Origin of the sequence: Microtetraspora niveoalba, from assembly GCF_001570405.1 — a bacterium.
Taxonomy (GTDB): Bacteria; Actinomycetota; Actinomycetes; order Streptosporangiales; family Streptosporangiaceae; genus Microtetraspora; species Microtetraspora niveoalba.
In genome coordinates this window covers 55644-112836 of the sequence record NZ_BBYM01000026.1, presented here as the reverse complement: position 1 = coordinate 112836, position 57193 = coordinate 55644, and the positions used below count along the sequence as shown (strand labels likewise).

Here is a 57193-nt window from a genome sequence, read left to right as displayed (position 1 = left end):
CCATCAGGTCGACGGCCGCGCCGGCGGCGACGGCGGCCAGGATCGGGTCGCCCGTGTTTGCGCCGGCGGGGGCCATCGACCACGCGGCGGACCCGGGGACGCCGTGCTCCGCGCGCATCGCGCCGTTCCCTTCGAAGCCGCCCGCCGCGAGCAGCACGCCGCGCCGCGCCCGGATCCGCACCGGGCCGTCCGCGGTCTCGGCCTCGACGCCGGCCACCCGGCCGTCCTCGACGACGAGCGCGCGCAGGCGGGTGCCGGTGCGCACGGTGGCGTTCCCCGTGTTCGTCAGTGCGAGCAGCAGCCGCCCGATGAGGGCGCGGCCCTGGGAGAGCGGCGCGGCGGCGTGGCCGCGCCCGGCGCGGTCGCGGTCCACCGGCGGGCGCACCAGGGAGGCGAGGTCGCCGAGCCGCTCGGCGGGCAGGTCGAGCGGGACGAACGAGCGCCCCATGTCCATGCGCCCCGGGGCGGCGAAGTAGTCGGGGAAGGGACGCCACTCGAACTCGATCGCCGGGTCGCGCTCGAGGAAGTCGGCGACTTCGGGCGCGGTCGCCAGGAACGCCTCCTGCCGGCCGTCGGCGTCCTCGCCGAGCAGGGCGCGCAGGTAGGTGCGGGCCGACTCGGCGGAGTCCCCGACGCCGGCCCGCTCCTGGACCCCGGTGCCCGGCAGCCAGACGGCCGCGCCGGAGTACGCGGAGGTGCCGCCGAGCACGGACGTCTTCTCCAGGACGGCGGTGCGCAGGCCGTGCGAGGCGGCCGTGAGCGCCCCCGTCATCGCCCCGGCGCCGGAGCCCGCCACCACCACGTCGTACTCGTCGTCCCACAGCCCGGTACCGGCCATGCCACCCGTCCTTCCGTGAACGCCTCGCGCTGTCCGCCCCCAAGGGAAGCGCAGCGCGGCGTACCGGCGCCGGGGCATCCCACTCACCGGTACGGACCAGTTCACGCACCCGCGCGGACCCGTGTGTAATGTCTTGTCGAAACACTGAGGGGAAGACCGTGCCGAGAATCGCCGAAGCCAGGCCGCCGGCCGAGCCGAGCTCGCCCGAGCAGCGCGCCCGGCATCTGCGCATCCTCCGCGCGGCCGCGCACCTGGCCGCCGACAAGGGCCTGGAACGGGTCCAGATGCACGAGGTGGCGAAGGCCGCCGGCGTCGCGATCGGCACGCTGTACCGCTACTTCCCGTCCAAGACCCACCTGTTCACGGCGGTGATGGCCGAGCAGGTCGACCGGTTCAACGAGACCGTCACCCGCCCGAAGCCCGGGGTCAGCCCCGAGGACGCGGTCGGCGAGCTGCTGGTGAGCGCGAGCAGGCAACTGCTGCGCAGGCCCGCGCTGGCGACCGCGATGCTCAACTCCGCCAACGCCGCCAACGCCGCGGCGGTCGCCGACGCGGGCCGGATCGACAGCACGTTCCGCGACATCGTGCTGCGGGCGCTCGGCATCGACAACCCCACCGCCCAGGACGTCACCCTGATCCGGCTGCTCATGCAGTGCTGGTACGGCGTGCTGCAGTCGAGCCTCAACGGGCGGGCCTCGATCCCGGACATGGAGAGCGACATCCGGCTCGCCTCGCGGCTGCTGCTCGCCCCCCGGTCCAACGCCGCCGAGGCCTGACCGGCCGGCACCGCATCGGCCGGCACCGCATCGGCCGGCACCGCATCGGCCGGCACGGCCCGGCGAACCCCCGTCCCTCCCGCTGACCGGGACCCCGCTCTCGGCCGGCCCGCCGTACGCGTAGCGTCCGGGGCGGCCGAGAGCGCCGGAGTGGGACCGGGCGCCCCGACGGCCGGGAGGGCAGGGGACGTGAACCGCTACGACGGCGTGAGAGTCCTGATCACCGGTGCCGGGTCCGGCATCGGACGGGCCACCGCGATCAGGCTCGTCTCGGAGGGCGCGGCGGTCTTCGCCGTGGACCGCGCGAAGGACGGCCTGGCCGAGACCGGGGAGGCGGCGACCGGGCCGGGGCGTTTCGTCCCGCACGTCGCCGACGTCACCGACGAGCCCGCGGTCGTCGCGGCCGTGCGCGCCGCGGCCGCGGAGCTGGGCGGCATCGACGTCCTGGTGAACGTCGCGGGCATCCACCGGACGACGCCGATCGGCTCGTTGTCGGTCGAGGACCTGAACCTGCTGTTCTCCGTGAACCTGGTCGGCACCGCGCTGTTCTGCCGCGAGGCGCTGCGGCACCTGCCCGACCGCACCGGCGTCATCGTGAACATCGCGTCGTCCGCCGCCACCCAGGGCAACCCGTACATGACGGCGTACGCCGCGTCGAAGGGCGCGGTGCTGGCGTTCTCGCTCAGCCTGGCGGCCGAGGTGGTGGGGCGCGGCATCCGGGTCGTCCCGATCTCGCCCGGCACCGTGGCGACCCCGCTGACCAGCGGGAACGTGATCCCCGAGGGACTGGACGCCCGCTATTTCGGGCGGATCCGGTCCCTGCTCGGCACCGCGGCGCCCGAGCAGATCGCGGCGGCCGTCGCGTTCGCCGCCTCACCCGACGGCGGCTACCTGACCGGGGCCGAGATCCGGGTGGACGGCGGATCGGGCACCTGAACCCGGGCATCACGACCGGGCATCACGACCGGGCATCACGACCGGGCAACACGACCGGGCAACACGACACCGAGGGAGAGCGGACGAATGACGCGGAAGATCGCGGTCAGCGGCACGGCGTCGGGCATCGGCAAGGCGCTCGCCGGGCTGCTGCGCGAGCAGGGTGACGAGGTGATCGGCGTCGACCTCGCGGACGCCGACGTGTGCGCGGACCTGAGCACGCGGGAGGGGCGGGCGCGGGCCGTGGAGTCGGTGCTCCGGCTGGCGGGCGGCGCGCTGGACGGGGTCGTCGCCTGCGCGGGCGTCTCCGGCGTCACCCCGCTGACCGTGCGGGTCAACCACTTCGGCGTCGTCGCCCTGCTGGAGGGGTTGCGGCCCGCGCTCGCCGCCGGCCCCGCGCCGCGCGCCGCCGTGGTCGGCTCGATCTCCGGCACCCAGCCGGTGGACCCGGGAGTGGTGGCGGCCTGCCTTGACGGCGACGAGGACACCGCGGTCGCCCTGTCCGAGCAGGCGATCGAGCGCGGCGAGGGGCGGCGGCTCTACCCGTCGTCGAAGTCGGCCCTGGCGAAGTGGCTGCGCCGCGTGTCGGTCACGCCGGAGTGGGCGGGCGCGGGCATCCCGCTCAACGCCATAGCCCCCGGCGTCGTGCTCACGCCGATGTCCGCGCCGCTGTTCGCGGACGAGGCGATGCGCAAGGCCATGGAGGCGGCGGTGCCCATGCCCCTGAACGGGCACGCCACGGCCGAGGTGATCGCCGAGACGCTGCGCTGGCTGATCGGCCCGGCCAACACCCACATGACCGGCCAGGTCGTCTATGTCGACGGCGGCGCCGAAGCCACCCTCCGCGGCCCGGACGTCTACTGACCCTTCACGAGCGGCGCGTCCCGGAACGGGTGAGGGGCCGCCTCCCGTCGCGGGAGGCGGCCCCTCGTCGTGCGCCGGGCGTCACTTCTTCGACGCGGCGGCGTTCTGCACCCCCGTCATGTCGAGCTGGGCCACGCTGTAGGCGGCGTAGGTCCGGTACGGGCCGCGCCCGTCGAAGTACGGCGTGAGCTGCGCGTCGAGCTCCTCGACCGAGAAGACGCCGCCCTCGGCGGTGAACTTCCGCTCGACCGTCGGGGCGGCCATCAGCGCGACCATGTCGCCGTACACCACGAACACCTGGCCGCTGATCTCGTCGGCGGCGGGGGAGGCGAGGTAGCTCACGAAGGTGCCCACCCGCTCCGGCGCCAGCACGTCCAGGCCGCCGGGGGCGTTCCCGCCCTCGGCGAACACGTCCGCCGTCATGCCGGTGCGGGCGCGCGGGCAGATCGCGTTGGCGCGCACGCCGTACCGGGACAGGCCCTGGGCGGTCGAGAGGGTCAGCGCGACGATGCCCGCCTTGGCCGCCGAGTAGTTGGGCTGGCCCGCCGAGCCGAAGAGGAACGCCTCGGACGAGGTGTTGATCACGCGGCCGTAGACCGGCCCGCCCGCGGCCTTGCTCGCCTCGCGCCAGTACACCGCCGCCGCGCGGGACACCGCCGCGTGCCCCTTGAGGTGGACGCGGACGACGTCGTCCCAGTCGGACTCGGCGAGGTTGAACAACATCTTGTCGCGGAGCACGCCGGCGTTGTTGACCAGGATGTCGAGGCCGCCGAACGTGTCCACCGCGGTCCGGACCAGGCGGTCGCCCATGGACCACTCGCTCACGTCGCCGGTCACCGCGACGGCCTCCCGGCCGAGCGCCCTGATCTCGGCCACGACCTCCTCGGCGGCCGGACCCATGTCGTTGACGACGACGTTCGCGCCGCGCGCGGCGAGCGCCAGGGCCTCGCTGCGTCCGAGTCCGGCGCCCGCGCCGGTGACGACGGCGGTCCTGCCCTCCAGGCTGATGTTCGGGCTCATGTCCCTGCTCCTGTCAGATCACGGTTCGAGGGGGCAAAATTAGTACGTATTCTAATTTTGACCAAGGGGCTTGTCCCGCTGAGTGGAGGAGATCTCCGGGTATCCGATGTGCCGTTGCCACTCACCGGGACCGGGCCGTTGTGGGAAATAAGAATTGATTCTAGTCTCTCGCCATGACGTTGAACCTGGCGACTCTCTACGAGTCGGTGGCCGCCGCGATCCCGGATCGCACGGCCCTCGTCTGCGGTGACCGTCGACTGAGCCACTCCGAACTCGACGAACGTGCCAACGCGCTGGCACATCACCTCATGTCGGCCGGTGTCGAACCGCACCAGCACGTTGGGCTGCACATGCTCAACGGCGCGGAGTTCGTCGAGGCCCTCCTCGCCTGCCTGAAGATCCGGGCGGTGCCGATCAACATCAACTACCGCTACACCGACCACGAGCTGCACTACCTGTACAACGACGCGGACCTGGTGGCGCTCGTCGTCGAGGAGGGGTTCGCCCCCGCCGCCGCCGGGATCGCGGACCGGTGCCCCGAGTTGCGGCACGCGGTCGTCGTCGGGGACCCGGCCGCGACGTCGTGGCCGGACGGGGTCGGCGTCGTCGGCTACGAGGCGGCCCTCGCCGGTCGGCCGCGCACCGCCCCCATGGCGGACGAGCGCACGCCGGGCGACCACTACGTCATCTACACCGGCGGCACCACCGGGATGCCCAAGGGCGTCGTGTGGCGGCACGAGGACTTCTACTTCGCCGCGCTCAACGGTGGCAACCACTACGGCCCGCCGTACCGGACCGCGGAGGAGCTGGCCGCCGCCGCGGTGGGCGGCGACGCGCTCAACTACCTGATCACCGCGCCGCTGATGCACGGGGCTGCCTCCTACACCCTGTTCAGCGGCCTCCTCGCCGGGTCGCCGGTGATCCTGATGCCCCGCTACGACCCGGTCGAGGCGCTGCGGCTGATCGAGAGGGAGCGCGTCGTCATCGTCACCGTGGTCGGCGACGCGATCGCCCGCCCGCTGGTCGACGCCATCCGCGAGCACGGAGCCGAGTACGACCTGAGCTCCATGAAGGTGCTCGGCTCGGGAGGCGCGCTCCTGTCGCGGCCGGTCCGCGAGGAGGCCACGGCGCTGATCCCGGATCTGTACATCAACGACGGCTTCGGCGCGTCGGAGTCCGGCGTGGACGGGAAGCTCCAGGTGGGGGCGGACGGCCTCATGCGGCTCGCCCCCAACCCCCGCGTCACCGTCATCGACCACAGCTTCCGGCCGATCGCCCCCGGCTCGCCGGAGATCGGGCTCATCGCCAGGACCGGGCACGTCCCGCTCGGCTACTACAACGACCCGGAGAAGACCGCGAAGACGTTCCCCGTCGTCGACGGCGTCCGCTGGGCGGTGCTCGGCGACATGGCCAGGATCGAGGCGGACGGCGGCACCGTCCTGCTCGGCCGCGGCTCCGGCTGCATCAACTCCGGCGGCGAGAAGGTCTTCCCCGAGGAGGTCGAGCAGGCGCTCAAGTCCCACCCGGGCGTGATGGACGTGCTCGTCGCCGGAGTGCCCGACCCCCGGTTCGGTGAACGGGTCGGGGCCGTCGTGGAGATGCGCGCGGGCGTGGACGTCTCCGACGCCGCGGAGCTGAGGGAGGAGCTGCGGGCCCACTGCCGCACCCGGATCGCCGGGTACAAGGTGCCGGCCGCCCTCGTCGTCGTCGACCAGGTCATGCGCTCACCCAGCGGCAAGGCGGACTACCGGTGGGCCAAGCGTGTGCTCGCCGGCGACGCCCCGTGCGAAACCACGCGCGAATCCACGCGCGAATCCACGCGCGAATCCACGCGCGGATCCACGCGCGAGGCCAGCCTCGAAACCAACTGACACGAGGAGAAGACAATGGCTGAGGCCGTCATCGTCGACGCGGCGCGCACGCCGGTCGGCAAGCGCCGGGGCGCGCTGTCCGGTCTGCACCCGGCCGCCCTGCTCGGGCGCGTCCAGCGGGGCCTGCTCGACCGCACGGGGGTCGCCCCGGACACGATCGGGCAGGTGATCGGGGGATGCGTCACCCAGGCGGGCGAGCAGTCGAACAACGTCACCCGCCAGGCGTGGCTGTACGCCGGCCTGCCGTACGGGACGGCGTGCACGACGATCGACTGCGCCTGCGGGTCGTCCCAGCAGGCCGTGCACCTGATCGCGGGCCTGATCGCGTCCGGCCAGATCGACGCCGGCATCGGCTGCGGCGTCGAGTCGATGAGCCGCGTCTTCCTCGGGCAGGCGCTCACGCCCGAGACCGGCAGCCCGTTCCCCGCCGACTGGTCCCTCGACATGCCCGACCAGTTCACCGCCGCCGAGCGGATCGCGAAGCGGCGCGGCATCACCCGCGCCGACGTGGACGCCCTCGGCCTGGAGTCGCAGCGGCGGGCCGCCGCCGCGTGGGCCGAGGGCCGGTTCGACGGGCAGATCGTCCCGGTCGAGGCGCCCGTCATGGGCCAGGACGGCCCGACGGGGGAGACCGCCGTCGTCACCCGCGACCAGGGGCTGCGCGACACCAGCCCTGAGGGCCTGGCCCGGCTCAACCCGGTGATCCCCGACGGCGTCCACACCGCCGGCAACTCCTCGCAGATCAGCGACGGCGCCGCCGCGGTGCTGCTGACGAGCCGGGAGAAGGCGGCGGACCTCGGCCTGCACCCCCGGGCCCGCATCGTCGCCTCGGGCATGGTCGGCTCCGACCCCTACTACCACCTCGACGGCCCGATCGAGGCCACCGAGCACGTGCTGCGCAAGGCCGGGATGAAGTTGTCCGACATCGACCTGGTCGAGATCAACGAGGCGTTCGCGTCGGTCGTGCTGTCGTGGGCGCGGGTGCACGGGGCCGACATGGACAAGGTCAACGTGAACGGCGGCGCCATCGCCCTCGGCCACGCGGTCGGCTCCACCGGCGCCCGCCTGATCACCCAGGCGCTGCACGAGCTCGAACGGACCGGCCGGTCCACCGCGCTGATCACGATGTGCGCGGGCGGCGCCCACTCCACGGCAACCATCATCGAACGGATCTGAGAACCACCATGACCATCGGACTCACCGAGGAGCACCGCGACCTGCGGGACTCCGTGCGCACCTTCGCCTCCCGCCACGTCACGCCGGAGGTCGTGCGCGGGGCCGTGGACGCCGAGAAGGAGGAGCTGCCGGAGTTCTGGCCGCTCCTCGCCGAGCAGGGCCTCCTCGGCCTGCACCTGCCGGAGGAGGCGGGCGGCGCGGGCTACGGCCTGCTCGAACTCGCCGTCGTCGCCGAGGAGCTCGGCCGGTCCGTCGCCCCCGGCCCGTTCCTGCCCACCGTCCTCGCGAGCGCCGTACTGCACCGCGCCGGGCACACCGCCCACCTGGCCGGGCTCGCGGACGGCACGGCGGTCGGCGCGGTCGGCCTGGGTGCCGGGACCCTCGCGCTCGCCACCGGCGACGGCGGAGGCCTGGTCCTCTCCGGCGTGTCCGATCCGGTGCTCGGCGGCCACGTCGCCGGCCTCTTCGTGCTCCCCGCCGCGCTTCCCGAAGGCGGCCTCGCCTGGGTGGTGCTGCCCCGCGCCGCCGTCGAGACGACCGACCTGACCAGCCACGACCTGACCCGGCGGCTGTCACGGGTGCGGGTGGACGGCGTCGCGGTCGCCCCCGAGGACGTCCTCACCGGCCTCGACGCGTACGGCGTCCCCGACCTGGCCGCGACGCTCTTCGCGGCCGAGGCGTCCGGCCTCGCCGACCGGGCGACCGCGACCGCCGCCGAGTACGCCAGGGTGCGGCAGCAGTTCGGCCGCCCGATCGGCCAGTTCCAGGGCGTCAAGCACCGCAGCGCGCGGATGCTGACCAGGGCCGAGCAGGCCCGGGTGTGCGCCTGGGACGCCGCGCGCGCCGCCGACCTGGTCGCGGCGGGAGGCGCCGAGCCGGGTGAGGCGGTGCTCGCCGCCGCGGTGGCCGGCGCGACCGCCGTCGAGGCGGCCTTCTCCACCGCCAAGGACTGCATCCAGACCCTCGGCGGCATCGGCTTCACCTGGGAGCACGACGCAGGCCTCTACCTGCGCCGGGCCCAGACCCTGCGCATCCTGCTCGGCCCCACCTCCCGGTGGCGGCGCCGGGTCGCCCGGCTCACCCTCGACGGCGTCCGCCGTACGCTCGGCATCGAACTGCCCCCGGAGGCGGAGACCGTACGCGCCGGGATCCGGGCCGAGCTGGAGCCCGCCGTCGCGCTCGCGGGCGCGGAGCGGCTCGCCTACCTGGCCGAGCACGGCTACACCGCGCCCCACCTGCCCGCGCCGTGGGGCAAGGGCGCCGACGCGGTCTCCCAGCTCGTGATCGCCGAGGAGATGCGCGCCGCCGGGCTCCGCGCCGCCGACATGGTCATCGGCAACTGGGTGGTGCCCACCCTCATCGCGCACGGCAGCCCCGAGCAGCACGAGCGGTTCCTCCCGGCGACGCTGCGCGGCGACATCGTGTGGTGCCAGCTCTTCAGCGAGCCCGGCGCCGGCTCCGACCTGGCCGGGCTGAGCACCCGCGCCGAGAAGGTGGACGGCGGCTGGAGGATCAGCGGCCAGAAGGTCTGGACGTCCATGGCGCGCGAGGCCCAGTGGGGCATCCTGCTGGCCCGCACCGACCCGTCGGCCCCCAAGCACAAGGGGCTGTCGTACTTCCTGCTGGACATGTCCAGCCCCGGCATCGACATCCGGCCGCTGCGCGAGCTGACCGGCGAGGCGCTGTTCAACGAGGTGTTCCTCGACGACGTCTTCGTCCCCGACGACATGCTGGTCGCCGGGCCCGGCGACGGATGGAGGCTGGCCCGCACCACGCTGGCCAACGAGCGGGTCTCGCTCTCGCACGACTCCTCGCTCGGCAGCGGCGGCGAGGCGTTGATCGGGCTCGCGGCCGAGCACCCGCAGGAGATGGACGACGAGCGGCTGACCCGCCTCGGCGGCATCCTCTGCGACGCCCAGTCCGGCGGCCTGTTCGCCCTGCGCACGACCATCCGCTCGCTCTCCGGGCAGCAGCCGGGGGCCGAGTCCAGCGTCGCCAAGCTGATCGGCGTCGAGCACATCCAGGAGGTGTGGGAGACCGCCATGGACTGGACGGGCGCCGCGTCCCTGTCGGGCGAGGACGGCGAGGGCACCGAACGGCGCGGCGCGCGCAGGAACGCCACCTGGATGTTCCTGAACTCCCGCTGCATGTCGATCGCGGGCGGCACCACCGACGTGCAGCTCAACATCATCGCCGAGCGGCTCCTCGGCCTGCCCCGCGACCCCGACCCCGTGCCCGCCTCCACGCCCGCCAAGGGCTGATCCGTCAAGGGAGACCCCGACATGAGCGAGAGGACGTTCGTCATCGGCGTCGGGATGACGAAGTTCGAGAAGATCGAGACCCGCGACTGGGAGTACCCCGACATGGTCGGGGAGGCCGTCGGCGCGGCACTGGCGGACGCCGGGATCGGGTACGACGCCGTCGAGCGCGCCGCCGCCGGCTACGTGTTCGGCACCTCGACCGCCGGCCAGCGCGCCCTCTACGACGTGGGCCTGACCGGCATCCCGATCGTCAACGTCAACAACAACTGCGCCACCGGCTCCACCGCCCTGATGCTGGCCAGGGAGTGGGTGCAGGCCGGCGTCGCCGACGTCGCGCTCGCCGTCGGCTTCGAGAAGATGACGAAGGACGCGCTGAACCCCTCCGGCGCCATGCCCAAGGTGACCACCGTGGACCGGCACCTGGAGGTGCTGGTCTCCACCCGGGGCTGGGCCGCCGCGCCGATGACCGCGCAGTTCTTCGGCAACGCCGCCCGCGAGCACATGGAACGGCACGGCACCACTGCCGCGCAGATCGCCTCCGTCGCCGTCAAGAACCACCGGCACTCGGTGAACAACCCCAACGCCCAGTTCCAGAGCGCGTACACGCTGGAGCAGGTGCTGGGCGACAAGCCGATCCACGATCCGCTCACCCGGTCGCAGTGCTCGCCCACCTCCGACGGCGCCGCCGCCGCGGTCGTCGTCAGCGAGCGGTACGTCCGCGAGCACGGGCTGGAGGGCCGGGCGGTCGAGATCCTCGCCCAGGCGATGACCACCGACACCGAGGAGGCGTTCGCCGCGCGGTCCCACATCGACGTCGTCGGCGCTCCGATGACCCGCGCCGCCGCGGCCCGGGTCTTCGCCCAGGGCGGGCTCGGCATCGGCGACGTGGACGTCATCGAGCTGCACGACTGCTTCTCGATCAACGAGATCCTCACGTACGAGGCGCTCGGCATGTGCCCGGAGGGCGACGGCGGCAAGCTCGCCGAGTCCGGCGCCACCACGTACGGCGGCCGGTGGGTGGTCAACCCGTCCGGCGGCCTGATCTCCAAGGGACACCCGCTGGGCGCGACCGGCCTGGCCCAGTGCGCCGAGCTGACCTGGCAACTGCGCGGCGAGGCGGGCGCCCGCCAGGTGGACGGCGCGCGGATCGGCCTGCAGCACAACCTGGGGCTCGGCGGCGCCTGCGTCGTCACCCTGTACGGCGCCGGGGCGCCGGACGCCCCGCGAACGAGCAAGGAGGGCTGAAACCAATGCCGATCGACGTCGAGACGGCGCTCGGCGCGCCGCCCGCGGTCCGCGAGATCGCGTGGACCGCACGCGACGTGCTGCTCTACCACCTCAGCCTGGGGGCGGGCGCGGGCGCGGACCCCGAGCTGTCCTACACGTACGAGCGCGGCCTGCGCGTGCTGCCGACCTTCGCCATGGTCGCCGGACAGGGCGTCTCGGCCGGGGACCGCGGACCCGCCGCGATGCACCTGCCCGGCGTGGACATCGACCTGCGCCGGATCCTGCACGCCGGGCAGGGCCTCACGGTTCACCGGCCGCTGCCCGCCTCCGGCACCGCCACCGTCTCCTCGCGGGTGGCCCACGTCTGGGACAAGGGCAAGGCCGCCGTCATCGTCATGGAGCAGTCGGCGGCCGACCCCGAGGGCGCGCCCCTGTGGACCACCGCCATGCAGATCTGGGCGCGCGGCGAGGGCGGCTTCGGCGGCGACCCCGGACCCGAGACGCCGTGGGCCGCGCCGGAGCGGGCGCCCGACCACGTGCTCGACTCGCCGACCGTCGCCCGCCAGGCCCTGCTGTACCGGCTCAACGGCGACCTCAACCCGCTGCACGCCGACCCCGAGTTCGCCCGGATGGCCGGTTTCGACCGGCCGATCCTGCACGGGCTCGCGTCGTACGGCATCGTGGCCAAGGCCGTCGTGGACGGCGTGCTCGGCGGCGACGTGTCCCGGCTGCGGGGCCTGTCGGTGCGGTTCGCCGGATCGTTGTTCCCAGGTGAGACGATCAGCACCGCCGTGTGGCGGGAGGGCGACCGGCTCGTGCTGACCTCGACCTGCCCCGAACGCGACGGCGCGCCCGTGCTCACCCACGCGACCGCCGAGGTGGCCGCGTGAACGAGGACCAGCCGGAGCTGACCGCCAAGCCGAACAACAAGGGCGTGGACGCCGCCGTCGCCGCCGCCCGCCGGGTGATCGCGTCGCTGCTGCACGCGGGCGACGGGACCGACGCCGAGATGTCCGAGGTCGCGGAGCGGCTGAACGCCGTCGCCGACTACCTCGACGAGCACGCTCCCGCGAGGGAGGAGCGGATGGTGGACATGTGGCGGGGCGAGGGCGTGACCCGGCACGACCCGGTCACCGGGCCGGAGAACGCCATCGCGCCCCCGCTCCCGCTCACCGGCAAGGACGACGGCTCGATCGAGGGGGTCGTCGTCCTGGGCCTGCCGTACCAGGGGCCGCCCGGGTTCGTGCACGGAGGAGTGTCCGCGCTGCTGCTCGACCACACGCTCGGCGTGGCGAACCACTGGGGCGGGCCGTCCGGCATGACCGCCGAGCTGACCCTGCGCTACCACCGCCCGACGCCGCTCTTCGAGCCGCTGACGGTGACGGGACGCCAGGTCGCGGTGGACGGCAGGAAGATCCGCACCATCGGCGCGATCTCGGCCGGCGGCGAGGTGTGCGTCAGCGCGGAGGGACTGTTCATCGCCAAGCACCTGCCGCGCCCCCGCTGACCGGGCGCCGCGGGAAGGCCCGGGTCGCCGTGACCCGGCCTTTCCGCACGCCCGGCCCCGGCTATGTCTCCGAAGGGCAGCGCTCGTCGAGCCGCTTCAGGATGGCGCGGCTCGCCTCGTGCAGCGCGTCGAGTTGCCCGGGGGTGAGGGCCTCGACGAACAGTTCGCGTACACGTGCCACGTGGGCGGGCGCCGCGGCGCGGATGGAGTCCAGCCCGGCCTCGGTGATCCGTACCATCGGCGCGCGGGAATCCTCGGCGCATTCCTCGCGCAGGACGAGGCCGCGCTGTTCCATGCGGCGCACGTGGTGGGCGAGCCGGCTCTTCTCCCATTGCAGCTCGCACCGCAGGTTCAGGGCGCGCATGACACCGCCGGGGGTCTCGGAGAGCGCGACCAGGACCGCGTAGTCCGACTCCGACATGCCGGAGTCCTGCTGCAGCGACTGGCTCAGCGCCATCGCCAGCCGGGTGCGCATCCGCAGGTACGTGCGCCACACCTCGTGCTGGTGTTCGTCAAGCCATACGTTCGCTTTCGGCACCCTTCGAGGGTATCCGGCCGGCCCACCTCGTCAGCGATGACGAGCACGTGCTCCTCCCGGGCGCGGGCGTAGTCGTCGATCCGCTCCAGCAGATGCGCCAGAACAGGCTGATGCGGCAGGGACGGCGTCGCGTACCGCTGGTGCAGCAGATCTTGTGGTCTCCTCCTGATACCGCTACCTGATCAGCAATGAGGCCTGCGACCGCGACCCGGTCGCCGCAGCCGACCGGCCCCGGCCCGACCGGACACCTCGGCCACTGTCGGCCTGTCCCGCGATCAGGCCAGCCGCTTCCTGGCCGCAGCCGGCACCGATGAGCGTCCGCAGCGGCTGCGCACCGCCGTGCCCGGCCGGGGTCGGCTCGGAGGCGTGCCGGCTTCGGCGTACGAGGAGGCCCGGGTGCCTGGAGGCCGTCATGCCGTCGGCGACCACGGGCACGGGCCCTGGAGGCCGTCATCGTGTCCAGCCGGTGCGGGCCGCGGGACACCGCGCCGCCTCCCGACGGAGGCGTCATGGTTACTCCGGCGTTACCAGGTAAGGAAAAAGTGCGATCTATCGGTTTTGGATGCCGGAACGCATTCTGATCCCATGACGATTATCAGCGACCTGGATTATGTTCCTTTCCCGCCGGACCCGCACAACTACAAACCGGAGTCACGCTATTCCCTGGTCATCGATCCGGTTCGGCCGGACGGACGGTACGTCAAGGACCTGGTGCTGAACTTCGAGCACCTCGCCGCAGGGGAGATCATCCCGGTCCACACGCACACCAACGAAGAGGTGCTCGTCGTCGACGAGGGCGAGGCGGAGGCGTTCTACGACGGGGAATGGCGACCGGTCGGTCCTGGTGCCGTCATTCTGGTACCGCCCGGCGTCGCGCACGGATTCCGCAACACGTCGGGCGGCAGGGTCAGGTTGCACGCCGTGTTCGCCGGTCACGTCGTCGGCACGCAACTTCTGCAGCGCAGTCCCGCGCCGGGTACGGAGGACGACCCGCTGCCCGCGCCGTCCCTCATCGACTTCCGTGAACTGCTGAGCGGGGGGCAAGGTGGCTGATGTCCTCGGCCCGAGTGTCGTACGCGGCGCGGGCGGCGTCGATCTCGTCGATGTTGTGCTCGGCCCAGGTGACGAGACCGCCGACGACGTCGAGGAGGGTGTGGCCCATCGGGGTGAGCGCGTAGTCCACCCTGGGCGGCATGACCGCGTACGCGGTCCGCGACACGATGCCGTCGCGCTCCAGTTCCCGCAGCGTGACGGCGAGCATACGGTGGCTGATGCCGTCGATCCCGCGCCTGATCTCGCTGAATCGTCTGGTCTCCGCGCCGATCTGGGAGATCACGTGCAGCGACCACTTGTCCCCGATGCGATCGAGGATCTCTCGCGCCCGGCAGGCGGCCTCGGTGCGCTCCCTGGGAAGATCCGCGCCCATTGTGCTCTCCCTTCAAAATCGAAGACCCTCGCAAAGGCAACGATATTCCGCGAATCGGGATTCTTGATCACGGCTGACAGGAGTAAAAGTCTCTGATCCCGGAAAAGCCGCGTTCAGGCCGGTGGTGAGGGCGCTGCCCGTGCGGCCGCGCGGCTGCCATCAAGGCTTCCGGGGAGCCGGGGCCGTGGCGCGCAGGGGTCACCCGCCGTCAGGGCCGGGCGCGGGGAAGCGCACGAGACGTGCGTTCATCGGGATGTCGGCGGCGACCGGGATGGCCGCTCCCGTGTCGACGTCGACGCGGTAGTAGTCGCTCGGCCCGTAGCCCACCGCACGGATCACGAACTCGTCGGTGCCCACCCAGTCGATGAAACGGTCGTAAACCGCTGTCGCCGGCAGGGACATGACCCCTCGTCCGGTACGCCTGCCGTACAGGACGAAGCCGTTCGTCCTCGCGTGGATCTGCAGCGCGGTCCGGCCGTCGGGGGAGATCCGCGCGTCGGGCTCGCCGTATATCGGCTCAAACGAGAACCGCTTCTTTCCGTTGAGGTCGATCGCCATGACGCCGTCGCTCGTGGTGACTACGAGCTCCTCTCGCATGGTCGACCAGCCGGGCCGGAAGAGTAGGTCCGCGCGGACGAGCCGGAGCCTGCCGTCCCAGATGTAGAGGAGACCGTCGAGGTCGTCGTCGTACATGTGGAGCGCGAGCCGGCGACCGTCGGGGGAGAAGGCGACGGCGGCCATGCGCCTCGTCACGGTGGTGATCCGCCCGGACGGGAGGTCGGCGATGACGATCGCGTCCCGTTCCTTACTGCGGTAGGCCAGTCGGTGGCCGTCCGGGCTGATGACGAGATCCTCTCCGGCGTCCTCGACGAGCAGCCGCTCGCGTCGCTGTGGCGCGTGTCCAGGAGAACCGGCAGGCCTTTCACGCCTGGGCCGGCCGGTTCCGGCCCAGGCCGGCGTGGCGCGCCAGTTCGACGGCGGCGGCCCGGTCCGCCACCTTGAGCCGGCGCGGGATCAGGGTCAGGTAGTTGCGCACGGTCTTGGTGCTCAGGTGGAGCGTCGCCGCGATCCGGGCCGTGTCGTAGCCGGCGGCGAGCAGGTCCAGCACGGCCCGCTCCCGTTCGGACGGGTGCGGGAAGGGCGGCTGGTGCGAACGGATCCCGGTCTCCAGCAACTGCCGGGCCTGCCGCGCGACACTGGCGCCGAAGAGCAACTCGCCGCGGGCGGCGGCGCGGACGACCCGCAGCATCTCCTGCTGGTCGGCGTCCTTCAGCACGTAGCCGCAGGCGCCCTCTCGGAGTGCGGCGGCCACCAACTCGTCGTCATCGACCATCGTCAGCATGACGACGGCGACGTCGGGGGCGAGGGTACGGATCCGCCGGGTGGCGGCCAGTCCGTTCATGCCCGGCATGCGGATGTCCATGAGCAGGACCGCCGGGTGGGCGGTGACCGCGAGTTCGATGGCCTCGTCTCCGTCGGCTGCGGCGCCGACCAGGGTCATGTCGGGCACCGAATCGAACAGGGCGCGCAACCTGTCGCGGAACAGCGTGTGGTCATCGGCCACCGCCACCCGGATGGTGGTGAAGGCGGAGGGCTCCGGAACGGCCGCCACCGAGATCCGCAAGCCGTCACGCTCGAGCCCCTGTCCGAAGGACTGGACGGCGGCGATCACCCCCAGCTCGTCCAACGCCGGCGGCCGCAGTCCATAGACCAGCCGGCGTATGTCCGCCACGGCCGCCCGAATCTGCTGCCGGGCCTCCTCGATCAGCCGGCCGGTCCCCTCGGGATCGTCGGCCAGCCGGTTGCCCGCCGCCGCCAGCTTGAGCATGACCGCCCCGAGAGCGGGCCCAAGGCCGTCATGGAGATCATTGCGCAGCCGCCGCCGCTCCTCCTCCCGCGCGGTCACCAGGGCCCGCCGCGACTCACGCAGCTCGTGGGTGAGGAGGGCGGCATGGGCCAGCACGGCCGCCTGTCGCGCCACCGCGGTGAGCGCCCGTTCGTCGCCGCTCTGCATCGGCCCGTCGCGGTCACGCGGCGCCACCGTCAGCAGCCCCACCGGCAGGCCCTGATGGGTCAGCGGAAAATCGACGGTCGGCCAGGAACCGGGCAGGGCTCCGGCCTCGCCGTGCAGCGGTTCGCGCGGAACCGTCCTCAGCCTGCTCGTCACCCACGACACCGACTAGTCGACGTATCTGGCTGGTGCGGGGCCGCCCGTGGGCAGTCCCCACTGGCTTCGGCGACCCGCGCGGCGGCCTGCGCCCGGGCGACCGCGGGCTCGCCCCAGCCCAGTGTGTCGGCGGCAGGTGGGGCCGGCGCCGTCGGGATCCGGACTGGGCGGGCTGAAGGCGTCGTGTCGGCCCGCATGCGTCGCGCGTCGAGGCGCGCCGAGTCTGGGCATCCAGGCGCGGCCGAGATATGTTTGCCGCAGTCAACGAATTGGTTGAGGTGGGCAATGAATACGGTGGCAGATGTCCGCGCTTTCAACCGCTTCTACACGGGCGTCATCGGTGTGCTCGGCGCCGGACTGCTGGACACGCCCTACTCGCTGAGCGAGGCGAGAGTGCTCTTCGAGCTCAACACGACCTCGGAGGCGGGGACGATCAGCAAGAGGCTGGGCCTCGATCCGGGCTATCTGAGCCGGATGCTCGCCAAGTTCGAGGCGGAGGGCCTCATCGCCCGCGAACGGTCGGAGACCGACGGCCGCCGCCAGGTGGTACGGCTCACGGACAAGGGCCGGGAGACGTACCGCATGCTCGACGAGCGCTCGGCCGCCGACGTGGAGGCGCTGATCGGCGGGCTGGCCGAGGAGGACCGGCGGCGGCTGCTGGGCGGCATGGCGGCGATCCGGGGCGTCCTCGACCCGCCGGCCCGCCGCGAGCCGTACGTCATCAGGCCGCCGCGCGCGGGCGATCTCGGCTGGGTGGTCTACCGGCACGGGGCGCTCTACAGCGCGGAGTACGGCTGGGGCGCCCCCTTCGAGGCCCTGGTCGCGCGGATCGTCGCCGACTACGCGGCCGGACACGACCCCGCGCGGGAGGCCGGATGGATCGCGGAGGTCGACGGCCATCCGGCGGGGAGCGTGTTCTGCATGCACAAGGACGACACGACCGCCCAGCTCAGGCTGCTCCTGGTCGAGCCGTCCGCGCGCGGCATGGGAATCGGCGCGCGGCTCGTCGAGGAGTGCCTGGGGTTCGCCCGGCAGGCCGGGTACCGGCGGATCGTCCTGTGGACGAGAGCCGTCCTGGCGGGCGCGCGCCGGATCTACCAGCAGGCCGGGTTCGAACTCGTGGAGGAGCACCCGGGCGAGGAGTCGGGCCGCCCGGTGGTGGAGCAGGTCTGGGCCAGGGACCTCTGAGCGGTCGCCGTCCGGCCGGGGAGCCCCTTCCCGAGGGGCTCCTCTCATCGCACGAGCCGGCTGCGGGCGGCTTGTCCGTCGCGGTCGCGCCTGGTGCGTGGCCAGGCCCGGCAGCCGGGACCTTCCCGCCGCAGGGTCGGATCTACCGCCCCGCGTTGCCGGCCAGGAAGTCCAGGACGATCTCGCCGGCCACCTCGCGGAACTCCTCGAAATAGGCGTGCCTGGCCCCCTCGATGAGGGCCGTCGTCGCCTTCGGGATGCGGCCGGCGAGCAGCGGCGCGTTGGCCGCGGGGGTGAGCAGGTCGTCCGTCCCGTGGATGACCAGCGTCGGCGCGGTGATGCCGGGCAGAGCGTCCCAGGCGTCGTGGTCGGCGCTGGCGCGCAGATGGCGCCGCCGAGCGTGGGGAGGCATGCCGGGATCGCCCGTGGTGCGGTGCGGTCCGGGATGATCGGCCAGCCAGCGCGGCGTGTACATCAGCTCCAGCAGAGCCCGTTCGGCCGCCCGCCGGTCGAGCTGGCCCAGCGACTTCCTGACGACGTCGTCACGCTCGACTCCGTACCGCCCTCCTGGGGAGGTACAGCCGAGGACGAGCGCGACGACCCGCTCCGGATGGTCGGCCGCGATCCATTGGGCGACCCGTCCGCCCATGGAGGTGCCGTAGACGTGGGCCCGCTCGATGCCCAGGTCGTCGAGCACGGCGACGACGTCCACCGCGAAGCCGCGCGTGCTGTACGGCTCGTCCGGCTTGTCGCTGGCGCCGGTGCCGCGCCAGTCGAGGGTGACGGTGAGGTGCTCACGGGCGAAGTCCGGCCGGACGCCGTCCCACCAATGGTGGTCGTTGGCCTGCCCGGCCAGCAGGACGAGCGGGTGGCCGCGGCCGGCGACCTGGTACGACAGGGCGACACCGTCGGGGGCGATGACTACTGGCACGGGGCGGTCCTTGGGGTCATGTCGAAGCGGCGGGCCAGGATGACGAGGAGTCCGGCTCTGAGGGTAAGGGCGACGCAGCCGGCGATGACCCCGGGCGGCAGCCGTGACGACCGCCCCCGAAAGGGGCTACTCCTGCGGCCCGAAATTCTCCTCGACGAACAGCGCTGTGGGCAGGTCGGACAACGCCTGGATCCGCACCTAACCGAGTGCCGGCGGGTGCTCGGCTGGACGGCGTCCCCAGGCCGAGATCAGCGGCGCGAGTGTCAGGTCGAGTTCGCCCGCGTGGATGGCGGCCAAGTGCGCGTCGATCTCGGCGTCGTCGGCCAGGCCGGCCGCGAGCAACTCGCCGCGCACGTGCCGGATGGTCGCCGCCTCCAGCCGGTCGCAGGCCAGCCCGCCGACCGGGAAAGAGCCCGCCGCGGCGACATCTACCAAGCCGGCCTCACGCAATGCCCGCGGCAGTGTCCGGCCGTAGCGCAGGTCCGCGCCGCGGCGCGTCAGCAGCTCCCGGACCGCGTCGCGCAGCCGGTTGGCCCGCCGCTGCGCCGGGCCGCTGTCGTCCAGGCATGCCAGTGGCTGCAGAGCGGTATCGGCGTCCTCGACCAGCAGCCAGCCGCCGGGCCGCAGCGCCGCCGCCATCGTGGCCAACGCCCGAGCCCGGTCGGGTACATGGACCAGCACGAGCCGGGCGTGCACCAGATCGAACGTCCCCGGCTCCGGGGGCGGATCAGCGGCGACGTCGTGCCGGCGCACCTCGTACCCGCCGCCTGCCTTCAGCCACGACGGGTCGATGTCCGTGGCCAGCACGTGCCCGGTCGGACCGACGGCCGCCGCGAGCGCCTCCGGGATACTGCGGCCACCGGCTCCCACCTCCCAGCAGCGCGAGCCAACCCCGACCCCCAGTCGATCGAAGTGCCCCCGCGTCACACCGTCGAACAGCTCGGCCAGCCAAACGAATCGCTCGCCCGCCTCGGCGCGCGCGTTGTCCAGCAGGTACCCGCGGGCGGGAGCGGGCTCTCCACCGAGTGCGGTAGTCCCGCCTGTCGGATCCGGTCGGCCACCGACGTGCGGCGGGCGGGGCGAGGAGGTCATCACTACATGGTCACCTCCCCAGATCACCAGCGCCACGACGACGGGAGAGGGATATCTCACACAGCCGGCGAACCCCGCACGTCCTACAGCACGGTTCTGCACCGTGACGCGCCGGAAGGGGTACATATATTCGCCCCCCACAGTCAGCGCACCAGGCGTGGGACAGCGCGCTGACCGGACTGTCGGCTACGGCCGGCTCGACCTTCGATGCGGCAGCGGCCGCAGTGCGTCGCCGCCGCGGTCAGGGTAGAGATGGCGCACCTGATGGGCAACGTGGGTCGCAAGAGCGGTCTTGCCGATCCCCGGCAGGCCAGAGATCACCCGCTGCGTGACGCCCCTTCGACGGTCGCCGCGCGCATCGCGGGCTACGCCATGCCGCGGCCGTCGTCCATGAGCGGCAGGCGGAGCACGAACCTCGCCCCTCGTGGGGAGTCCTCGATCACGAGGGAGCCGCGGTTGGCCGTCGCGGCCTCGCGGGAGAAGGCGAGGCCGAGGCCGCTGCCGCCGGGGTCGCGGCGCCGTCCGTCGGCCAGGCGGAGGAAGGGTTCGAAGACCCGCTCGCGGTCGCCGGGGGCGATCCCGTCGCCGTCGTCCTGCACCGTGACGACGGCCTGGTCGCCGACGCGTTCCACCGTCACGTCGACGCCTGAGCGCGCGTGCCGCTGCGCGTTGGCGAGAAGGTTGGTCACGGCTCCCGCGATCGCCAGCCGGGTGCCGAACACCGTCAGGTCACCGGTGGCCCGGAACCGTACCGGCACGTCGCGGGGCCGGCCGGCGACCTCCTCCCGCACGAGCGCGGTGAGGGCGAGCGGCTCGGGGAGCGCCGCGTCGCTGTTCCTGACCCGGGTGTACGCGAGCAGCTCGTCGATGATCCCCTGGAACCGCTCCGCGGTGCGCAGCGCGGTACGCAGGGTCGCGCGCGGGTCCACCTCGTCGGGGTAGGCGAGCGCCTCCTCAAGCTGCGCGCGCAGAGCGGTGACCGGAGACCTGAGCTCGTGGGAGACCATGGAGGCGAAGCGGCGCTGCTGGGTCATGACCTCCTCCAGCCGGTCGAACAGCTTGTTGGAGGAGCGGGCGAGCCGGGCGATCTCGTCGTCGCCGCGCTGGGGCAGCCGCCGCAGGATCAGGTCGCCGACCGTCATGTCGAGCCGCTGCCGGATCGCGGCCAGGGGGCGCAACATCCGGCCCACCAGGATCCAGGTGATCCAGGCGGCGGCGACGGTGGCGAGCAGGATCGCTCCGGCGATCCAGGCCAGAGCGAGCTGCTGCGCCTCGCCCTGGACGCGCTGCTCGATCCTGTTCCGGACCACGAAGTCGAGACCGGCGCCGATCGTGGTGAGGACCGCGAGCGACAGGAGCCCCACGCTGAGCGCGTAGCGGCTCCGGATGGAGTTCGGGCGCGGCACCTGCACCCCTCTGAGTCTCACGGCGATCTCTCCCTTCTGCGTGCGGCCGACGTCGGATGAGCGAACCTTACTCATGCTCCTGACTTGTCGTTCCAGGTCGCTTCAGGGGAGTCCGCGCAGGTGGCGGGGGTTGTGGATCGGTCAGCTCCCGGGAGGGGCCGTGTCTGCGGGGCTGCCGGCGTCTCTCGTGGGGATCCGCGGGCGGGGGCCGGTCGCCGGGTGGTGAGGAACACCACATTTGGTTGATGTATCAACGTAGATATGTCAGCCTGAACCCGGACATAACGGACATTGTTCGTAGTCCGACCCACCGAGGCGGGACATGGCAATGGGGGCATGCCTCGCCGCCCACCGTCGGAGGGAGGGCCGGGTCGGGGAGGTTCGCCCGGCTCTCCCGCCGTACGGCCCGCGCTCACCCGCCCACGGAAAGGAACCAGCGCAGTTCGGCGGCCTCTCTCTGGCCGAGGGACGCCTCGGCCGCGTCGATCAGCGCGGCCAACTCGTCCGCGAGCTGCCGCGGCGGGCTCGTGTACATCGTCGCGGCCCCGTCGGCCCGCCACATGACGAGGTCGGCGCGGGCGCGGCGGCGGAGCGACTCGTCGGTGTCGCCCATCAGCGTCAGATCGGCCTTGAGCCGGGTCCAGGTGTCCACCCCGGTCAGCAGCCGGTGGGCGGCCTGCCGTACGTGCCGCGGGAGGCCGGGGCCGAGCAGCGGCCAGAGCCGGTCCGCCGGCACGCCGGAGCGGCGCAACCCGGTCACCGCCCTCCAGACCACCGCCGGCGCGGGGTCGCCGAGCATCGGGATGAGATCCACCGGCGCGCCGAGACGGAGCAGCGCCCGGACCGCCTCGGCCCGTACCGCCGGACGCGGGTCGGCCAGGTACGGCCGCACGAGGCCGGCGTCACCCCCGCCCCCGCAGTCGCCCAGACCGGCGATCAGGCCGGCGACCCTCGCCCCCGGCCGCGCCGCCAGGAGCGCGCGACAGGTCTGCGCAGGGTCGCCGCCCGCCCTCCTGACCGCCCACTGCGCCGTCAGGCGCACGACCGTGGAGCGGTCGTCCAGGAAGCGCGCCCCGTGCTCGGGGCGGCCCAGGCGGACCAGCCCGGTGAGCGCGACGGCCCTGACCCGGGCGGAACGGCCGGTCAGCAGCCGTTCGAGCAGGTCCGGCCGGTCCATGCGGCCGACCGCCTCGGCGCACCACACCCGGGAGACGGCGTCGCTCTCGCCGAGCGCGGCCGCCATCAGATCGGTCTCGCGCAGGCGGCCCGAGTCGAGGGACACCCGGTACGCGAACCTCCGGGCGCGGGGGTCGGCGCAGCCCCGCGCCCTCGCCGACGTCCCGTCGTCCGCGCGCAGCAATGCCGCGCGGACCTCGGCCAGGGCCGGCCCGCCCCGCCGCCGGTCGCCGAGCCGCACCGCGATCGGGAGGGCGGCGAGCAGGTCCGCCGCCGGGTCGGCCAGCACCAGCCGGAGCGTCTCGAGCGCCGCGATCCTGACCTCGTCCACCCAGTCGGCCGCCCGGATCACGAGTACGGGAAGGAGTCGGAAGTCGGTCCGCATGGCGTCGTGCCGTACGGCCTGCTCCCGCTCGTAACCGTCGTGGGAGCTGGCGCGCAGCGCGACGTCGAGCGTTGTGCCGGGCTCCCACCCCCGGGAGGTCCCCGGCCGTCGCGCCGGACGCATGTAGTCGTACCAGGGAGCGCGGAGCGCGAGGTCGAGATCCAGCCACAGCGTGGGCCGGCTCGCGGTGAGCGCGTCGAGGGCCCGTCCGGCGCAGGTCGGCTCCGCCGCCGCGCCCAGCAGCCCCTCGCACAGGTCGTGGAAGGCGTGCGGGTGACCGGCCTCGGCCCTCGCCACGAGTCCGGGGACGACGTCCAGCGGCGTACGCGCCCTTGGGAGCGGCCTGATCCGCCGCCTGAACCACCTCACGCCGGTCATGATCCCACCGACGGCCGCGGCGCTGCCGGTTGTCGACGGCTTGCCGGCCGCTACGGCCCGCGTGCGCGGGTGGACGGTGGTCACGCGCAACACGAAGGACTTCGAGCGCACGGGAGCGCGGCTTCTCGATCCGTTCGAGTGGCCGGTCTGAGCCGGCGCCTCCGGGACGGCGGGGGCCCCGTCCGGGTGGGCGGGGCCCCGCCGGGCCTTCCGGCCGGATCGCTCAGGAGGATCGGTCGCTCACGGAGCTCTCGACCTCGCGGCGGACCACCTTGCCGGTGGCGTTGCGGGGCAGCCGTTCGGTCGTGATGCGCCAGCGGGAGGGCACCTTGAAGTACGCCAGCTCGTCCGCGGCGTGCGCCTGGAGCTCCTCCTCGCCGACGGGCCGCTCGCCGTCGGTGACGACCACGGCCATGACCTCCTGGCCGAGATCGGGATGGGGGACGCCGATCACGACGCATTCGAGCACGCCGGGGTGCTCGGCCAGGACGTTCTCGATCTCGGCGGGGTAGACGTTCTCGCCGCCGCGCAGGATCAGGTCGGAACGCCGGGTGGTGAGGCGCAGCCGCCCCTGCTCCATCACGCCGATGTCGCCGGTGTGCAGCCACCGGTCCGCGCGGATGGCCTGCTCGGTGGCCGCCGGGTCGTTCCAGTAGCCGAGCATGTTGAACGGGCTGCGGACGCAGATCTCGCCCTCCTCGCCCTCGGGCAGCGCCTCGCCCAGCGGGTCGCGGACCTCGACCTGGACGCCGACGATGGGGCGGCCGAGGGTGCCGGGCGCCTCGGCGAGGTCGGCGGGCGTCGCCGCGGCGACGGCGGTCGAGGTCTCGGTCAGGCCGTAGCTGTCGACGAGGGCGTCCTTGGCCGGCGGGAAGGCGGCGCGCAGCCGCTCCTTGAACGCGGTGGACGACGGCGCGGACGCCAGCGCGAAGGCGGTCAGCGAGGAGAGGTCGTACTTCGACAGGTCGCCGTGCTCGATCAGGCGGTGCGCCATGGTGGGCACGGCGCCCCAGTTGGTGACCCGCTCCTTCTCGATCAGCCGCAGCACCCGGTCCACGTCGAACGCGCCCTGGTGCATGACAACGGCGCTGCCGGTCGCCAGGCGGGGCACGGCGAGGTTGTGCAGGCTCGCGATGTGGAACAGCGGCAGCGCGAGCAGGTAGCGCCGGTCGGCGGGGTCCGTCGGGTCGCCGAACGCGGCGGCCATGGCGTCGTTCATCCGGTGGTACTCGACGACCGACGTCAGGTTCCGGTGCGAGTGGACGGCGCCCTTCGGCCGTCCGGACGTGCCGCTGGTGTAGAGGATGACGGCGGGGTCGTCCTCGGCGACGTCGACGGCGGGCAGGACGGCGTCCGGGAGCAGGCGGGAGAGCCGGGGGATGTCCTCCTCGACGGTCAGGACGGTCACGCCGCCGTCGACCAGCGCGGCACGCCTGGCGTCGGCGACGACCATCACCGGCTCGGTGTGGCCGATCGCGTACTCGACCTCGCGGCGCGACCACCAGGCGTTGTAGCCGACGGCGACGGCGCCGAGCGCGATCGTGGCCCAGAAGGAGATGATCCAGGCGGGGGAGTTGGCCGCGTTGATGGCGACCCGGTCGCCCGGGCGCACGCCGTACTCGTCCCGGAGGGCGGTGGCGAGGGACGCGACCCGGGCGGCGTGCTCGGTGAAGCTGAGGCGCTCGTCCGCGGTGACGATGTAGTCGCGCTCGCCGTGCCGGACCGACCGGGCCAGCACCTCTCCGAGCGACCTGGCACGGTTCTTGTAGACCCTCATGCGGGCGCCGAGGACGTCCTCCTCGGCCAGTTCGAAATCCCCGCCGGGGCCGGTCAGCCGGGTCATGGCCGCGAAGGCCGCCGCTCTCGGGTCTGCGGACGTTGACATCAGTTCCCTCTCGTGCCGCCGGGACTCCGTCTTCCTTGGCGGCCAATATTGGCCATCGCGGCCGCCGTCGAACGCGGCTTCCCGGTCACTGGGACGGAATGGCGTCCGGCGGGGCGCCGGCCGGTGAGCGGGGCGGGCGGGGCGCCCGCAGCAGCGCGGCCATGCTCACGACGAGGTCGGAGACGACCTCGTCGAGCGGGACGGCGGAGCCCTCGGACGAGGCGAGCTGCCGCTCGTGGTCGGCCAGGACGCGGACCACGATGGCGGCCATCCACCTGGTCCGGCGCTCGAAGACCGCGGCCGGCGTCCCGGGCAGCCGCAGCCGGAGCTCCTCCAGCATGTACGCGATGCCGGGATGCTCGGGGCCGCCCGGCTCGTCGAGGTCCCGCATCAGCGGATGGTCGAGCGCGCTCGCCAGGAACCGCAGGTACCAGGTCTCCCTCCGGGAGCCGGCCATCGACTCGGCGAGCGGGACCACGAGCAGCCGGATGAGCGACTCGACGCTCGGCGGCCCGTCGGCCGCGCGCAGCTCGGCGACCATCTCCATGCGCCGCTCGCTGATGGGCGCCGAGCGGTGGCGGGCGATGGCCGCGATCAGTCCGTCCTTGGAGCCGAAGTGGTACTGCGTGACCGAGTTGTTGCGCTGCCCGGCGGTCGCGCCGACGGTGCGCAACGAGACGGAGGCGACGCCGTGCTCGGCGAAGAGCCGCTCCGCCACCTCGATCAGCCGGATCCGCGTGTCCGGGGACGGCGCCGCGTCCGCCGTCACGGGCACCTCCCCGGCCCGATCACGACGAGGCCGTTGATGAAGTAAGGCACCTGTCTTATGTTGCCATAAGACAGGTGCCTTACCGATATGAGGAGTTCGAATGGCGACGACCTCCGGTGAGAACGACGTCCTCGCGGGCGGGGCGGGACCGGCGCGGCGCCCCAACGTCGTGGTCGTGCTGCTCGACGACGTCGGCTTCGGCGCGGCCGGGACCTTCGGCGGCCCGATCGACACGCCCGCGCTCGACGCGCTCGCCGCCGAGGGGTTGCGCTACAACCGGTTCCACACCACCGCGATCTGCTCGCCCACCCGCGCCTCGCTGCTCACCGGCCGGGACCCGCACGTCACCGGCGTCGGCACCGTGCTGAACTCGGCCAACGCCCACCCGGGATATCGCGGCGTGCTCCGGCCGGAGACCGCGACCGTCGCCACGACGCTGCGGCGGGCCGGCTACGGCACCGCCGCCTTCGGCAAGTGGCACCTCGCGCCGCCGTGGGAGTCCACCCAGGCCGGGCCGTTCGACCGCTGGCCAACCGGGCAGGGGTTCGACCGGTTCTACGGCTTCCTCGGCGGCGAGACCGACCAGTACGACCCGACGCTGTACGAGGGGACGACGCCGGTGTCCCGGCCCGACGTGCCGGACTACCACCTGACCGAGGACCTGGTCGACCGGGCCATCGAGTGGGTGCGGCTGCGCGCCGCGCTCACCCCGGACCGGCCGTTCTTCCTCTATCTCGCCCCGGGCGCGACGCACGCGCCGCTCCAGGTGCCCGCCCGGTGGAGCGAGAAGTACCGGGGCAGGTGCCGCCGGGGCTGGGACGCCCTGCGGGAGGAGACCCTCGAACGCCAGAAGCGGCTCGGGGTGGTGCCGGAGAACACCCGGCTGACGCCGCGGCCGGAGGAGATCCCGGCCTGGGACGACCTGGGCGACGCCGAGAAGGCGGTCGCCGAACGCCTTATGGAGGTCTACGCCGGGTTCCTGGAGCACACCGACGTCCAGATCGGACGGCTGGTGCGGGCGCTCAAGGACGACGGGCTGTTCGACGACACGCTCTTCCTCTACGTCGTCGGGGACAACGGCAGCAGCGCCGAGGGAGGCGTGCCCGGCAGCCTCGACTACATGGGCGCGCTGCAGGGCCTGCCGGAGAGCGTCGAGTCCCGGCTGGCCCGCCTCGACGAGATCGGCGGCCCGAGCACGTACCCGCAGTATCCGGCCGGGTGGGCGTGGGCGCTGACCGCCCCGTTCAAGTGGGTGAAGCAGGTCGCCTCGCACCTCGGCGGCACGCGCAACCCCCTGGTGGTCACCTGGCCGGCCGGGATCGCCGACCGGGGCGGCCTGCGCGGCCAGTTCTCCCACGTCAACGACATCGCGCCGACGATCCTCGAGGCGGCCGGACTCGCCGCGCCCGCCGAGGTGGACGGCGTGACGCAACTGCCGATGGACGGCGTCAGCCTGGCCTACACCTTCGCCGACCCGGACGCGCCCGAGCGGCACACCACCCAGTACTTCGAGGTGTACGGGCACCGCTCGATCTACCGCGACGGGTGGATGGCGAGCGCGCACCACGGCGGCACACCGTGGTCGGTCGGGCGCCCGGGGCCGGACCGCCCCTTCGAGGACGACGTCTGGGAGCTGTACGACCTCGAACGGGACTTCAGCCAGGCCGAGGACCTGGCCGCCGCAGAGCCCGGGAGGCTGCGCCGGATGCGGGCGCTCTTCGAGAGCGAGGCGGCGCGGGCGGGCATCCTCCCGCTGCGCGACGCGCGGGTCGCCCGCACCCGGATGCCGAACCTGGCGCGCGGCAGGAAGCGGTTCACCTATCGTCCCGGCGCCGTCGGCATCCCCGAGTCGAACGCCCCGCGCGTGCTCGGCAGGTCGTGGTCGCTGCGCGCGGTGGTCCACGCCGGCCCCGCCGCGCCGTACGGGGTGATCGCGACGATGGGCGGCCGCGCGGCGGGCTGGGCGCTGTACCTGGACGGCGCGGGCCGGCCGGCCTTCGTCTACCGCACCTTCGCGCTGGCCTCGCTCACGCTCACCGCCGCGGACGGTCTCGGCCCCGGACGCCACACGATCGAGGTGGACTTCCGCCACGACGGGGGCGTCGCGGCCGGGGGAGAGGCCGCCCTCGTCGTGGACGGCGTCACGGCGGGCAGGGACCGGATCGGCGTCACGCCCCCGGCCCTGTTCTCCATCGACGAGACGTTCGACGTCGGCCGGACCTCCGGCTCGCCCGTGGGCGACTATCCGGCGGCCTACCCGTTCACCGGGGGCGTGCTCGAACGGGTCGACATCACCCTCGGAGAGCGCGGCTGATGGCCGGCACCGTGACGGCCGACCCCGCGACGGCCGACCGTGTGACGGCCGACCCCGCGACGGCCGACCGTGTGACGGCCGACCCCGTGACGGCCGGCACCGCCTCCGCCGGAAAGCACAACGGGTATACAAAAATTAGACCCCGAGTCTATATTTGGGCCACCTGCCGCCGGGAACCCGCAGATCGGCCGTCATCCGGGTATCCGCGCCCAGGGCATCGGTGGACAGTTCGGCGCTCGACCCCCCCGAAGGAAGTGCCGTCATGACCGACAGAAGTACTCACGACAGCGCGCTGCCCGAAGGCGCGCGGACGAACATCACGACCAGCCGGCGGGGTCTGGAGGAGCTTCAGGCCTCACTGACCGCGTGGCTGGCCGATCAGCTCGGCACCGACGACGTTCAGGTGCGCAACCTCAGCCGCCCCGGCCAATCGGGGATGTCCAGCGTCACCGTGCTGTTCGACCTGGAGTGGAGCGCCGACGGTGCGAGCCGCCGGACCGCCGAGCTCGTCGCCAGGCTCGCCCCGGAGGCGACGGCCGTACCCGTGTTCCCCGCCTACGACCTCCAACGCCAGTTCGACGTCATCACGGCGGTGAGCAGGCACGGCGACGTGCCGGTTCCGCGCGTCCGCTGGGTGGAGAACTCCGGTGAGCCGCTCGGCGTGCCGTTCCTCGTGATGGACCGCCTGACCGGTTCCGTGCCCGTCGACAACCCCCCGTACGTGTTCGGCGGCTGGTTGCACGAGCTCGACGCGGCGGAACGGCGGGACCTGCAGGCGCGCACCGTCGACGTCCTGGCCCGCATCCACGAGATCGAGGATCCGGCGGGCCGGCTTCCCGCGCTCGCTCCCGCCGACGGAGAGTCCGGCCTGCGCCGGCATTTCGAGAACGAGCGCCGATACTACGAGTGGACCCGCGGTCAGGACGGGCTGCGCATTCCCGTCCTTGAGCGGGCGTTCGACTGGTGCGAGGCGCACTGGCCGGCCGATCCGTCGCCCGACGTGCTGTGCTGGGGCGACGCGCGCATCGGCAACATCATGTACGACGGCGTCGCGCCGGTCGCGGTGCTCGACTGGGAGCTGGCCGCGCTCGCTCCCCGCGAGCTGGATCTGGGCTGGTTCATCTTCTTCCATCGCATGTTCCAGGACATCGCGGAGCTGTTCTCGATGCCCGGCCTGCCCGAGATGTTCACCCGCGCGGACGTGGTGGCGCAGTACGAGCGCAGCGCGGGCGTCGAGCTGCGCGACCTCGACTTCTACCTCGTGTACGCCGCGCTGCGGCACGGGATCGTGATGTCCCGGATCGAACGGCGCCGGATCCAGTTCGGCGAGGTGTCGGCCCACGAGAACCCGGACGAATACGTGCTGCACCACAGCATGCTCGCGCGGCTGATCGACGGATCCTACGAATGGGAGAAGCAGTGATGAGGCCCCATCCGCTCGACGAGTTCCCCATCCACCAGGCTCCGCTGTCGATGGCGCGCGTCGCCACCAGCGATCGGAACTTCTACGACCGGTGCTATTTCAACGCGCACGACCGCACCGGGGACGTCTTCCTGATCACCGGCCTCGGGGTCTACCCGAACCTCGGCGTGGTCGACGCCTTCGCGACCGTTCGCCGTGGCGACCGGCAGTGGGCGGTCCGGTTCTCCGACGCCCACGACCGGCGGTCGACGCAGGCCGAGGTCGGCGGCTACCGGGTCGAGGTGATCGAGCCGCTGCAGCGGGTGCGCCTGATCTGCGAGCACGAGGAGCTGTCTTTCGACCTGACCTGGGAGGGGTCCTTCCCGAGCGTGCTCGAGGAGCATCACATGTTGACGGCCGGCCCCCGGCCGATCCTCGACGCGACCCGCTTCGCGCAGGTCGGGAGCTGGTCGGGCGTCCTGAACGCCGCGGGGACGGAGTTCGCCGTCGATCCCGACGTCTGGACGGGCTCCCGGGACCGCTCGTGGGGAATCCGGCCGAGCGGCGACCCGGACCCGGCCGGCCGCATGGCCGACGAACCGATCGGCGGTCACTGGTGGACGTATGTGCCGTTGCGCTTCGACGACTTCGCGCTGATGGTGATCATGCAGGAGAGCCCGGACGGCTACCGGACGCTCAACCACGCCACGCGGGTGTTCGCCGACGGCACGATCGAGCAGCTCGGGTGGCCGCGCTCGGAGATCACGTATCGCAGCGGGACCCGGATGCCGGAGTCGGCGAGGCTGCACCTGGCGACGCCGTCCGGTGAGCCGCTGACCGTGGACCTCGACCTGCTGGGGTACATCTCGCTGAACCTCGGCGCGGGCTACAGCGGGGACCCCGACTGGACCCACGGTCAGTGGCGCGGCCGGAACTGGAGCCTGCTGTCGGAGTACGACCTCGGCGCCCCGGACATCGTCGCGATGCTTCCGTACGCGACGATCGATCACATCGCGCGTGCGACCTGCGACGGCCGGGAGGGCTGGGGCATGTTCGAGCACGCGGTGATCGGGCGGCACGACCCCTCCGGATTCGTCGGCTACCTGGACATGGCGCCGTAGCGGGCCCGCCGGTCGATCCCCGATCGACCGGGCCGTACGGCACCCCTGAGCAGCGGGCCCGTGCCCCCTCGTCCTTTAGGGTGCGGGGCACGGTGCCGCGGGCGGAAGGGGATGCCGGGATGGGCGCTCGGGAGCGCAACAAGCGCGAGACGCACGCGCGGATACTGAAGGCCGCCAAGATCCTGTACGCCGAACGCGGCGTGGCCGGCACCACGGCGGACGATCTCGCCCAAGCCGCCGGAGTGTCCCGCGCAACGTTCTTCAACTACTTCCGGTCGAAGGACGACGTGCTGGCCGCGCTGTGGGCGGACGAGATGGACCTGCTGGCGGCGTTCATCGACCAGCACCTCGCCCTTCCGCTCCCGACACGGGAACGGATCCGCAGGGTGTTCGAGGCCGTCGTACGCTCGACCGAACGTCATCCCGGCTACCTCGAGGTCGTGACGGCCGAGCTGGAGCCGGACCTCGCCCGGCCCGAGGTGAGCGCGCCGCGGAACGCGATGTTCCACGCGCAACTCCGGCGGCTCGTCGACGCCGGGCTCGACCAGGGCGACGTGCGGACCGATCACGATCCGGAACTGCTGACGGAGATGATCGGGGCCGTCTACCTGTCGGTCCTCCGGTGCTGGCGACTGGATCACACCTACGATCTGCCGGCGCGATCGGCGGCCGCGGCGACCTTCATCGCCGAGGCGGTGACCGCCGAGGCGGCCCGCGGCTGACAGCCGGGACGAGGGGGCCGGAGCGATCTTTCCGGCCAGCGGGACGCCCTCCCGCGTGTGCGCGCCGTGGTCGAAGAGATGTTCCCGGTGAGCGGGACTGCCTGCTCAGCGTGTGCGGGATCACATTCACTATTGCGGCCATCACACGGTGAAACGGGAGATCAATGGGAACCCTCGACGGGAAGATCGCCATCGTGACCGGGGCCGGCCAGGGTGTCGGACAAGGAATCGCCCTCGCGCTCGCCTCGGAAGGCGCGTCCATCGCGGTGCTCGGCCGGACCATGCCGAAGCTGGAGACGACCTGCGACCTGATCCGTGAACGCGGCGCGCGGGCCGAACCCTTCCTCTGCGATGTGATCGACACCGAGGCGGTCCCCGCGGTCGTCGCCGAGGTGGTCGCGCGGTTCGGCGGAGTCGACATCCTCGTCAACAACGCCTACTCGGGTTCGTACGGACCGCTGCTCTCCATGGACGACGCCGCCTTCCAGAAGGGCTTCCGCAGCGGACCCTTCGCGGCGTTCGCGTTCATGCGCGCCTGCCACCCCCACATGAAGGAGCGGGGCGGCGGCAGCATCGTGAACCTGATCAGCTCGGCCACGGTCCGGTGGGATCCCACGACCTACGGCGCGTACGCGGCGGCCAAGCAGGCGCTCCGCTCGCTGACCAGGACGGCGGCGGCGGAGTGGGGTGTGGACGGCATCCGCGCCAACTCGATCGCCCCGCACGCGCTCTCGCCCGGGCTGAAGCGCTGGATGGAGGCGAACCCCGCCGAGGCGGAGGAGTTCTGCCGGACCATCCCGCTCGGCTACGTCGGCGACTGCGAGCAGGACATCGGCCGGGCCGTGGTCGCGCTGGTCGGCCCCGACCTGCGCTATCTCACCGGCGCCACCGTGCCGCTCGACGGCGGACAGGCCAACTTCTGATGGTCTCCCATCGGGACGAATCCCACCCTCACCCCCCGCATACCGGCCGCCGTACGGCGGTCGGCGAAAGGAGATAGTTCCGGATGAAAGGCACCATCGCCCGCGTAGCGGCGACCACTGTCGCCCTCACGGTGCTGGCCACCGGGTGTGCCAGCGAACGCGGGGGATCGGCCGCGGTGCCGGACGCCACCACCGGTGGTGGCACGGCCGCGGCCGGAGACTCCGGCGTCAAGGAGACGTTCGGCACGCTGGAGTCGCCGTGCGGCAAGGGGGATGCCAAGGGCGCCACCGACCAGGGCGTCACGGACACCACGATCACGATCGGCTACGGCGACGATCGCGGCTTCACCAAGGCCCCCGGCCTGTCCAAGGAGATGGGCGACGCGATCAGCGCCATGATCAAGTGGTGCAACGCGCAGGGCGGCATCAACGGGCGCCAGATCAAGGGCAACCAGTACGACGCCGCGTACATGCAGGCCGCCACGGTCATGCAGAAGGCGTGCAAGCAGGACTTCATGCTCGTCGGCGAGGGCTTCGCGATGGACGAGTCCGCCGAGCAGTACCGGGTCGCCTGCAACCTGCCGGTGGTCGCGGGCTACACCGTCGGGCCGAACGCCGCGATGGGCCCGATGAAGTTCGAGGCCGTCCCCTACCCGGTGGACTACTACAACGGGGCGCCGATGAAGCTCGCCTCGACGACCTTCCCCGAGTTCGCCTCGAACGTGGACCTGATCACGTCCACCTCCCCGGCGGTCATGACCGGCAGCAACAAGGTCAAGAACGTCATGAAGAGCCTCGGCATCAAGCCGATGGAGTGCGGAGTCCAGCTCAACAACGACGGCGACCCGAGCTACGTGCCGTTCGCCGAGAAGTTCAAGGCGTGCGGCGTCAAGGCCCTGTGGACCTCGAAGACGCCGGACCCGTCGGCCTTCAGCCTGCTCGAGGCGCTGGACCGGGTCGGCGCCCACCCGACGCTGGTGATGGAGGCGACCTGGTACAGCCAGGCCGTCGCCAAGTGGAACACCTCGGGCGTGGGTGACAAGATCCACGCCGGACTGATCTTCCAGCCGTTCGAGAACGCCGACAAGGTTCCGGCGGTCAAGAAGTACATGGACCTCGTCGGCGCGGAAGGCGGCAAGATCGCGCTGCTCGGCATGCAGGCGACCTCCGGGTTCCTGCTGTGGGCGACGGCGGCCAGGGACTGCGGCTCCGAGCTGACCCGCCAGTGCATGGTGAACAAGCTCTCGCAGGTGCACGAGTGGACCGGCGGCGGCCTGCACGCGCCGACCGACCCGGGCGGCAACATGCCGGCCTCGTGCGCGCTGCTGGTGAAGCTCACCGGCTCGACGTACAAGCAGGTCGCCCCGGCGGCCGTCGGCGAGTTCGAGTGCGACAAGGGCAACGTGCTCAAGACCGACCCGGCCACCTGGGGCACCAAGCTCGACGGGGACCGGATCGCCACCACGTTCCTCACCCCCGACGTGATCAAGCCCCAGGTCTGATCCGCCCGCCGGGAGGCGGGCCGTCACCCCCCGGCCCGCCTCCCGGCCGCTCCTGCCACTCTCACCTAGGGCAACCATGACCACGTTCCTGACCTTCACGATCCTCGGGCTCGTTCTGGGGTCGGTCTACGCGATCGCGGCCTCCGGGCTGGTCCTCACGTACAACACTTCGGGAATCTTCAACTTCGCCCACGGCGCCCAGGCCATGCTGGGCACGTTCCTCTACTGGCAGCTCACCTACGGGTGGGGGCTGCCCATGTGGCTGTCATTGATCATCGTGGTGGGCCTGGTCGGCCCCGCGATGGGCGCGGCCCTGCACACCCTGATCATGAAGGGGCTGCGGGACACCGCCGACGTCACCAAGATCGTCGTGACCGTGGCGATCCTGCTCGGCATGGTCTACCTCTCCCAGTGGATCTGGCATCCGGAAGACGCCCGGATCATGGAGATGTTCTTCGGGGCGAGCGCGAAGATCGAGCTGCTCGGCGTGGTCATCCGGGCACACGAGATCATCTGCCTCGTCGTCGCGGCCGCCATCGCCGTCGGCCTGCGGCTGCTCTTCACCCGCAGTCGCGTCGGCGTCGTCATGCGCGCCACCGTGGACGACCCCGACCTGCTCCGCCTCGCCGGGCACAACCCCGACCGCGTCGCCATGCTGTCCTGGGCGATGGGCTCGACCCTGGCCGTCCTGGCCGGCGTCCTGATCACCCCGATCGGCGGCGGCGCGTTGGAGGCCAACCAGCTCACGCTGCTGGTCATCGACGCGTTCGCGGCCGCGATGTTCGGCCGGCTGCGCAGCATCCCCCGCACCTTCGCCGGCGCGATCGTGCTCGGCATGACCGCCACGTACGTCATGGCGTACTTCCCGACCGACTGGACGTGGACCGGCAACTTCCGCGTCTCCCTGCCGATGATCATCCTGTTCGTGGTGCTGATCGTGCTGCCGCAGGACCGGCTGCGCGTGGCCGCCGTGCGGACCCGCGAGCGGTACCGCGTCCCGAGCGTGCGCTCGGCCGCGACCTGGGGCGGCGTCTTCGTGGCGGTCGTCTTCCTGCTCTCGCTCCTCATGGAGGATTCGTCGATCACCACGTTCACCCTCGGCATGACGTTCGCGATCATCGCGCTCTCGCTCACCGTGCTCACCGGGTACGCGGGCGAGCTGAACCTCGCGCCGCTCTCGTTCGGCGCGGTCGCCACGATCGTCGCGTTCCACTTCGGCGTGGCCGGCACCGGGCTGGCCGCCCACCTGAGCCTATGGGGCGTCCTGCTCGCCGTGCTGGTGACCGCCGTCGTGGGCGGCGTCGTCGCGCTGCCCGCGCTGCGGCTGCGCGGCCTCTACCTGGCGCTCGCCACCATGGCCTTCGGGGTCTTCCTGTCGAACATGGTGCTGCGCGACACCACCGAGCACACCCTCTTCGGCGTCACGTTCTCGCTGTTCCCGAACGGCACGCTGATCGTCCCGCCGCTCAAGGTGGGGCCGCTCGACCTGCGCGACCCCCTCACGTTCCTGCTGACCGCCGCCGTGCTCTTCGCGCTGATCGCGGTCGGCCTGGTCGCCCTGCGCAACAGCGGGTACGGCAGGCGGCTGGCCGCGATGAAGGACAGCCCGGCGGCGGCGGCGATGCTCGGCCAGAACCTGGTCAGGCTGAAGTTCGGCGTCTTCATGCTCTCGGCGGCGATCGCCGGGCTCGGCGGCGTGCTGATGGCGGGCGCGAGCGGCTCCGTGGCCGGGGACAACTTCACCATCATGGCCAGCCTCGGCCTGGTGATGCTGACCGTCGTGGGCGGCATCGGATACGTCAGCGGCGCCCTGTTCGGCGGCCTGATGGCGGGCGTCGGCTTCGTCATCATCATCGGCACCTTCAACGACCTGGCGATGGCCGATCCGGCGATGGGGACCGTGTACACGTCGATCGGCCAGCTCGCGATGGTCGCCACCGCCCTCATCGGCATGGGCGTCGGCAAGAACCCCAGCGGCACCGTCCACGACCTGGTCGGGAGCTACCGCGCGCTGCGGAACGCGAAGCCCGTGCTGGTCGGCGGCGCCGCCGCCGAGGCCGTGCTGTACGTCCTCGCCCTCACCGGGGTGATCGGCAACTGGTGGTTCGCGATCCTCACCGCCTGCCTGGGCATGATGCTCCCCGTCCTCGGCAGGATGCTCATGCCCGCCGCCGTGCTGGGCGCGGAGGAGGCCGCCCGCCGCCGGAGCACGCCGCTCGAACTCGCCGGCGTCGAGGAGCCGTACACCGAGGAGCTGCGGCGGCGGCTCGACCGTGAGCTGGGCCTGCCGGCGGGCGCCGCCCCCGCGACCCCGCGGCGGACGGGCTTCCCGCTCGCGGCCGAGGAGGGAGACGTCCATGCCGTTGCTTGAGACCCGCGGCGTCACCGTGCGGTTCGGCGGCAACACCGCCGTCGACGACGTCAGCATCGGCGTCGAGGAGGGCGCCGTCACCGGGCTGATCGGCCCGAACGGCGCGGGCAAGACCACACTGTTCAACACGATCACCGGGCTGCAGCGGCCCGCGTCCGGGACGGTCCTGCTCGACGGGGCCGACATCACCCGGCTGGCCCCGGCCAGGCGGGCGCACCTCGGCATGGCCCGCACCTTCCAGCGGCTCGAACTGTTCCTCTCGCTGTCGGTGCGCGACAACATCAGGGTGGCCGGCGACATCCTGCGGGCGAACACCCGCCGCCGGATCGACGTCGACGAGGAGACCGACCGCGTCATGGAGCGGACCGGCCTGACCGACATCGCCCACCTGGAGATGTCGGACGTGCCGACCGGCCGGGCACGGGTCGTGGAGGTCGCGCGGGCGCTGATGACCTCGCCCCGCGTCCTGCTGCTCGACGAACCCGCCTCCGGCCAGACCGAGCAGGAGACCGAGGCGTTCGCCCGGCTGCTGTCCGGCCTCGCCGACGAGGGCCTCGCCGTCTGCCTGGTCGAGCACGACCTGCCGCTCGTGATGCGGCTCTGCTCCACCGTCCACGTGCTCGACTACGGAGCGGTCATCGCGTCCGGCACGCCGAAGGAGATCCAGGAGTCGCCCGAGGTCATCGCGGCGTACATCGGCACCGAGGAGGTCACGGCGTGAACGCGGAACCGGAGCCGCTGCTGGAGCTCGTGGGCGCCCGCGCGGCCTACGGCCCGATCGAGGTGCTGCACGGCGTCGACCTGGCGGTCGGGCCCGGCTCGGTGGTGGCGCTGCTCGGCCCGAACGGCGGCGGCAAGTCCACCACCATGAAGGTGTGCGCGGGCCTGCTGCCGCTCACCGGCGGCGAGCTCAGGTTCGCCGGGCGCCGGGTGAACGGCGTCACCGCGCAGGACGCCGCCCGGCTCGGCGTGTGCTCCATCCCCGAGGGCCGCGGCGTCTTCCCCAATCTCACCGTGCGGGAGAACCTGTGGGTCGCCACCGGCACCGGCGCGACGCTCGCGGAGATGGAGGAGGCGGCCTACACCCGGTTCCCCATCCTCGGCGAGCGGCGCCACCAGCTCGCCGGGTCGTTGTCCGGCGGCCAGCAGCAGATGCTCGCGCTGTCGCGCGCCCTCGGCACCGACCCGGCCGTCCTGCTGCTCGACGAGCTGTCCATGGGGCTCGCGCCCATGATCGTGACCCAGATGTACGACACCGTCGCGCAGCTCGTCGCCGAGGGCCTGTCCGTCCTGGTGGCGGAGCAGTTCGCCCGGGCGGTGCTGCCCATCGCCGACACCGCCGCCCTGATGCTGCACGGGCGCGTCGTCGCGGTCGGGCGGCCCGGCGAGATCGAGGACCAACTGTCAAGCAGCTATCTAGGAGGCTGAGCGAATGCTGACCGAGGAACGGCGTGAGAAGTTCAAGGCGGACGTGGCGGACATGAAGCTGAAGACCGACGGGTCGCGCGGCGACGCGGTGTCGCGCGTCCTCGGCGTGCTCCTGATGCTCGCCGGCGTGATCGGCGGGTTCGTCTCGTACGTCAACTCGCTGGCCCAGGACGACCTGCGCAACGTCGGCTCGTTCCAGGTGCTCGCGACCGCGTTCGCCGCGCTCACCGTGGCCGGCGCGGCGCTGTACCTCGCCGCGGCCGTGGCGCGGGTGCTGCGGTTGTGGCTGCTCCGCCAGCTCCTGGAGGGGCAGGCGCGGGCCGACCAGATCGCGGAGGCGATCGCGGACCGCCGGATCTGACCCCCGCCGCGGCCGCCCCGCGCGGCCTTCCCGTTCAGCGGGATTGCCCGGAGTCGGGGGACCCTCCGCTGGCTAACGTCAGCCGTGCTCCCTGAGACGGAGTCCGGACGGAGGATCCCCCTTTGACTCAGACGACGCCCAGGGCCCATGACGTACCGGACGTGCTCGCTCCGGCGAAGCTCGGTCCGGTGGCCCTGCGCAACCGCATCATCAAGGCCGCCACCTACGAGGGGCTGAGCCGCAAGAGCCTCGTCACCGACGAGCTCATCGACTTCCACGTGCGCCACGCGGCCGGCGGTGTGGGCATGACCACGGTGGCCTACTGCGCGGTCGCGCCCGAGGGGCGGACCGACCCGCGCCAGATCCTGTGGACGCAGGAGGCGCTGCCCGGCCTGCGCAAGCTGACCGAGGCCGTGCACGCCGAGGGCGCGGCGGTCGCCGCCCAGATCGGCCACGCCGGACCGGTCGCCAACCCCAAGGCCAACCGGCTGCCCGCGCTCGCCCCCACCAGGCACTTCCACGCCACCACCACGAGCTTCACCAAAGCGGCGACCCGGGACGACCTGCACCGGATCGTCAAGGCCCACGGCCACGCCGCGTCGATGGCGATCGAGGCCGGCTTCGACGCCGTCGAGATCCACCTCGGGCACAACTACCTCGCCAGCTCGTTCCTCAGCCCCAGGGTCAACCACCGCAAGGACGAGTACGGCGGAAGCCTGGAGAACCGGGCCCGCCTCTCGCGGGACATCTGCCGCGCCGTCCGCGACGCCGTCGGCGACCGCATCGCCATCACCGCCAAGCTCAACATGGACGACGGCGTGCCCGGCGGGTTCTGGCTCGACGAGGCGATCAAGGTCGCCCAGTGGCTGGAGCGGGACGGCTCCCTCGACGCCCTCGAACTCACCGCGGGCAGCTCGCTGCTCAACCCCATGTACCTGTTCAAGGGCGACGCCCCGCTGCGGGAGTTCGCGGCGGTCATGAAGCAGCCGGTGAAGCTCGGCGTCAAGCTGGTCGGCAAGCACTTCCTGCGCGCCTACCCCTACCGGGACGCCTACCTGCTCGACGACGCCCGGCAGATCCGCGCCGCCGTCAAGATGCCGCTCATCCTGCTGGGCGGGATCACGAGCAAGGCGGTCATGGACCAGGCCATGTCCGAGGGCTTCCAGTTCGTCGCGATGGCGCGGGCGCTGCTGCGCGAGCCGGACCTGATCAACCGGATCACGGCCGACGAGAGCGTCCGCTCCCTGTGCATCCACTGCAACAAGTGCATGACCGCGATCTACGGCGGCACGCACTGCGTCCTCACCGGCCCCCTGATCGCGCAGCCGCCGGTGCGGAACACGACGGCCTGAGGAGGAGAACGGAAAACCGTGCGACGAGAGACGATCGCCGACCTGCTGCTCGACCGGGTGGGAGACGACCGCCCGGGCCTGCGCACCCGCGTACGCACCTGGACCTGGGACGAGGTGGTGCGCGAGAGCGCCGCCCGCGCCTCCCTCCTCCGGGAGCTGCGGATCGAGGGCCCCTTCCACGTCGGGGTCCTGCTCGACAACGTGCCCGAGTACATCTTCTGGCTCGGCGCGGCCGCGCTCAGCGGCGCCTCGATCGTCGGCATCAACTCGACCCGTCGGGGGGCGTACCTGGAGCAGGAGGTCAGGCACACCGACCTGCAGCTCGTCGTCACCGACGAGGCCGGGCTGAAGCTGCTCGACGGCCTCGACATCGGCGTGGACCGCGAGCGTTTCCTCCTCGTGGACCGCGAGGAGTACGCGGAGCGGGTGGCCGCGCACGCCTGCGAGCCGGAGCGCGACCCCGGGATCACCGCCGCGACCCGGATGCTGCTGCTGTTCACGTCCGGCACCACCGGCGCGTCCAAGGCCGCGATCTGCTCCCAGGGCCGGCTGGCCGCGCTCGGCTACGCCAACTGTGCCAAGTACGGCGTGGCCAGGGACGACGTCACCTACTGCTGCATGCCGCTGTTCCACGGCAACGCCCTCATGGGGCTGTGGGCGCCGTCGCTGGCCGCGGGCGCGACCGTCGCCCTCGTGCCCAAGTTCTCCGCGTCCGGGTTCCTGCCCGACGTCCGGTTCTACGGCGTCACCTTCTTCACGTACGTGGGCAAGGCGATCGCGTACATCCTGGCCACGCCGGAGCGGCCGGACGACGCGGACAACACGCTCGACCACGCCTTCGGCACCGAGGCGTCGCCCGAGGACCAGGCCGCGTTCCTGCGCCGCTTCGGCTGCCGCCTGATCGAGAGCTACGGGTCGAGCGAGGGCTCGGGCATGATCCAGCTCGCGCCCGACGGGCCGGCGAGCGCGCTCGGGCGGCCCGCTCACGACGGCGTCGTCGTCGTGGACCCGGACACCAGGGAGCGGCGCCCGCGCGCGGTGCTCGACGAGCACGGCCGGGTCCGCAACGCCGAGGAGGCGATCGGCGAGATCGTCAACACCGAGGGCGCGGCCAAGTTCGAGGGCTACTACAAGAACGACGCCGCGAACGCCGAGCGGGTGCGGCACGGCTGGTACTGGACCGGCGACCTCGGCTACATCGACGAGGCGGGCTACATCTACTTCGCCGGGCGCTCCGGCGACTGGATCCGGGTGGACGGGGAGAACATCTCCGCGCTGCTGACCGAGCGCGTCCTGCGCCGCCATCCGAGCGTGGTCGCCGCCGCCGTCTTCGCGGTGCCCGACGCGCGGTCCGGCGACCAGGTGATGGCCGCGATCGAGATCCCCGAGGGCGTGGCCTTCGAGGACCTCGACCTGCCCGCGTTCCTCGCCGGGCAGGCGGACCTCGGGACCAAGGGCGCGCCCCGCTACGTCCGGGTCTCCCACGCGCTCCCGACCACCGGCTCCGGCAAGCTCCGCAAGAAGGAGATGCAGCACGACGGCTGGCGCACCGGGGAATCCGGCGACGCCGTGTACCGCTGGGTCGGCCGCGGCGAGCCGCACTACACCCCGATGACCGGCGAGGACAAGGCCGCGCTGCGCGAGGAGTTCCACGCCAACGGCCGTCAGCGCTTCCTGCCGTAGCCCGGCACGGACCAGAGACCGAGTAGGAGAGCGGAACATGGATCTGCGCGAGACCGCCGCGCAACGACAGCTCCGCATGGAGCTGCGAAGCTACTTCGCGAGCCTCATGCCCGAGGACGAACGCCGCCGCGTCGGCGAGGAGGGCGTCGGAGGCGACCGCTTCCGCGAGGTGGTGAGCCGCTTCGGCACCGACGGCTGGCTCGGCATCGGATGGCCCACCGAGTACGGCGGCCAGGGCCGCTCGATCGAGGAGCAGTACGTCTTCTTCGACGAGGTCCAGCGGGCCGGGCTGCCGTTCCCGTTCGTCACCGTCAACACGGTCGGCCCGACGCTGATGAGCCAGGGGTCGGAGGAGCAGAAGAAGCGCTTCCTGCCCGGCATCCTGTCCGGCGACATCGTCTTCGCGATCGGCTACACCGAGCCGGACGCGGGCACCGACCTCGCGTCCCTGACGACCCGCGCGGTCCGGGACGGCGACGAGTTCGTCATCGACGGCAGCAAGATCTTCACCAGCGGCGCGAACACCGCCGACTACGTGTGGCTGGCCTGCCGCACCGACCCGGACGCGCCCAAGCACAAGGGCATCTCCATCCTGATCGTCCCGACGGACGCGCCCGGGTTCTCGTGGAGCCCGATCCGGACCGTCGGGGGCATGATCGTGACCGCCACGTACTACAGCGGCGTGCGGGTGCCCGCCACCGAGGTCGTCGGCGAGGTGAACGGCGGCTGGCGGCTGATCACCCACCAGCTCAACCACGAGCGGGTCGGCCTGGCCGCGCTCGGCGGCCGCATGATCCAGCTCTGGGAGAACGTCCTCGCCTGGGCCAAGGAGAACGGCGCCATCGAGCTGCCGTGGGTGCAGCGGGACTTCGCCCGCACCTACGCCAAGTTGGAGGCGATGCGGCTGCTCAACTGGAAGATGACCAGCGCGGTCGCCCGTGACGCCCTGTCCGGCGCGGACGCCGGGGCCGCCAAGGCGTACGGTACCGAGACCCACATCGACGTGCAGCGCACGCTGACCGGCATCCTCGGCGCGGCCGGGCGGATCCGTCCCGAGTCGCCCGGCGCGGCGCTCGCCGGGCAGATCGAGCAGCTCTCCCGCCAGGGCATCGTGAACACCTTCGGCGGCGGCGTGAACGAGATCCTGCGGGACATGGTCGCCACCCAGGGGCTCGGCCTCCCACGGCTGGGGCGCGGCGCATGAGCGCGTCGTACGAGGACCGGCTGCTGGCCTTCGTCGGGCGCGAGATCAACCCGCTGAAGCCCGGCCAGGACCCGGTCAACGTGCCGATGATCCGGCACTGGGTCGAGGCCATGGAGGACGACAACCCGATCCACCTGGACGAGGAGGCCGCCCGCGCCACCGGCCGGGACGGCGTCGTCGCGCCCGCGTCCATGGCGCAGGCGTGGGTCATGCGCGGGTACGCGGCCACGATGGCGCCGAAGGACGGCGGCGGCCCCGCCGACGAGCTGTGGGCCCTGCTCGCCGAGGGCGGTTACACCTCCGTGGTGGCGACGGACTCGGAGTTCGAGTTCCACCGCGAGTTGGTGCCCGGCGACCACGTCGGCATGCGGGAGGTCGTCGAGTCGATCTCGCCGGAGAAGTCGACCGGCCTGGGCGCGGGACGCTTCGTGACCACACTGAAGACGTACCAGGACCAGAACGGCGAGGTCGTGGCCACGCAGCGCTGGCGCACCCTGCGGTTCAAGCCCAAGGAGAAGCCCGCCGAGCAGCTCGCCGAGAAGGCCGCCGAGGAGCCCGCCGAGAAGGCCGAGCCGAAGGCGCTGCGGCCGCGACCCGCGATCAACCGGGACAACTCGTTCTGGTTCGAGGCCGCCCGCGAGCACCGGCTGCTGATCCAGCGCTGCGCCTCCTGCGGGACGCTGCGCCACCCGCCCGGCCCCTGCTGCCCCGAGTGCGGCTCGTTCGAGTGGGACACCGTGCGGGCGTCCGGCGACGGGCACGTCTACAGCTTCGTGGTCAACCACCACCCCCGCCACCCGGCGTTCGAGTTCCCGATGATCGTCGCGGTCGTCGAGCTGGCGGAGGGCACCCGGCTGATCACCAACCTGGTCGGCGTCACCCCCGAGGAGGTCGAGATCGACATGCCGGTCGTCCTCGACTGGGTGGACGCGGACCCCGAGTTGTCGCTTCCGGTGTTCCGGCCGGTCGCCCAGGAAGGTCACTGATGGACTTCACCCTTGACGAAGAGCTCGAAGCGATCCGCGACCTGGCGCGGAAGATCTTCACCGACCGCGCCACCACCGAGCGGGTGCGCGAGGTGGAGAGCTCGCCGGAACGCGTGGACGAGAGCCTGTGGACCGAGCTGGCCAAGGCGGGGCTGCTCGGCATCACCGCCCCGGAGGAGGCCGGGGGAGCCGGGCTCGGGCTCGCCGCGCTGTGCGTCCTGCTGGAGGAGCAGGGCCGCGCCGTCGCGCCCGTCCCGCTGTGGCCGGCCTCCGTCGGCGCACTCGCGGTCGCCGCGTACGGCACCGCCGAGCAGCGCGAGAGCCTGCTGCCCGGCGCGGTGGACGGGTCGTCGCGGCTCACCCTGGCGCTGGAGGAGTTCGGCCCGCAGGGTCCCGGCGAGCCGCGCTGCCGCGCGGTGCCCGACGTCGTGCCCGGCGGCGGCTGGCGGCTGACCGGCGTCAAGGCGGTCGTCCCCTCGCCCTTCGGCGCCCGGCACGTCCTGGTCGCCGCCCGCGCCGAGAGCGGCACCGGGCTGTTCCTCGTCGCCGCCGACGCCGACGGCGTCACCTGGGAGCGGGCCGAGACCACGACCCACGACCTGAGCGGCACCATGACCCTGGACGGCGCGCCCGCGCGGGCGGTCGGAGCCCCCGGCTCCGGCGTCCTCGACTGGACGGTCGAACGCGCATCGGTCGCGCTGGCCGCCGTCCAGCTCGGCGTGGCCCAGGGCGCGCTGCGGCTCGCAGCCGGCTACCTCAGCGAGCGCAGGCAGTTCGGCCGGCCCCTCGCCACGTTCCAGGCGGTGCAGCACCAGCTCGCCGACTGCTACATCGACATCGAGGCCATGGGCGTCACCCTGTGGCAGGCCGTCACCTCGCTGGAGGAGGGCGGACCCGCCGCGGCCGCCGTGCTCGTCGCCAAGTGGTGGGCGGACGAGGCCGGGCTGAACGTCGTCCACCGCACCCAGCACGTCCACGGCGGCATCGGCGTGGACGTCGACTACCCGGTGCACCGGTACTTCCTGTGGGGCAAGCAGATCGCCTGCACCCTGGGCGGGGCCGGCGCCGACCTCTCCCGCCTCGGCGCGGAGCTGGCGGCCGGGCCGGTGGCGTCATGACGGCGGCCGCCGGAAAGGCCGCCGCGACGCGGCCGAGCCTCGCCTACGACGCGGTCGCGGTCGGCGACCGGCTCCCCGAGCTGTCGATCCCGCTGACCAGGACCCTGATCGTCGCGACCGCGATCGCGAGCCGCGACTACCAGGACGTGCACCACGATCCCGAGCTGGCGGTCGAGCGCGGGTCCAGGGACGTCTTCATGAACATCCTGACCAGCAACGGCCTGGTCGAACGGTTCGTCACCCGCTGGGCGGGCCCGGCCGCGGTCGTCGCCGCGATCCGGATCCGGCTCGGCGCGCCCAACTATCCCGGCGACACCATGGTGCTGACCGGCGAGGTCACCGCGAAGGACGACGCGGAGCGCCGGGTCGAGGTCTCCGTGCGCGGCGTCAACGCGCTCGGCCCCCACGTGACCGGCACCGTCGTCGTACGGCTCCCGAAGGGAGACAACGCGTGAGCGTCGCAAGCCCCCTCTCCGGCGCCGCGGCGATCGCGGGCATCGGCGCGACCGAGTTCTCCAAGGACTCCGGGCGCAGCGAGCTCCAGCTCGCCTGCGAGGCGGTGCTCGCCGCCGTCGCCGACGCCGGGCTGAAGCCGTCCGACGTGGACGGCCTGGTCACGTTCACCGCCGAGACCAACGGCGAGATCCACGTCGCCCGCAACACCGGCATCGGCGAGCTGAAGTTCTTCTCCCGCATCGGGTACGGCGGCGGCGCCGCCTGCGGCACGCTCCAGCAGGCGGCGATGGCCGTCGCCACCGGCGTCGCCGAGGTCGTCGTCTGCTACCGCGCGTTCAACGAGCGGTCCGGCGAGCGGTACGGCCTCGGCCAGGCGAACCGGCCGATGGACACCAGCGCCGACCGCGCCGCGTACGCGTGGATGACCCCGTTCGGGCTGAGCACCCCGGCGCAGTGGGTCGCGATGTTCGCCCGCCGCTACATGCACGAGTACGGCGCGACCAGCGAGGACTTCGGCCGGGTCGCGGTGGTGGACCGCAAGCACGCGGCCGTCAACCCGGCGGCCTGGTTCTACCAGCGGCCGATCACGCTGGAGGAGCACCAGGCGTCGCGCTGGATCGCCGAGCCGCTGCACCTGCTGGACTGCTGCCAGGAGACCGACGGCGGGCAGGCGCTGGTCGTGGTGTCCGCGGAGCGGGCCCGCGACCTGCCGCACGCCCCCGCGATCATCCGGGCGGCCGCACAGGGCTCGGGCAAGGACCAGCACATGATGACCAGCTACTACCGTCCCTCGATCTCCGGGATCCCCGAGATGGGCCTGGTGGGGCGCCAGCTCTACGCGCAGAGCGGCCTCGGCCCGGACGACATCGACGCGGCGATCCTGTACGACCACTTCACGCCGCTGGTGCTCCCGCAGCTCGAGGAGCTGGGCTTCTGCGCGACGGGAGAGGCCAAGGACTTCATCGCGGACGGGAATCTCGAGCTCGGCGGGCGGCTGCCCTGCAACACCCACGGCGGCCAGCTCGGCGAGGCGTACCTGCACGGCATGAACGGCGTCGCCGAGGCGGTCCGGCTGGTCCGGGGCACGTCGGTGAACCAGCCGGACGACGTGCGCAATGTGATCGTCACGGCGGGCACGGGCGTGCCCACCAGTGGCCTGGTTCTGGGAGTGGACGAGTGATCGGGGGAGAGGCCGGCATGACGGCGGATGTGAGCGGAAACCCGAAGGAGCGGGACGCGGGCGCGTGGGCGGGCCACGACCTGGGCGAGCGCACGGTCGTGTACGACGAGCGGGACGTGATCCTCTACGCGCTCGCCGTCGGCGCGGCGGCCACCGACCTGGACCTGGTCTTCGAGGAACGGCTGCGGGTGCTGCCGACGTTCGCGCTGACGCAGGCCCAGTGGGCCCCGGACGCGCTCGGCTCGCTCGGCGCGTTCGACGTCACGACCGCCGTGCACGGCTCGCAGCGGCTGGTCGTGCGGGCGCCGCTGCCCGCGTCCGGCGAGCTGACGATGCGGGCCCGGGTCGCGGCCGTGTGGGACAAGGGCAGCGCCGCCGTCTTCGACGTCGAGGTGGAGAGCGAGTGCTTCCAGGCCACCTGGTCGCTGTTCGCGCCCGGACGCGGCGGGTTCGGCGGGGAGCGCGGCGCCTCCCGGCCCAAGCCGCGCGAGACGCCCGCCGACCACGAGCTGGAGGTCCGCACCTCGCCCAACCAGGCGGCGCTGTACCGCCTGCTGGGCGACCGGCACCACATGCACATCGACCCCGAGGTGGCGAAGGCGGCCGGGATGCCGAAGCCGTTCATGCACGGCCTGTGCACCCTGGCGGCGGTGACCCTGCCGCTGGCGGCGGCCGTGGGCGCGCATCCCGCCGACCTGGTCGAGCTGGAGGGGCGGTTCGCCTCCCCCGTCTTCCCGGGTGACCGGCTGGACGCGCGGGCCTGGACGGACCGGGACGACCCGGCGGCGGTGCTCTTCGAGACCGCCGCGGACGGACGTACGGCGATCTCCGGTGGCCGGGCCCGGTTCCGCGGTTAGGTCGGGTCCGGCGGACGCCCTGCCGTGCGCGGTGAGCATTCGTCGGACACTCCCTGGCCGTGGCGACCCGCAGGGCCGTCCACCCGGGCGGCCCGCCATGGGCGGCCGCCCGTGGCGTGGCCGGCCGGGCCGCGGTTCGGGGCGCCGGTCAGGGGGTGGCCGGCCGGGCCGCCAGGTAGCGCGCCGGGATCTCGCCGCCCCCGTGCACCGCGATGTCCGCGCCCGTGACGTAGGCCGCCAGGTCGCTGGCCAGGTAGAGGCAGGCGCCCGCCACGTCGGCGGGCACCGCCATCCTGCCCATGGGGATCACCTTCGCGACCGAGGCGCCCTCGTCCGGGCCGTACACCTGCGCGGCGGCCTCGGTGCGGATGAGCCCGGTCGTGATGTGGTTCACCCGCACCTTGGGGGACCATTCGAGCGCCAGCGCGCGGGTCAGCACGAGCAGGCCCGCCTTGGCGGCCGAGTAGGCCGCGGTGCCGGGCTGCGGGTCGTGCGCGGACACGCTGCCGATGTTGATGATCGACCCGCCGGTCTCCTGCTCGCGCATCACCTTGTTGGCCGGCTGCGCCACGTAGAACGGCGCGAGCAGGTTCAGGTCCACGATCCGCTCGACGAAGCGGGGCGAGACCGTGGCGGCGTCCGCGTCCGGCGACCCTCCGGCGTTGTTCACCAGCACGTCGAGCCGTCCGAACTCGGCCACGACCCGCTCCACCAACTCCGCGGCGGCCCCGGCGTCCCGGATGTCGGCCGCGAAGAACCGCGCGGTCCTGCCGTCCGCGGCGGGCAGGACCTCGGGCTCGCCGCGCCCGCACACGGCCACGTCCGCGCCCGCGGCAAGGAATCTCTCCGCGATCACGAATCCGATGCCCTTGGTGCCTCCGGTCACCAGTACGGCACGGCCGCTGAAGTCCACCGTCGCGTTCATCGCGTTCCTCTCATCGACGTCGTTGACCGGTCAATCCGACCTATCGGAGGCTACGGGCGGGAGGCAAGTGGCGGAACGTTCCGTACCGCCCAGCGGGACGGGTCTGGCGGGACGGGGGGGCGGGGCGCGACCATGGTCGTCGCGGCGTCGCACCACCGGAACAGACAGGCGCCCACCGAAGGCAGGAAGCATGATCGAAAACGACGTAGTGACGATTCCGGCCGTCCTGGAGCGGGCCGCGCGTGAACACCCCGGCGTCGAGGCCGTCGTGGACGGCGGCGCGCGGGTGACGTACGCGGAGCTGCGGGACCGGGCGCGCGAGGTGGCGAAGGCGTTCATCGCGCTCGGTGTCGAGCGCGGGGACCGCATCGCGATCTGGGCGCCGAACAGCCTGAGGTGGATCGTGACCGCACTGGGCGCGCTCTCCGCGGGGGCCGTCGTGGTCCCGGTCAACACCCGGTACAAGGGCGACGAGGCGCGGTGGCTGCTGGAGCGGAGCCGGGCCCGGGCGCTCTTCGTCGAGGACGGCTTCCTCGGCTACGGCTACCTGGACATGCTGGGCGTCGTCGGCACGGACGGCGACACGAACGGCGGCACGAACCGCGGCACGGACGGCGGCGTCGCCGGGCTGCCCGGTCTGGCCACGGTGGTCACGTACGACGCCGAGCCCCGGCCCGGCGCGACCTCCTGGGACGCCTTCCTCGCCGGGGCGGCCGGCGTCACCGACGAGCGGGCGACCGAGGTCGCGGGGTCGGTCGAGCCCGGCGACGTCGCGGACATCCTGTTCACCTCGGGCACGACCGGCCGGTCGAAGGGCGCGATGTGCACCCACGAGCAGAACGTCCGCACCTACCGGTCGTGGTGCGGCCGGACCGGCGTGCGGCACGGCGACCGCTACCTGATCGTGAACCCGCTCTTCCACTCGTTCGGCTACAAGGCGGGGGTGTTCGCCTGCCTGCTCCAGGCCGCCACCATGGTGCTTCAGCCGGTCTTCGAGACCGGCGAGACGATGCGCCTGATCGAGACCGAGCGGGTCAGCGTGCTGCCCGGGGCGCCGACCATCTACGTGTCGCTGCTGGACGCCCCGGAGCGGTCCCGGTTCGACCTCTCCTCGCTGCGCCTCGCGGTCACCGGCTCGTCGGTGGTCCCGGTCGCGCTGGTGCAGCGGATGCGGGCCGAGCTGTTCCCCGAGGTCGTCACCGCGTACGGGCTGACCGAGTCGTGCGGCACGGTCACCTCCTGCTCGCTGGACGACGACGACGAGACCGTGGCGAACACGGCGGGCCGCGTCATCGACGGCGTGGAGCTGCGGATCGTGGACGCGGAGGGCCGCGACGTCCCGGCGGGCGAGGACGGCGACGTCATCGTCCGGGGCTACAACGTGATGCTCGGCTACCTCGACGACGCGCAGGCGACCGCCGGCGCCATCAAGGACGGCTGGCTGGTGACCGGGGACCGGGGCCGCGTGGACGAACGCGGCAACCTGACCATCACCGGCCGCTCCAAGGACATGTTCGTGGTCGGCGGCTTCAACGTGTACCCGGCCGAGATCGAGCAGGTGCTCGCCCGGTACGAGGGGGTCGCCGAGGCCGCGGTGATCGGCGTCCCCGACCAGCGGATGGGCGAGGTCGGCCGCGCCTACGTCGTGCCGCGTCCCGGGGCCGAGCTCAGCCCGGAGGCGCTCGTCGAGTACTGCCGGGGCCTGCTCGCGAACTTCAAGGTGCCGCGCGAGGTCGTCGTGGTGGAGGGCCTGCCGAAGAACGCCTCCGGCAAGGTGCAGAAGGCGGAGCTCTCCCGGGCCTGACCCGGTCGCCGGGGCGCCGGTCGCCCCGGTCGTTGACCCGTCCGGTCGTGGTCGCGCCGGCCGCGCTCGGGGAGGCGGACGGCGGCGCGGTCCGGACGGCCGGGGCGGGGGCGTCAGGCGGTCGCCTGCGGCAGCTCGACGGCGATGGTGAGCCCGCCCTCCTCGCGGGGTTCGGCGGTCACGGTGCCGTCGTGCGCCTCGGCGACGACCCGGACGATGGACAGCCCGAGGCCGCTGCCCCGGTCCGAGCGCAGCCGGTCGCCGTGCAGCCGCCGGAACGGCTCGAAGATCGTCTCGATCTCGTACGGCGGCACCGGCAGTCCGGTGTTGGCCACGACCAGCTCCACCCGGTCGGCCCGCCGCCGCGTGGTCACCCACACCTCGCCGCCCGCGTGGTTGTGCCGGACGGCGTTCTCCACCAGGTTCTGCACGAGCCGTTCGACCAGCACCGTCTCACCCGCGGTGGGCGCGGGGTCGAGCAGCCGGTGGACGGTCACCCCCTGCTCCTTCGCCTCGGCGGCGGCCAGGTCGAGCACGTGCTCGGCGACGTCGGCCAGGTCGAAGGGCCGCCGGTCGAGCACCGCCCGCTCGCCCTCGGCCAGGGCGAGCAGGCCGTTGATCAGCCGCTCGTGCCGGGTGTTGACCACCAGCAGCGACTCGCCGAGCCGCTTGACGTCCTCGCTCGCGTCGGGCCGCCGGACCGCCACGTCCACCAGCGTGCGGTTGATGGTGAGCGGCGTGCGCAGCTCGTGGGAGGCGTTGGCGATGAACCGCCGCTGCCCGTCGAACGAGCGGGACAGCCTGGCCAGGACGAGGTCGACGGCGTCGGCGAGCTCCTTGACCTCGTCGTCCGGTCCCCTGTGGGCGACGCGTTCGGTGAGGTCGGGGCTCTGGGCGACGCGCAGCGCGCTCGCCGTGACCGACCTGACGGGGCGCATCGCCCATCCGGCGGCCCGCCAGCCGGCCGCCGTGGCGAGCCCGCCGCCCGCGAGCACCGCGACGCCGCCCCACGTCAGCACGTTCCTGATCGCGTCGGACTGGTAGACGCGCCTGACCTGCGCGACCCGCTGCCCGGCGATGTAGTACTCGTCGGTTCCGGGCCAGATGGTGCGCCCCGCCGCGATGATCTGCCGCGGCTGCCGGAGCCCGTCACGCGGTTCCAGGCTCTGCCGTACGACGAAGGCGAGCGCCGCGACCAGGATGATCCCGGCGAGGACGAAGACCCCGCAGCACGCGAGGGCGAACCGGAGCCGGACGCTGTTCTTCACGGGATCCGATACCCCACCCCGGTGACGGTCTCGATGACCGACGGCTCACCGATCTTGCGGCGCAGCTTCATCATCGTCGTGCGCACCGTGTTCGTGAACGGGTCGATGTGCTCGTCCCACACCTTCTCCAGCAGGGTCTCGGCGGAGACCACCGCCCCTCGGGCGCGCAGCAGCTCGGCCAGCACGCCGAACTCCTTACGGGCGAGCGGCACGTAGCGTCCGTCCCGGAACACCTGCCGGTGCGCCCAGTCCAGGCGGATGCCCGCCCGCTCCAGGATCGGCGGGTCGGCGGCCCGCGTCCGGCGGCCCAGCGCGTGGACCCGGGCCACCAGTTCCTCGAACGCGAACGGCTTGGGCAGGTAGTCGTCGGCGCCGAGGGACAGGCCCGCGACCCGGGAACGCACGTCGCCCGACGCGGTGAGCATGAGGATGCGCACATCCGCGGCCTCGGCCACCACGGCCCGGCACACCTCGTCGCCGTGCAGGCCCGGCAGGTCGCGGTCCAGGATCAGCACGTCGTAGTCGTTGATCCGCACCCGGTCGAGCGCGGCCGCACCGTCGTAGGCGACGTCGACGGCCAGGGCCTCCCCGCGCAGCCCTTCCGCGATCGAGTCGGCGAGCATCCGCTCGTCCTCGGCGACCAGTATCCGCACCGCGCTCTCCTCTGCCATCCGTCATGCCATGCGGTCGAACCGGGCCACCATGCCAGCCACGCCATAACGCGAACGTAACCAGATCAGGTGACGCCGAGTTTATCGATCATTCGCTGGAGTTCTCCCCCTATGCCGGGAACCGCCCGGCCACGGACCGGGGGACCGTCCATGCTCACCTCACCCGGCGACGTCGAGATCGATCCCGTCGCCCCCGGCGGCGCGCGCCGCCGCCTGCGCCGGGCGCTGCGCACCGGCCACGGCCTGTTCGCCGTCGTGATCGCCCTGGCGGCGGCGCTGCGCGCCGTCGTCATGCTCGGCTACACCACCGCCCAGCTCTACTGGTACGACTCGTTCACGTATCTCGACACGGCCGTCCACCTGAAGCCGGGCGGCGCGTTCCATCCGGCGGGTTACTCGCTCTTCCTGCGGCTGCTGTGGCCCTTCCACAGCGTCTCCCTGGTGGCCGCCGTGCAGCACGTCATGGGGCTCGGCATGGGGGTGATGATCTATCTCCTGCTGCGCCGCCGCTCACTGCCCGCCTGGGGCGCGACGCTGGCCGCGCTGCCCGTGCTGTTCGATCCGTCGTTCCTGCGGCTCGAACACGCCGTGCTCTCCGACACCCAGGTCACGTTCCTCGTCATCGCCGCGCTGACGGTCCTCATGTGGCGGGAGAGGCCGTCGGCGCGGTCGGCCGCCGTGGCCGGGGTGCTGCTGGCGGTGGCCGGTCTCACCCGGACGGCCGCGGCGCCGCTGCTCGCCCTGTTCGTGCTCCATCTCGTGGTGCGGCGGGTCGGATGGCGGCCCGTCGTCGCGCTGGCCGTCGCGGGGACGCTGCCGCTCGCCGCCTACGCCGGCTGGTACCGGCAGCACCACGGGCGCTTCGCCCTCAGCGGCTCCGACGGCGTGGCGCTGTGGGCGCGCACGATGACGTTCGCCGACTGCGCGAAGATCAAGCCGCCGGCCGACGTGGCGGTGCTGTGCCCGAACGGCACCGTCGTCGACGCCGCCGGGGAGTACGTGTGGGCCGCGGACGCCTCGCTCAACCGGCTGCCGGGCGACCGCTTCTCCCACAACGACCTGGCCAGGTCCTTCGCGCTGCGGGCCATCGCCGTCCAGCCGCTCGACTACCTGCGCGCGGTCGTCTCCGACGCGTCGCTCGCCTTCGCGTGGACGCCCGTGAGCCACCCGAAGCGGGTCGTCCCGGCGCTGACGCTCCCGGTCGGCTCCTGGCCGCTGCCCTCGTTCCCGCTCATCGACCAGGTCCGGGCGGCGTACGACCCCGCCATCCGCGGGATGGCGTCCGTCGCGCCCTACGACGCGTTCTTCGCGGCATACCGCTACCCGAACGCGCTGCACGGCCCGCTGTTCGGCGTGGTCCTCCTGCTCGGCGGCCTCGGCGCGATCGGGCGGCGGCGTCCGGCGCTGCTGCCGTGGGCCACCGCGATGTTCCTGTTCGTCGGGCCGATCGCCGCGCTCGACTTCGACCACCGCTACATGCTGCCCGCGGTCCCGCTCGCGTGCGTCGCAGCGGCCCTGGGCGCGGCGGGCCTGTGGCACGCGCGCCCGGGCCGCCGCGCGACGGTGCGGCCCGGCCGTCAGGCGCCGTAGACCGGCTCGGGACGGGCGGCCTCCTTCAGCAGCCCGGCGATCTCGGGGCCCAGCTCGGCGGCGTCCCAGCGGGCCCCCTTGTCGGTCGTGGGGCCGTGGCGGAAGCCCTCCATGACGCAGATCTTGCCGCCCTCGACCTCGAAGACGCGGCCGGTCACGTCCGCGGACTGGGGGGAGCCGAGCCAGGCGACCAGAGGGGAGACGTTCTCCGGGGCCATCGCGTCGAAGGCGCCCTCCTCGGGGGCGGCCATCGTGGCGGCGAAGACCTCCTCGGTCATCCGGGTGCGCGCCGCCGGGGCGATGGCGTTGACGGTCACGCCGTACCGGCCGAGCTCGGCGGCGGCGACCAGGGTGAGGCCGACGATGCCGGCCTTCGCGGCGGAGTAGTTGCCCTGGCCCACGCTGCCGAGCAGTCCCGCGCCGGACGAGGTGTTGATCACCCGCGCGTCCGGCCGCCGGCCCGCCTTGGACTCGGCCCGCCAGTGCAGCCCGGCGTGCTTCAGCGGCAGGAAGTGGCCCTTGAGGTGGACGCGCATGACCGCGTCCCACTCCTCCTCCGAGAGGTTGACGAGCATGCGGTCGCGCAGGAACCCGGCGTTGTTGACCAGGACGTCCAGCCGCCCGAAGGTCTCCAGAGCCGTGGCGACCAGGGCCCGCGCCCCGGCGTCCGTCGCGATGTCGGAGGTGTCGGCCACGGCCTCGCAGCCGAGCGCCCGGATCTCCTCGACCACCTGCTGTGCGGGGCCGTCCGAGCCGCCCTCGCCGGAACGGCTCACGCCGAGGTCGTTGACGACGACCTTGGCGCCCTGCCGGGCGAACTCCAGGGCGTGCGCGCGGCCCAGGCCGCGCCCGGCGCCGGTCACGATGACGACGCGGTCCTTGCAGATCATTCTCAGACTCTCCTTGTCAGCGGCGGCTGGGGGCAGGTCGGCCATGTCCAGGCACGGTACCTTCTGCTACGGTCATTTCTAACAAATGTTTGGTGGAAAGGTAGCGTATGGGAATCTCCACCAGGAACCATGGCAACGGCATCACCGAGGTGGTCGTCGACGCGCCCCCCGTCAACGCCCTGACGGTGCGCGGCTGGTTCGACCTCGCCGACGCCGTACGGCAGGCCGGGCGCGAGCCGGAGACCCGCGTCGTCGTGCTGCGTGCCGAGGGCCGCGGCTTCAACGCCGGCGTGGACATCAAGGAGATGCAGGCGACGACCGGGTTCGAGGCGCTGGTGGGCGCCAACCGGGGCTGCTACGCGGCGTTCTCCGCGGTGTACGAGTGCGAGGTGCCGGTCATCGCGGCCGTGCACGGCTTCTGCCTCGGCGGCGGCATCGGCCTCGTCGGCAACGCGGACATCGTGGTCGCCTCCGAGGACGCCTACTTCGGGCTGCCCGAGGTGGACCGCGGCGCGCTCGGCGCTGCCACGCACCTCGCGCGGCTCGTCCCGCAGCACCTGATGCGCGCGATGGTCTACACCTGCCGCAACATCACGGCCGCCGAGCTGCACGCGCACGGCTCGGTGCTCGAAGTGGTGCCGCGCGACCGGCTCAGGGACGCGGCCCTCGAGGTCGCCGCCCAGATCGCCGGCAAGGACCCGTACGTGATCCGCCGGGCCAAGGAGTCGCTGAACGGCATCGACCCGATCGACGTCCACCGCAGCTACCGGTTCGAGCAGGGCTTCACGTTCGAGCTGAACCTCATGGGCGCCGGCGACCGGCACCGCGACAGCTTCGTCTCCGAGGGGGCGTGATGACGGAGCGAACCCGACGCGGTGAGCGGAGTGGTCGGTTGAGGGACGAGGCCGGCCGCGTAGCGAATGAGGAGTGGTGAGTGACCGATGAGCACTGACAAGGTCATGACCGTCGAGGAGATCGTCGGGACGCTGGAGAGCGGCATGACGATCGGGATCGGCGGGTGGGGCTCCCGGCGCAAGCCGATGGCGCTGGTCCGCGCCCTCCACCGCTCGTCCCTCAAGGACCTGACGATCGTGTCGTACGGCGGGGCCGACGTGGGTCTGCTGTGCGCCGCGGGCAAGGTCCGCAAGGTCGTCGCCCCCTTCGTGACGCTCGACTCCGTGCCGCTGGAGCCCCACTTCAGGGCGGCCAGGCAGAGCGGCGCGATCGAGTTCGTCGAGTACGACGAGGGCATGTTCATGTTCGGCCTGCTCGCCGCGGCCCACCGGCTGCCGTTCCTGCCGACGAGGGCCGGGCTCGGTTCGGACGTCACGCGGATCAACCCGGACCTGCGCACGGTGCGCTCGCCGTACGAGGACGGGGAGGAGCTCCTCGCGGTGCCCGCGCTGACGCTCGACGCGGCGCTGATCCACATGGACCGGGCCGACACGCGGGGCAACGGCCAGTACCTCGGCCCCGACCCGTACATGGACGACCTGTTCGCCAAGGCGGCGAGCCGCTGCTACGTGAGCTGCGAGCGGCTGGTGGCCCCCGGCGAGCTGGACGGCCCGCCGCAGACGCTCCTCGTCAGCCGGATGCACACGGCCGGAGTGGTGGAGACCCCGAACGGCGGCCACTTCACCGACTGCGGGCCCGACCGCGCGAGGGACGAGGCGTTCCAGCGGCACTACGCGACGTCCGCGGCCGACCCGCAGGCGTGGGCGGAGTTCACCGAGCGGTTCCTGAGCGGGGACGAGGCGGCCTACCAGGAGGCGGTCCGCCGCTGGCACGAGGAGCAGGAGGGGAAGGCACGATGAGCGCGACCCGTGCGGAGATCTGCGTGGTGGCCTGCGCCGAGGCGTGGCGCGGCGACGGCGAGATCCTGGCCGCGGCCATGGGCACCTGCTCGATCCTGGGCGCCCGGCTGGCCCGGCTCACGTTCGAACCGGGGCTGCTGACCACCGACGGCGGGGCGATGCTCACCGCCGAGCCGGTGCCGTTCGGCGCGCCGTCCGGGCCCGTCGAGGGCTGGATGCCGTTCCGCGACCACCTGTGGCTGGTGCAGAACGGCCGCAGGCACGTGATGATGGGCGCCTCCCAGATCGACCGGTACGGCAACACCAACATCTCGGTCGTCGGCGACTGGGCGCGGCCGAAGTCGCAGCTCCTCGGTGTGCGCGGCGCTCCCGGCAACACCATCTGCAACCCGACGAGCTACTGGATCCCCAAGCACTCCACCCGGGTGTTCGTCCCGAAGGTGGACATGGTGAGCGGCGTCGGCTACGACCGGGCGGCGGAGCTGGGGCCGGAGGCGTCCCGCTTCCACGGCCTGCGCCGGGTCGTGACCGACCTCGGCGTCTTCGACTTCGGCACGCCGGACGGGGCGATGCGGCTCGTCTCCACGCACCCCGGGGTGACCGCCGAGCAGGTCGCCGCCGCCACCGGGTTCGACCTGGTGATCGACGGCGACGTGCCGGAGACCCGGCAGCCCACGGACGAGGAGCTGCGGCTGATCCGCGAGGTTCTCGACCCGAGGAGCCTGCGTGACCGGGAGGTCCGGGCGTGATCGAGCAGGTCCTGGACACCCCGCTGACCCGGCTCACCGGGGTCCGCCACCCCGTCGTGCAGACCGGGATGGGCTGGGTGGCGGGCCCGCGGCTGGTGTCGGCGGTGGCGAACGCGGGCGGCCTCGGCATCCTCGCCTCGGCCACCATGACGCTCGACCAGCTCTCCTCGGCCATCGACGAGGTGCGCTCGCGCACCGACGCGCCCTTCGGCGTGAACCTGCGCGCCGACGCGTCGGACGCGGGGGACCGCATCGACCTGTTGATCAGGAACCGGGTGAAGGTCGCCTCGTTCGCGCTCGCCCCGCGCCAGGAGCTGATCGCCAAGCTCAAGGACGCCGGGATCGTGGTGATCCCGTCCGTCGGGGCGCGGCGGCACGCGGAGAAGGTGGCCGCGTGGGGCGCCGACGCCGTCCTGGTCCAGGGCGGCGAGGGCGGCGGCCACACCGGAGCGGTCGCCACCACGCTGCTGCTGCCCCAGGTCGTGGACGCGGTCGACATCCCGGTGATCGCCGCCGGGGGCTTCTTCGACGGGCGCGGCCTGGCCGCCGCCCTCGCGTACGGCGCGGCCGGCGTGGCGATGGGCACCCGGTTCCTGCTCACCAAGGACAGTTCCGTCCCGGACGCGGTCAAGCAGACCTACCTCGGCACGTCGGAGACCGTCGTCACCCGCCAGGTGGACGGCAT

The 57193-nt window shown here is 72.7% G+C and carries 52 protein-coding genes (2 of these 52 only partly in view); 36 read left to right on the top strand and 16 right to left on the bottom strand.

Annotated features, from left to right (window positions below; genetic code table 11):
- A protein-coding gene (locus tag AWQ70_RS25285; protein WP_067180629.1) for an FAD-binding protein crosses the window boundary here: on the bottom strand, nt 1–838 show its 5' portion. The gene continues 695 nt to the left of window position 1, outside the view; the window shows 838 of its 1533 coding nt (coding positions 1–838); the start codon lies at nt 836–838; its stop codon lies beyond the left edge, outside the window.
- A 158-nt stretch (nt 839–996) separates the two neighbouring features.
- On the opposite strand from AWQ70_RS25285, the gene AWQ70_RS25280 reads away from it, so the two are divergent.
- The 3 genes from AWQ70_RS25280 (at nt 997) to AWQ70_RS25270 (ending at nt 3414) form a co-directional block, all read left to right on the top strand.
- Nucleotides 997–1614, top strand: a complete 618-nt coding sequence (locus AWQ70_RS25280) for a TetR/AcrR family transcriptional regulator (RefSeq protein WP_067180627.1) — start codon at nt 997–999, stop codon at nt 1612–1614.
- Nucleotides 1615–1803: 189 nt separating this feature from the next.
- Nucleotides 1804–2550 carry an SDR family NAD(P)-dependent oxidoreductase gene (locus AWQ70_RS25275; protein WP_067180625.1) on the top strand — a complete coding sequence of 249 codons (747 nt, stop codon included), beginning with the start codon at nt 1804–1806 and terminating at the stop codon, nt 2548–2550.
- 87 nt (nt 2551–2637) lie between these two features.
- Nucleotides 2638–3414 carry an SDR family oxidoreductase gene (locus AWQ70_RS25270; protein WP_067180623.1) on the top strand — a complete coding sequence of 259 codons (777 nt, stop codon included), beginning with the start codon at nt 2638–2640 and terminating at the stop codon, nt 3412–3414.
- An 81-nt stretch (nt 3415–3495) separates the two neighbouring features.
- On the opposite strand, the gene AWQ70_RS25265 is transcribed toward AWQ70_RS25270, so the two are convergent.
- Entirely contained in the window at nt 3496–4434 is a 939-nt protein-coding gene (locus AWQ70_RS25265) for a 3-oxoacyl-ACP reductase (protein ID WP_067180621.1), read from the bottom strand.
- A gap of 173 nt (nt 4435–4607) precedes the next feature.
- Here AWQ70_RS25265 and AWQ70_RS25260 point away from each other — a divergent pair, with 173 nt between their 5' ends.
- From AWQ70_RS25260 to AWQ70_RS25235, 6 genes are read left to right on the top strand one after another with little or no spacing between them, the layout of a single operon-like run.
- Complete coding sequence (locus tag AWQ70_RS25260; protein ID WP_067180619.1) at nt 4608–6305, top strand: acyl-CoA synthetase; 1698 nt, start codon at nt 4608–4610, stop codon at nt 6303–6305.
- Nucleotides 6306–6320: 15 nt separating this feature from the next.
- Nucleotides 6321–7481, top strand: a complete 1161-nt coding sequence (locus AWQ70_RS25255; RefSeq protein ID WP_067180616.1) for a steroid 3-ketoacyl-CoA thiolase — start codon at nt 6321–6323, stop codon at nt 7479–7481.
- Nucleotides 7482–7489: 8 nt separating this feature from the next.
- Entirely contained in the window at nt 7490–9742 is a 2253-nt protein-coding gene (locus AWQ70_RS25250) for an acyl-CoA dehydrogenase family protein (protein WP_067180610.1), read from the top strand.
- 21 nt (nt 9743–9763) lie between these two features.
- Nucleotides 9764–10987, top strand: coding sequence for a lipid-transfer protein (locus tag AWQ70_RS25245; protein WP_067180608.1), 1224 nt, complete (start codon nt 9764–9766; stop codon nt 10985–10987).
- A gap of 5 nt (nt 10988–10992) precedes the next feature.
- Nucleotides 10993–11859 carry a MaoC/PaaZ C-terminal domain-containing protein gene (locus tag AWQ70_RS25240; RefSeq protein ID WP_067180603.1) on the top strand — a complete coding sequence of 289 codons (867 nt, stop codon included), beginning with the start codon at nt 10993–10995 and terminating at the stop codon, nt 11857–11859.
- Entirely contained in the window at nt 11856–12476 is a 621-nt protein-coding gene (locus AWQ70_RS25235; protein WP_067180601.1) for a PaaI family thioesterase, read from the top strand. Before AWQ70_RS25240 ends, AWQ70_RS25235 begins: the two co-directional genes overlap by 4 nt.
- A gap of 61 nt (nt 12477–12537) precedes the next feature.
- Here the strand turns inward: AWQ70_RS25235 and AWQ70_RS25230 are convergent, their stop codons facing one another.
- Nucleotides 12538–13014 (bottom strand): MarR family winged helix-turn-helix transcriptional regulator, encoded by a 477-nt coding sequence (locus AWQ70_RS25230; RefSeq protein WP_067180599.1) that lies wholly within the window; start codon nt 13012–13014, stop codon nt 12538–12540.
- A gap of 585 nt (nt 13015–13599) precedes the next feature.
- On the opposite strand from AWQ70_RS25230, the gene AWQ70_RS25220 reads away from it, so the two are divergent.
- Nucleotides 13600–14067: a cupin domain-containing protein gene (locus AWQ70_RS25220; protein ID WP_067180594.1), complete on the top strand. Its 468-nt coding sequence runs from the start codon at nt 13600–13602 to the stop codon at nt 14065–14067.
- Here AWQ70_RS25220 and AWQ70_RS25215 read toward each other — a convergent pair.
- From AWQ70_RS25215 to AWQ70_RS37975, 3 genes are all read right to left on the bottom strand, one after another.
- Complete coding sequence (locus AWQ70_RS25215) at nt 14024–14440, bottom strand: winged helix-turn-helix transcriptional regulator (RefSeq protein WP_067180592.1); 417 nt, start codon at nt 14438–14440, stop codon at nt 14024–14026. The genes AWQ70_RS25220 and AWQ70_RS25215 overlap by 44 nt on opposite strands.
- A 198-nt stretch (nt 14441–14638) precedes the next feature.
- A complete protein-coding gene (locus AWQ70_RS25210; RefSeq protein ID WP_169808737.1) occupies nt 14639–15193 on the bottom strand; it encodes a hypothetical protein in 555 nt (184 codons plus the stop codon).
- Nucleotides 15194–15362: 169 nt separating this feature from the next.
- Nucleotides 15363–16607, bottom strand: coding sequence for a helix-turn-helix transcriptional regulator (locus AWQ70_RS37975; protein ID WP_157530363.1), 1245 nt, complete (start codon nt 16605–16607; stop codon nt 15363–15365).
- A gap of 285 nt (nt 16608–16892) precedes the next feature.
- Here AWQ70_RS37975 and AWQ70_RS25200 point away from each other — a divergent pair, with 285 nt between their 5' ends.
- A complete protein-coding gene (locus AWQ70_RS25200) occupies nt 16893–17795 on the top strand; it encodes a bifunctional helix-turn-helix transcriptional regulator/GNAT family N-acetyltransferase (RefSeq protein ID WP_067180588.1) in 903 nt (300 codons plus the stop codon).
- Between the two features lie 142 nt (nt 17796–17937).
- Here AWQ70_RS25200 and AWQ70_RS25195 read toward each other — a convergent pair whose 3' ends face one another.
- From AWQ70_RS25195 to AWQ70_RS25180, 4 genes are all read right to left on the bottom strand, one after another.
- Nucleotides 17938–18726, bottom strand: coding sequence for an alpha/beta fold hydrolase (locus AWQ70_RS25195; protein ID WP_067180587.1), 789 nt, complete (start codon nt 18724–18726; stop codon nt 17938–17940).
- A gap of 198 nt (nt 18727–18924) precedes the next feature.
- Nucleotides 18925–19818 carry a methyltransferase domain-containing protein gene (locus tag AWQ70_RS25190; protein ID WP_084517795.1) on the bottom strand — a complete coding sequence of 298 codons (894 nt, stop codon included), beginning with the start codon at nt 19816–19818 and terminating at the stop codon, nt 18925–18927.
- A 365-nt stretch (nt 19819–20183) separates the two neighbouring features.
- Entirely contained in the window at nt 20184–21245 is a 1062-nt protein-coding gene (locus tag AWQ70_RS25185) for a sensor histidine kinase (protein WP_169808736.1), read from the bottom strand.
- Nucleotides 21246–21636: 391 nt separating this feature from the next.
- A complete protein-coding gene (locus tag AWQ70_RS25180; protein ID WP_157530361.1) occupies nt 21637–23154 on the bottom strand; it encodes a hypothetical protein in 1518 nt (505 codons plus the stop codon).
- A 7-nt stretch (nt 23155–23161) separates the two neighbouring features.
- On the opposite strand from AWQ70_RS25180, the gene AWQ70_RS39965 reads away from it, so the two are divergent.
- The gene (locus AWQ70_RS39965; RefSeq protein ID WP_169808735.1) at nt 23162–23314 is read left to right on the top strand and encodes a PIN domain-containing protein; all 153 of its coding nucleotides are present in this window, start codon (nt 23162–23164) and stop codon (nt 23312–23314) included.
- Nucleotides 23315–23386: 72 nt separating this feature from the next.
- On the opposite strand, the gene casG is transcribed toward AWQ70_RS39965, so the two are convergent.
- Together casG and AWQ70_RS25170 are read right to left on the bottom strand one after the other, a co-directional pair.
- Nucleotides 23387–25048 carry a steroid-24-oyl-CoA synthetase gene (gene casG, locus AWQ70_RS25175; RefSeq protein WP_067180583.1) on the bottom strand — a complete coding sequence of 554 codons (1662 nt, stop codon included), beginning with the start codon at nt 25046–25048 and terminating at the stop codon, nt 23387–23389.
- An 85-nt stretch (nt 25049–25133) separates the two neighbouring features.
- Entirely contained in the window at nt 25134–25817 is a 684-nt protein-coding gene (locus AWQ70_RS25170; RefSeq protein ID WP_067180580.1) for a TetR family transcriptional regulator, read from the bottom strand.
- Between the two features lie 100 nt (nt 25818–25917).
- Between AWQ70_RS25170 and AWQ70_RS25165 the strand changes: the two genes are divergently transcribed.
- The 18 genes from AWQ70_RS25165 to AWQ70_RS42095 all read left to right on the top strand — a co-directional run bounded on the left by AWQ70_RS25165 (nt 25918) and on the right by AWQ70_RS42095 (nt 46797).
- Nucleotides 25918–28131 carry an arylsulfatase gene (locus AWQ70_RS25165; RefSeq protein WP_067180577.1) on the top strand — a complete coding sequence of 738 codons (2214 nt, stop codon included), beginning with the start codon at nt 25918–25920 and terminating at the stop codon, nt 28129–28131.
- 262 nt (nt 28132–28393) lie between these two features.
- Complete coding sequence (locus tag AWQ70_RS25160) at nt 28394–29554, top strand: phosphotransferase family protein (RefSeq protein ID WP_067180574.1); 1161 nt, start codon at nt 28394–28396, stop codon at nt 29552–29554.
- Nucleotides 29554–30654, top strand: a complete 1101-nt coding sequence (locus tag AWQ70_RS25155) for an Rv3169 family protein (RefSeq protein ID WP_067180572.1) — start codon at nt 29554–29556, stop codon at nt 30652–30654. The genes AWQ70_RS25160 and AWQ70_RS25155 overlap by 1 nt, the downstream gene beginning before the upstream one ends.
- Before the next feature lie 119 nt (nt 30655–30773).
- A complete protein-coding gene (locus AWQ70_RS25150) occupies nt 30774–31376 on the top strand; it encodes a TetR/AcrR family transcriptional regulator (protein ID WP_067180570.1) in 603 nt (200 codons plus the stop codon).
- 164 nt (nt 31377–31540) lie between these two features.
- A complete protein-coding gene (locus AWQ70_RS25145; protein WP_067180567.1) occupies nt 31541–32299 on the top strand; it encodes an SDR family NAD(P)-dependent oxidoreductase in 759 nt (252 codons plus the stop codon).
- 83 nt (nt 32300–32382) lie between these two features.
- Nucleotides 32383–33801 carry an ABC transporter substrate-binding protein gene (locus tag AWQ70_RS25140; protein WP_067180566.1) on the top strand — a complete coding sequence of 473 codons (1419 nt, stop codon included), beginning with the start codon at nt 32383–32385 and terminating at the stop codon, nt 33799–33801.
- 76 nt (nt 33802–33877) lie between these two features.
- Nucleotides 33878–36172 (top strand): ABC transporter permease, encoded by a 2295-nt coding sequence (locus tag AWQ70_RS25135; RefSeq protein ID WP_067180561.1) that lies wholly within the window; start codon nt 33878–33880, stop codon nt 36170–36172.
- Nucleotides 36159–36893, top strand: coding sequence for an ABC transporter ATP-binding protein (locus tag AWQ70_RS25130; RefSeq protein WP_067180559.1), 735 nt, complete (start codon nt 36159–36161; stop codon nt 36891–36893). The genes AWQ70_RS25135 and AWQ70_RS25130 overlap by 14 nt, the downstream gene beginning before the upstream one ends.
- Nucleotides 36890–37600 carry an ABC transporter ATP-binding protein gene (locus AWQ70_RS25125; protein WP_067180558.1) on the top strand — a complete coding sequence of 237 codons (711 nt, stop codon included), beginning with the start codon at nt 36890–36892 and terminating at the stop codon, nt 37598–37600. Before AWQ70_RS25130 ends, AWQ70_RS25125 begins: the two co-directional genes overlap by 4 nt.
- Nucleotides 37601–37604: 4 nt before the next feature.
- Nucleotides 37605–37961, top strand: coding sequence for a hypothetical protein (locus tag AWQ70_RS25120; protein WP_067180549.1), 357 nt, complete (start codon nt 37605–37607; stop codon nt 37959–37961).
- A gap of 122 nt (nt 37962–38083) precedes the next feature.
- Nucleotides 38084–39313, top strand: a complete 1230-nt coding sequence (locus AWQ70_RS25115) for an NADH:flavin oxidoreductase (protein ID WP_067180547.1) — start codon at nt 38084–38086, stop codon at nt 39311–39313.
- Between the two features lie 18 nt (nt 39314–39331).
- Nucleotides 39332–40996 (top strand): steroid-22-oyl-CoA synthetase, encoded by a 1665-nt coding sequence (gene casI / locus AWQ70_RS25110; protein ID WP_067180540.1) that lies wholly within the window; start codon nt 39332–39334, stop codon nt 40994–40996.
- Nucleotides 40997–41033: 37 nt separating this feature from the next.
- Nucleotides 41034–42200 carry an acyl-CoA dehydrogenase family protein gene (locus tag AWQ70_RS25105; protein WP_067180538.1) on the top strand — a complete coding sequence of 389 codons (1167 nt, stop codon included), beginning with the start codon at nt 41034–41036 and terminating at the stop codon, nt 42198–42200.
- Entirely contained in the window at nt 42197–43186 is a 990-nt protein-coding gene (locus AWQ70_RS25100) for a bifunctional MaoC family dehydratase N-terminal/OB-fold nucleic acid binding domain-containing protein (protein WP_067180535.1), read from the top strand. The genes AWQ70_RS25105 and AWQ70_RS25100 overlap by 4 nt, the downstream gene beginning before the upstream one ends.
- Nucleotides 43186–44304 carry an acyl-CoA dehydrogenase family protein gene (locus AWQ70_RS25095; protein WP_067180533.1) on the top strand — a complete coding sequence of 373 codons (1119 nt, stop codon included), beginning with the start codon at nt 43186–43188 and terminating at the stop codon, nt 44302–44304. The genes AWQ70_RS25100 and AWQ70_RS25095 overlap by 1 nt, the downstream gene beginning before the upstream one ends.
- Entirely contained in the window at nt 44301–44759 is a 459-nt protein-coding gene (locus tag AWQ70_RS25090) for a MaoC family dehydratase (RefSeq protein ID WP_067180531.1), read from the top strand. Before AWQ70_RS25095 ends, AWQ70_RS25090 begins: the two co-directional genes overlap by 4 nt.
- Nucleotides 44756–45940, top strand: coding sequence for a lipid-transfer protein (locus tag AWQ70_RS25085; RefSeq protein WP_067180529.1), 1185 nt, complete (start codon nt 44756–44758; stop codon nt 45938–45940). The genes AWQ70_RS25090 and AWQ70_RS25085 overlap by 4 nt, the downstream gene beginning before the upstream one ends.
- Nucleotides 45941–45957: 17 nt before the next feature.
- Entirely contained in the window at nt 45958–46797 is an 840-nt protein-coding gene (locus AWQ70_RS42095; protein WP_067180693.1) for a MaoC/PaaZ C-terminal domain-containing protein, read from the top strand.
- Nucleotides 46798–46945: 148 nt separating this feature from the next.
- Here the strand turns inward: AWQ70_RS42095 and AWQ70_RS25075 are convergent, their stop codons facing one another.
- The gene (locus AWQ70_RS25075) at nt 46946–47722 is read right to left on the bottom strand and encodes an SDR family oxidoreductase (protein WP_067180528.1); all 777 of its coding nucleotides are present in this window, start codon (nt 47720–47722) and stop codon (nt 46946–46948) included.
- Nucleotides 47723–47912: 190 nt separating this feature from the next.
- Here AWQ70_RS25075 and AWQ70_RS25070 point away from each other — a divergent pair, with 190 nt between their 5' ends.
- Nucleotides 47913–49526, top strand: a complete 1614-nt coding sequence (locus AWQ70_RS25070; RefSeq protein WP_067180525.1) for a FadD3 family acyl-CoA ligase — start codon at nt 47913–47915, stop codon at nt 49524–49526.
- 113 nt (nt 49527–49639) lie between these two features.
- On the opposite strand, the gene AWQ70_RS25065 is transcribed toward AWQ70_RS25070, so the two are convergent.
- Both AWQ70_RS25065 and AWQ70_RS25060 read right to left on the bottom strand, forming a co-directional pair.
- On the bottom strand, nt 49640–50794 hold the full coding sequence (locus AWQ70_RS25065) for a sensor histidine kinase (RefSeq protein WP_067180523.1): 1155 nt from the start codon (nt 50792–50794) through the stop codon (nt 49640–49642).
- Complete coding sequence (locus AWQ70_RS25060; RefSeq protein WP_067180521.1) at nt 50791–51447, bottom strand: response regulator transcription factor; 657 nt, start codon at nt 51445–51447, stop codon at nt 50791–50793. The genes AWQ70_RS25065 and AWQ70_RS25060 overlap by 4 nt, the downstream gene beginning before the upstream one ends.
- 168 nt (nt 51448–51615) lie before the next feature.
- On the opposite strand from AWQ70_RS25060, the gene AWQ70_RS25055 reads away from it, so the two are divergent.
- Nucleotides 51616–53055 carry a putative glycosyltransferase family protein gene (locus AWQ70_RS25055; protein WP_245647141.1) on the top strand — a complete coding sequence of 480 codons (1440 nt, stop codon included), beginning with the start codon at nt 51616–51618 and terminating at the stop codon, nt 53053–53055.
- Here AWQ70_RS25055 and AWQ70_RS25050 read toward each other — a convergent pair.
- Nucleotides 53043–53945, bottom strand: a complete 903-nt coding sequence (locus AWQ70_RS25050; RefSeq protein WP_067180519.1) for an SDR family oxidoreductase — start codon at nt 53943–53945, stop codon at nt 53043–53045. The two genes, AWQ70_RS25055 and AWQ70_RS25050, sit on opposite strands and share 13 nt — an antisense overlap.
- Before the next feature lie 107 nt (nt 53946–54052).
- Here AWQ70_RS25050 and AWQ70_RS25045 point away from each other — a divergent pair, with 107 nt between their 5' ends.
- From AWQ70_RS25045 to AWQ70_RS25030, 4 genes are all read left to right on the top strand, one after another.
- On the top strand, nt 54053–54799 hold the full coding sequence (locus tag AWQ70_RS25045) for an enoyl-CoA hydratase family protein (RefSeq protein WP_067180517.1): 747 nt from the start codon (nt 54053–54055) through the stop codon (nt 54797–54799).
- Nucleotides 54800–54886: 87 nt separating this feature from the next.
- Complete coding sequence (locus tag AWQ70_RS25040; protein WP_067180516.1) at nt 54887–55759, top strand: CoA transferase subunit A; 873 nt, start codon at nt 54887–54889, stop codon at nt 55757–55759.
- Nucleotides 55756–56508 (top strand): CoA-transferase subunit beta, encoded by a 753-nt coding sequence (locus tag AWQ70_RS25035; protein WP_067180513.1) that lies wholly within the window; start codon nt 55756–55758, stop codon nt 56506–56508. Before AWQ70_RS25040 ends, AWQ70_RS25035 begins: the two co-directional genes overlap by 4 nt.
- Nucleotides 56508–57193: the 5' portion of an NAD(P)H-dependent flavin oxidoreductase gene (locus AWQ70_RS25030; RefSeq protein WP_218004653.1), read on the top strand. 376 nt of this gene lie beyond the right edge of the window; 686 of the gene's 1062 nt are visible here — the first part of the coding sequence; it begins with the start codon at nt 56508–56510; its stop codon lies off the right edge, out of view. Before AWQ70_RS25035 ends, AWQ70_RS25030 begins: the two co-directional genes overlap by 1 nt.

Coding starts and splice junctions, on each gene's coding strand:
- AWQ70_RS25260 (WP_067180619.1), top strand. CDS start 4,608: ATGACGTTGAACCTGGCGACTCTCTACGAGTCGGTGGCCGCCGCGATC.
- AWQ70_RS25135 (WP_067180561.1), top strand. CDS start 33,878: ATGACCACGTTCCTGACCTTCACGATCCTCGGGCTCGTTCTGGGGTCG.
- AWQ70_RS25265 (WP_067180621.1), bottom strand. CDS start 4,434: ATGAGCCCGAACATCAGCCTGGAGGGCAGGACCGCCGTCGTCACCGGC.
- AWQ70_RS25070 (WP_067180525.1), top strand. CDS start 47,913: ATGATCGAAAACGACGTAGTGACGATTCCGGCCGTCCTGGAGCGGGCC.
- AWQ70_RS25100 (WP_067180535.1), top strand. CDS start 42,197: ATGAGCGCGTCGTACGAGGACCGGCTGCTGGCCTTCGTCGGGCGCGAG.
- AWQ70_RS25160 (WP_067180574.1), top strand. CDS start 28,394: ATGACCGACAGAAGTACTCACGACAGCGCGCTGCCCGAAGGCGCGCGG.
- AWQ70_RS25075 (WP_067180528.1), bottom strand. CDS start 47,722: ATGAACGCGACGGTGGACTTCAGCGGCCGTGCCGTACTGGTGACCGGA.
- AWQ70_RS25240 (WP_067180603.1), top strand. CDS start 10,993: ATGCCGATCGACGTCGAGACGGCGCTCGGCGCGCCGCCCGCGGTCCGC.
- AWQ70_RS25040 (WP_067180516.1), top strand. CDS start 54,887: ATGAGCACTGACAAGGTCATGACCGTCGAGGAGATCGTCGGGACGCTG.
- AWQ70_RS25250 (WP_067180610.1), top strand. CDS start 7,490: ATGACCATCGGACTCACCGAGGAGCACCGCGACCTGCGGGACTCCGTG.
- AWQ70_RS25050 (WP_067180519.1), bottom strand. CDS start 53,945: ATGATCTGCAAGGACCGCGTCGTCATCGTGACCGGCGCCGGGCGCGGC.
- AWQ70_RS25035 (WP_067180513.1), top strand. CDS start 55,756: ATGAGCGCGACCCGTGCGGAGATCTGCGTGGTGGCCTGCGCCGAGGCG.
- AWQ70_RS25165 (WP_067180577.1), top strand. CDS start 25,918: ATGGCGACGACCTCCGGTGAGAACGACGTCCTCGCGGGCGGGGCGGGA.
- AWQ70_RS25215 (WP_067180592.1), bottom strand. CDS start 14,440: ATGGGCGCGGATCTTCCCAGGGAGCGCACCGAGGCCGCCTGCCGGGCG.
- AWQ70_RS25120 (WP_067180549.1), top strand. CDS start 37,605: ATGCTGACCGAGGAACGGCGTGAGAAGTTCAAGGCGGACGTGGCGGAC.
- AWQ70_RS25045 (WP_067180517.1), top strand. CDS start 54,053: ATGGGAATCTCCACCAGGAACCATGGCAACGGCATCACCGAGGTGGTC.
- AWQ70_RS25105 (WP_067180538.1), top strand. CDS start 41,034: ATGGATCTGCGCGAGACCGCCGCGCAACGACAGCTCCGCATGGAGCTG.
- AWQ70_RS25245 (WP_067180608.1), top strand. CDS start 9,764: ATGAGCGAGAGGACGTTCGTCATCGGCGTCGGGATGACGAAGTTCGAG.
- AWQ70_RS25190 (WP_084517795.1), bottom strand. CDS start 19,818: ATGACCTCCTCGCCCCGCCCGCCGCACGTCGGTGGCCGACCGGATCCG.
- AWQ70_RS25150 (WP_067180570.1), top strand. CDS start 30,774: ATGGGCGCTCGGGAGCGCAACAAGCGCGAGACGCACGCGCGGATACTG.
- AWQ70_RS25155 (WP_067180572.1), top strand. CDS start 29,554: ATGAGGCCCCATCCGCTCGACGAGTTCCCCATCCACCAGGCTCCGCTG.
- AWQ70_RS25145 (WP_067180567.1), top strand. CDS start 31,541: ATGGGAACCCTCGACGGGAAGATCGCCATCGTGACCGGGGCCGGCCAG.
- AWQ70_RS25255 (WP_067180616.1), top strand. CDS start 6,321: ATGGCTGAGGCCGTCATCGTCGACGCGGCGCGCACGCCGGTCGGCAAG.
- AWQ70_RS25055 (WP_245647141.1), top strand. CDS start 51,616: ATGCTCACCTCACCCGGCGACGTCGAGATCGATCCCGTCGCCCCCGGC.
- casG (WP_067180583.1), bottom strand. CDS start 25,048: ATGTCAACGTCCGCAGACCCGAGAGCGGCGGCCTTCGCGGCCATGACC.
- AWQ70_RS25130 (WP_067180559.1), top strand. CDS start 36,159: ATGCCGTTGCTTGAGACCCGCGGCGTCACCGTGCGGTTCGGCGGCAAC.
- AWQ70_RS25220 (WP_067180594.1), top strand. CDS start 13,600: ATGACGATTATCAGCGACCTGGATTATGTTCCTTTCCCGCCGGACCCG.
- AWQ70_RS42095 (WP_067180693.1), top strand. CDS start 45,958: ATGACGGCGGATGTGAGCGGAAACCCGAAGGAGCGGGACGCGGGCGCG.
- AWQ70_RS25140 (WP_067180566.1), top strand. CDS start 32,383: ATGAAAGGCACCATCGCCCGCGTAGCGGCGACCACTGTCGCCCTCACG.
- AWQ70_RS39965 (WP_169808735.1), top strand. CDS start 23,162: ATGATCCCACCGACGGCCGCGGCGCTGCCGGTTGTCGACGGCTTGCCG.
- AWQ70_RS25270 (WP_067180623.1), top strand. CDS start 2,638: ATGACGCGGAAGATCGCGGTCAGCGGCACGGCGTCGGGCATCGGCAAG.
- AWQ70_RS25095 (WP_067180533.1), top strand. CDS start 43,186: ATGGACTTCACCCTTGACGAAGAGCTCGAAGCGATCCGCGACCTGGCG.
- AWQ70_RS25090 (WP_067180531.1), top strand. CDS start 44,301: ATGACGGCGGCCGCCGGAAAGGCCGCCGCGACGCGGCCGAGCCTCGCC.
- AWQ70_RS25200 (WP_067180588.1), top strand. CDS start 16,893: ATGAATACGGTGGCAGATGTCCGCGCTTTCAACCGCTTCTACACGGGC.